Annotated in this window: 37 protein-coding genes (1 of these 37 cut by a window edge); 24 read left to right on the top strand and 13 right to left on the bottom strand. The window is 37.7% G+C overall.

Translation table 11 applies throughout. The features are described 5' to 3' along the window. Window positions 1–302: 302 nt before the first annotated feature. The 4 genes from AB674_RS14000 to ppdK form a co-directional block, all read right to left on the bottom strand. The gene (locus AB674_RS14000) at window positions 303–494 is read right to left on the bottom strand and encodes a cold-shock protein (RefSeq protein ID WP_047777553.1); all 192 of its coding nucleotides are present in this window, start codon (window positions 492–494) and stop codon (window positions 303–305) included. Window positions 495–645: 151 nt separating this feature from the next. Further along, a complete protein-coding gene (locus AB674_RS13995; protein ID WP_047777551.1) occupies window positions 646–2,070 on the bottom strand; it encodes a SusD/RagB family nutrient-binding outer membrane lipoprotein in 1,425 nt (474 codons plus the stop codon). A gap of 12 nt (window positions 2,071–2,082) precedes the next feature. Next, window positions 2,083–5,259 carry a SusC/RagA family TonB-linked outer membrane protein gene (locus tag AB674_RS13990; RefSeq protein WP_047777549.1) on the bottom strand — a complete coding sequence of 1,059 codons (3,177 nt, stop codon included), beginning with the start codon at window positions 5,257–5,259 and terminating at the stop codon, window positions 2,083–2,085. A gap of 876 nt (window positions 5,260–6,135) precedes the next feature. Beyond that, complete coding sequence (gene ppdK / locus AB674_RS13985) at window positions 6,136–8,925, bottom strand: pyruvate, phosphate dikinase (RefSeq protein ID WP_047777547.1); 2,790 nt, start codon at window positions 8,923–8,925, stop codon at window positions 6,136–6,138. Between the two features lie 501 nt (window positions 8,926–9,426). On the opposite strand from ppdK, the gene AB674_RS13980 reads away from it, so the two are divergent. Beyond that, window positions 9,427–10,446: a hypothetical protein gene (locus AB674_RS13980; protein WP_047777545.1), complete on the top strand. Its 1,020-nt coding sequence runs from the start codon at window positions 9,427–9,429 to the stop codon at window positions 10,444–10,446. Here the strand turns inward: AB674_RS13980 and AB674_RS13975 are convergent. The 5 genes from AB674_RS13975 to AB674_RS13955 all read right to left on the bottom strand — a co-directional run bounded on the left by AB674_RS13975 (window position 10,430) and on the right by AB674_RS13955 (window position 19,248). Further along, window positions 10,430–11,932 (bottom strand): NAD(P)/FAD-dependent oxidoreductase, encoded by a 1,503-nt coding sequence (locus tag AB674_RS13975; protein WP_165579379.1) that lies wholly within the window; start codon window positions 11,930–11,932, stop codon window positions 10,430–10,432. The genes AB674_RS13980 and AB674_RS13975 overlap by 17 nt on opposite strands. Window positions 11,933–12,280: 348 nt before the next feature. Then, window positions 12,281–13,666 carry a radical SAM/SPASM domain-containing protein gene (locus AB674_RS13970; protein WP_053004277.1) on the bottom strand — a complete coding sequence of 462 codons (1,386 nt, stop codon included), beginning with the start codon at window positions 13,664–13,666 and terminating at the stop codon, window positions 12,281–12,283. Continuing rightward, the gene (locus AB674_RS13965; RefSeq protein WP_047777536.1) at window positions 13,666–15,966 is read right to left on the bottom strand and encodes a hypothetical protein; all 2,301 of its coding nucleotides are present in this window, start codon (window positions 15,964–15,966) and stop codon (window positions 13,666–13,668) included. The genes AB674_RS13970 and AB674_RS13965 overlap by 1 nt, the downstream gene beginning before the upstream one ends. Before the next feature lie 33 nt (window positions 15,967–15,999). Beyond that, window positions 16,000–17,484 carry a ferritin-like domain-containing protein gene (locus AB674_RS13960; protein ID WP_047777534.1) on the bottom strand — a complete coding sequence of 495 codons (1,485 nt, stop codon included), beginning with the start codon at window positions 17,482–17,484 and terminating at the stop codon, window positions 16,000–16,002. A gap of 216 nt (window positions 17,485–17,700) precedes the next feature. Further along, window positions 17,701–19,248, bottom strand: a complete 1,548-nt coding sequence (locus AB674_RS13955; protein WP_047777532.1) for a peroxidase, FMP-type — start codon at window positions 19,246–19,248, stop codon at window positions 17,701–17,703. A 1,290-nt stretch (window positions 19,249–20,538) separates the two neighbouring features. Between AB674_RS13955 and AB674_RS13950 the strand changes: the two genes are divergently transcribed. Next, window positions 20,539–21,213 carry a VIT family protein gene (locus AB674_RS13950; protein ID WP_395425603.1) on the top strand — a complete coding sequence of 225 codons (675 nt, stop codon included), beginning with the start codon at window positions 20,539–20,541 and terminating at the stop codon, window positions 21,211–21,213. An 82-nt stretch (window positions 21,214–21,295) separates the two neighbouring features. On the opposite strand, the gene AB674_RS13945 is transcribed toward AB674_RS13950, so the two are convergent. Further along, a complete protein-coding gene (locus tag AB674_RS13945; protein ID WP_047777528.1) occupies window positions 21,296–22,072 on the bottom strand; it encodes a hypothetical protein in 777 nt (258 codons plus the stop codon). 391 nt (window positions 22,073–22,463) lie between these two features. On the opposite strand from AB674_RS13945, the gene AB674_RS13940 reads away from it, so the two are divergent. The 16 genes from AB674_RS13940 (at window position 22,464) to AB674_RS13865 (ending at window position 39,831) form a co-directional block, all read left to right on the top strand. Continuing rightward, window positions 22,464–22,814, top strand: a complete 351-nt coding sequence (locus AB674_RS13940; protein ID WP_047777526.1) for a hypothetical protein — start codon at window positions 22,464–22,466, stop codon at window positions 22,812–22,814. Window positions 22,815–23,362: 548 nt separating this feature from the next. Further along, entirely contained in the window at window positions 23,363–23,866 is a 504-nt protein-coding gene (locus AB674_RS13935) for a DUF4625 domain-containing protein (RefSeq protein WP_240478094.1), read from the top strand. Between the two features lie 10 nt (window positions 23,867–23,876). After that, the gene (locus tag AB674_RS13930; protein ID WP_082210640.1) at window positions 23,877–26,318 is read left to right on the top strand and encodes a TonB-dependent receptor; all 2,442 of its coding nucleotides are present in this window, start codon (window positions 23,877–23,879) and stop codon (window positions 26,316–26,318) included. A 13-nt stretch (window positions 26,319–26,331) separates the two neighbouring features. Continuing rightward, window positions 26,332–27,243 (top strand): DUF4625 domain-containing protein, encoded by a 912-nt coding sequence (locus AB674_RS13925; protein WP_047777524.1) that lies wholly within the window; start codon window positions 26,332–26,334, stop codon window positions 27,241–27,243. A 37-nt stretch (window positions 27,244–27,280) separates the two neighbouring features. Beyond that, on the top strand, window positions 27,281–28,495 hold the full coding sequence (locus tag AB674_RS13920; protein ID WP_047777522.1) for a hypothetical protein: 1,215 nt from the start codon (window positions 27,281–27,283) through the stop codon (window positions 28,493–28,495). 112 nt (window positions 28,496–28,607) lie between these two features. Beyond that, on the top strand, window positions 28,608–29,735 hold the full coding sequence (locus AB674_RS13915) for an NAD(P)/FAD-dependent oxidoreductase (protein ID WP_047777520.1): 1,128 nt from the start codon (window positions 28,608–28,610) through the stop codon (window positions 29,733–29,735). Further along, window positions 29,736–30,449, top strand: coding sequence for a methyltransferase domain-containing protein (locus AB674_RS13910; protein ID WP_047777518.1), 714 nt, complete (start codon window positions 29,736–29,738; stop codon window positions 30,447–30,449). Continuing rightward, a complete protein-coding gene (locus AB674_RS13905) occupies window positions 30,446–31,498 on the top strand; it encodes a type III polyketide synthase (protein WP_047777516.1) in 1,053 nt (350 codons plus the stop codon). The genes AB674_RS13910 and AB674_RS13905 overlap by 4 nt, the downstream gene beginning before the upstream one ends. A 16-nt stretch (window positions 31,499–31,514) precedes the next feature. Then, a complete protein-coding gene (locus AB674_RS13900; RefSeq protein ID WP_047777514.1) occupies window positions 31,515–31,964 on the top strand; it encodes a 3-hydroxyacyl-ACP dehydratase FabZ family protein in 450 nt (149 codons plus the stop codon). Then, a complete protein-coding gene (locus AB674_RS13895) occupies window positions 31,961–33,235 on the top strand; it encodes a beta-ketoacyl-[acyl-carrier-protein] synthase family protein (RefSeq protein WP_047777511.1) in 1,275 nt (424 codons plus the stop codon). The genes AB674_RS13900 and AB674_RS13895 overlap by 4 nt, the downstream gene beginning before the upstream one ends. A gap of 1 nt (window position 33,236) precedes the next feature. Further along, window positions 33,237–33,491: an acyl carrier protein gene (locus tag AB674_RS13890; protein WP_047777601.1), complete on the top strand. Its 255-nt coding sequence runs from the start codon at window positions 33,237–33,239 to the stop codon at window positions 33,489–33,491. Further along, window positions 33,488–34,009, top strand: coding sequence for a 4'-phosphopantetheinyl transferase superfamily protein (locus AB674_RS13885; protein WP_047777509.1), 522 nt, complete (start codon window positions 33,488–33,490; stop codon window positions 34,007–34,009). The genes AB674_RS13890 and AB674_RS13885 overlap by 4 nt, the downstream gene beginning before the upstream one ends. Before the next feature lie 981 nt (window positions 34,010–34,990). Next, window positions 34,991–35,647 carry a DUF4331 family protein gene (locus tag AB674_RS23165; RefSeq protein ID WP_047777508.1) on the top strand — a complete coding sequence of 219 codons (657 nt, stop codon included), beginning with the start codon at window positions 34,991–34,993 and terminating at the stop codon, window positions 35,645–35,647. Window positions 35,648–35,684: 37 nt separating this feature from the next. Then, complete coding sequence (locus tag AB674_RS23160; protein WP_047777506.1) at window positions 35,685–36,239, top strand: DUF4331 family protein; 555 nt, start codon at window positions 35,685–35,687, stop codon at window positions 36,237–36,239. 72 nt (window positions 36,240–36,311) lie between these two features. Continuing rightward, on the top strand, window positions 36,312–37,607 hold the full coding sequence (locus AB674_RS13870; RefSeq protein WP_047777505.1) for a tetratricopeptide repeat protein: 1,296 nt from the start codon (window positions 36,312–36,314) through the stop codon (window positions 37,605–37,607). 10 nt (window positions 37,608–37,617) lie between these two features. Beyond that, a complete protein-coding gene (locus AB674_RS13865; RefSeq protein WP_047777503.1) occupies window positions 37,618–39,831 on the top strand; it encodes a TonB-dependent receptor in 2,214 nt (737 codons plus the stop codon). Between the two features lie 499 nt (window positions 39,832–40,330). Here AB674_RS13865 and AB674_RS13860 read toward each other — a convergent pair whose 3' ends face one another. The 3 genes from AB674_RS13860 to AB674_RS13850 all read right to left on the bottom strand — a co-directional run bounded on the left by AB674_RS13860 (window position 40,331) and on the right by AB674_RS13850 (window position 44,846). Then, the gene (locus AB674_RS13860; RefSeq protein WP_047777501.1) at window positions 40,331–41,791 is read right to left on the bottom strand and encodes an FAD-dependent oxidoreductase; all 1,461 of its coding nucleotides are present in this window, start codon (window positions 41,789–41,791) and stop codon (window positions 40,331–40,333) included. A 714-nt stretch (window positions 41,792–42,505) separates the two neighbouring features. Then, the gene (locus tag AB674_RS13855; RefSeq protein WP_047777500.1) at window positions 42,506–43,315 is read right to left on the bottom strand and encodes a PhzF family phenazine biosynthesis protein; all 810 of its coding nucleotides are present in this window, start codon (window positions 43,313–43,315) and stop codon (window positions 42,506–42,508) included. Window positions 43,316–43,469: 154 nt separating this feature from the next. Continuing rightward, window positions 43,470–44,846 carry a phosphatidylinositol-specific phospholipase C domain-containing protein gene (locus AB674_RS13850; protein ID WP_047777498.1) on the bottom strand — a complete coding sequence of 459 codons (1,377 nt, stop codon included), beginning with the start codon at window positions 44,844–44,846 and terminating at the stop codon, window positions 43,470–43,472. 336 nt (window positions 44,847–45,182) lie between these two features. Between AB674_RS13850 and AB674_RS13845 the strand changes: the two genes are divergently transcribed. From AB674_RS13845 to AB674_RS13820, 6 genes are all read left to right on the top strand, one after another. Next, window positions 45,183–45,512: a hypothetical protein gene (locus tag AB674_RS13845; RefSeq protein ID WP_047777496.1), complete on the top strand. Its 330-nt coding sequence runs from the start codon at window positions 45,183–45,185 to the stop codon at window positions 45,510–45,512. A 175-nt stretch (window positions 45,513–45,687) separates the two neighbouring features. Then, window positions 45,688–46,071: a hypothetical protein gene (locus AB674_RS22690; RefSeq protein WP_131701548.1), complete on the top strand. Its 384-nt coding sequence runs from the start codon at window positions 45,688–45,690 to the stop codon at window positions 46,069–46,071. Between the two features lie 118 nt (window positions 46,072–46,189). Then, entirely contained in the window at window positions 46,190–46,582 is a 393-nt protein-coding gene (locus AB674_RS13835) for a hypothetical protein (protein WP_047777493.1), read from the top strand. Between the two features lie 172 nt (window positions 46,583–46,754). After that, on the top strand, window positions 46,755–50,228 hold the full coding sequence (locus AB674_RS13830) for a hypothetical protein (protein WP_047777492.1): 3,474 nt from the start codon (window positions 46,755–46,757) through the stop codon (window positions 50,226–50,228). A 5-nt stretch (window positions 50,229–50,233) separates the two neighbouring features. Next, window positions 50,234–51,724, top strand: coding sequence for a hypothetical protein (locus tag AB674_RS13825; RefSeq protein ID WP_047777491.1), 1,491 nt, complete (start codon window positions 50,234–50,236; stop codon window positions 51,722–51,724). A gap of 52 nt (window positions 51,725–51,776) precedes the next feature. Next, on the top strand, window positions 51,777–57,671 hold the 5' portion of the coding sequence (locus AB674_RS13820) for a hypothetical protein (RefSeq protein WP_047777489.1). The gene runs 2,676 nt beyond the window's last position; the window shows 5,895 of its 8,571 coding nt (coding positions 1–5,895); it begins with the start codon at window positions 51,777–51,779; the stop codon falls past the right edge of the window.

The following is a 57,671-nucleotide window of genomic DNA, read 5'->3' as shown; positions in this document are numbered from 1 at the left end:
AATTTTGCCGTTTTTAAGAAATGCAAAAAAGACACGGCAGTACAACTTTAAAATTCAATATACAAAAAAATGAGGGACACTGTTGTAAAGTTCAGTTTAAATCCTGTGATATGCCCATTTTAGTGGTAATCTGAAGAGTTATATCGTTTGATTTCTATTTGGTTTTACGATAAATAAATCTATAAAGGCGATAAATAAATACTGCCAAAGAATAAAAAAGGAGAAAGAAACCACGGCAAATTATAAGCATAAAAAAAGCATCTGCCGGTAACAGATGCTTTTTTTATACGCTCAGTAAGACTTTAAAGTACAACTACATTTACCGCGTTTGGGCCTTTTTTACCTTCAGCAATCTCGAAACGAACTTCATCGTTTTCACGAATGTTTTCTGTTAGACCTGAAACATGAACAAAGACCTCATTTCCACCATTCTTTGGTGTAATAAATCCAAAACCTTTTTCTTCATTGAAGAATTTTACTGTACCTTCTTGCATCTTAAAATAATTATTTGTTAAATACAAATATAATATTTTTAACAGTACTATTCTGAAAATAATAACTTATGTTGAAATATTTTATTCATTTTCAAATCTAAACAATTATAATTAAGATTCAGTTACACTCTGAGCTTTTTTTTGTTCTAATTTATTTGGTGTCAAACCACAGTTTTGTTGTAAGCAAATCCTTTCCTTGAGCAGCAACTGCCGCCTGATAACTGGTTCCGTTTAGCGATTGTTCTGTACCCGGATAAAAGAAACGAGAAGGCAGTTGTCCGTCTAAAACAGTAGCCGGACCCGCTGTCAGTACCGGATAGTCGAGTCTCCTCCATTCTGCAAAGGCATCCAGACCTTGTCCAAAAAAGGCTATCCATTTTTGTGTACCTATCGATTTGGCGTAATTGGCGGCATCGTATTTTACAGTGGGCTGATCCAGATAATCTGAAATAATGGTTGCATTGGTAATCCCAAATTGGCTGAATGATGCCGTAATAGCACTTTTATAAAGCTGTTCTGCGTCTCCGGCAATGTAACCACGTGCAGCCGCTTCAGAAAGATTAAACAGGACTTCAGAATAAGAAACCAGTACAGCCGGTGATGCCGAGGTTAGGAAATACGAGCCCGGTTTTGATGTTTTAGCAAAACCCTGACTGTTGGCATCGCTGTTTGATAATCCGTTAGCGCCTCCAACGTACTTACCTACACTCGCATCTGATGGTAACTGAGCATACACAGGCAAACGTGGATCGGACAATTCCTTTAACTTATCTACTACGGTCTTTGAGATACGAAAATCATCACGTGTTTCAAACCAGGCCGATGCCGGATTTTGTTGTGGTGAACTGGTGTAAACAAACTGAAAAATTTCGCTATTGCTGCTAATTAGCCCCGCAGCATCAGTTGTTGCTTCAATTGCGGCTTGTTTTGCCAAAGCAGGTTCTCTGTCTGATATTCTCAAGGCGATACGCAAACGAAGCGAATTGACCAGTTTTTTCCATTTTGCGATATTGCCTTTATAAGCCAAATCACCCGTTACTGCTCCGTTTGTTGTAGCCAATAAGGACTGAGCACGTTTTAAATCTTCAAGTAATCCGGTATAGACTTCTTTTTGAGTATTGTATGCCGGTGTTACTTTTAGGCCCGCTTCTTTATAAGGAATGCTTCCATAAGCGTCGGTCAATAATAAAAAAGTCCAGGAACGTAAGGTCAGTGCGATTCCTTTATAATTTGAATTGGCCTGCTGATCCGGAAAATTCAGAATCGTATTCAAATCTGTAATTAAAGTAGAGTAACCGGCATTCCACAAATAAGTAAAAGAATTGTTCGACACATCATATCGGTCGGGTTCGGTATATTGAACTTTAGCCCAATGTTGTACAAATAACAAAGACGAATTAAAGTTGTTGTCTGAGCCCCAGTATAAGTCGGCACCTTGTTTTAATGTTCCTGTTAAAAGGAAGGGCGCCAATGGTGTCTCTGTAGCATTTGGATTTTTATTAATATCATCCAAAGTATCACTGCAGGAGGTTAATGCCAATGCAGATAGAAGTATATAGGATAGTTTTTTTAACATGATTCGGTATTTTTAAAATTTAAGATTAACATTAAGGCTAAAACTTCTGGTGGTTGGCAACGATAAACTTTCAAGTCCTTGCGCATTCCCAGTGTTAAAAGCCGATTCAGGGTCGATATTTGGCGCATCTTTGTAAATAAAAAACAGATTGCGACCTGTAGCAGTAACACTTGCTCCTGCTAATCCGAGTTTTTTAGCCAGCTTCTTATCAAAATTATAACCGAGTTTCACTTCTCTTAATTTTACAAAAGTCGAACTATAAACATAGGCTTCACTGATATTGTAAGAGGCTTTGTAATATTCCTGCGCACTAATCACCTGAGTATTGCGAGTTCCATTGGCATAAACACCATTAAAAATAACTCCATCATTATATACCGGTACCCCGTTTGGAGCAGTTCCACCTATTAGTAAGGTTTTTGTATTCCCTGAATAATAGTAATTTAATCCACCGTTGGCAGCATCACGACCTGGAAGGGTTTGCGCCAGTACACCCGTATAATTTCCTGTTCTGTTCGTTCCTGAAAAAATCTCTCCGCCTACACTGGCATCAACAAGAAAGGACAATTCGAGGTTTTTGTAGGTCAATGTGTTTGTAATTCCGGCCAGATAGTCCGGGGTATAATTCCCTAATACTCTCTTTTGTGGATCAGCTTTTGGCAATCCGTTTGCACCTACTACTATATTTCCGTTAGCGTCACGTTGGTAAGCTGTACCATAAAGTGCTCCATAGGCTTGTCCAACCGATGCCAATACGTCAACACCTCCTGAAGAACCGATAGTGTAGTTTTTAATCTTTCCTTCATAATCCAAAACTTCTACTTTACTTTTATTGGTTGAATAATTTAACCCAATATTCCATTTGAAATTTTCACTTTGAATGGGAGTTCCATCTAATTGAATTTCTAAACCACGGTTGTTTATTTTACCGGCATTGATTAATTGTGAATTATAACCACTGGCAGCTGTTGTTTTGATCTCCAGAATCTGATCAAAACTATTGGTGTTGTAATAAGCCACATCCAGGTGCAGTCTGTTTTTCCAGAAAGAAGATTCTATCCCCAATTCGGTTGAGCGGGTTGTTTCGGGTTTCAGGTCTGCATTAAGTTTCTTTTGTGAGGAAGTTTGAATTGGATTTCCATCGAATGCACTTTGAAAATTGTAAACAGTAGCCAATTGATAAGGATCAGCATCATTCCCTACTTCCGACCAACCTGCACGCAACTTTAAGAAGTCAAGCGTATTGCTTTTCAAATTCAGGGCTTCTGATACCACTAAACTACCACTTACCGAAGGATAGAAATAAGAACGGTTACTGCTTGGCAATGTCGACGATATGTCATTTCGCCCAGTCAGGTTTAAATAAGCGTAATTTTTATAGCCCAGTTGTGCCGAAGCATACCCGCTATACACTCTCAATTTCGAAAACGTGTTTGATGATGTCAACGGATCGCGCGAATTTGTCAAGGTATACAAATCAGGTACAGCCAAACGTGGCGCCTTTTGATAGTTATTAGCATCACTATGGTTACGTACATTAAATCCTGCAAGAGCATCCAAAGTAAAATCCTCACTCAATTTGTTGTTATATTGCAAGATCGCTTCTGTATTTCTTTCTTCTACTGTATAAGCATCTTCAGCATACGATCCGAATGGCGTTCCATTTGTGCCATATTTAATGGTATATTTTCTGCGATCATTATAATAATCTACTCCTGTACGGAATTTAAAATCAAGTCCACTCGCAATCTTTGCTTCCAAATGAATGTCCCCTATTAAACGATTACGTTGTTGGCTGGTTGTATTATAATTGGCATTCCAATACGGATTGCTGTAATAACTGTTGTTCCAGTTGGTGTTCCAATCTTTATTAAGCTCATTGATATCAACCTGGCGACCGAACCAAAGAAACTGCAGCATCACACCGGCAGCACGGCTACCCGATGGTCCACCCGGCAATGTTGGAGCTGTTGTTACAATATAATTGGCCGTTACCCCTATTTTTATACTTTTAGATATTTGGTAATTGGTGTTTATGGTAAAGTTTGTTTTGTTGACTTCACTGTTAGGCACGGTCCCGATTTGTTTTTGATTATTGATTCCTAAACGAAAATCTGATTTTTCATCTGATCGGGCTATCGAAATACTATTATCGTAAGTAACTCCAGTATTAAAGAAATCTTTCACATTATCAGGATGTGCTACAAAAGGCACTGCTGCACCATTGGAATAGAATTGTGGAATAAGACGTCCGTCTAATTTAGGTCCCCAACTTTCATCAACTCCATCGTTAATTCCACCACCTTTACCGTCTACATAACTGAATTTTCCATTTGATCCTTGTCCAAATGAATTCTGAAAATCGGGTAAAGTTGCTACTTTTGAAATTGTTATACCGGTACTAAAATTGATCCCCAATCCTTTTTGACCTTTTCCGGATTTCGTAGTAATAAGCACTACACCATGTGCAGCACGTGATCCATAAAGGGCAGCGGCGTTAGGTCCTTTCAACACTGTTAAGGTTTCAATATCCTGTGGATTCAAATCGGCAATAGCATTTTTAAAATCACGAGTTGCTCCACCGGAATTCAACTGTGAGTTGTCTACCGGGATTCCGTCTACCACAAATAAGGGCTGGTTGTTTCCGGCTATAGAGGTTTCGCCACGAATAACAATACGGGATGATCCCATATCTCCTTGCGAATTGGTGATTCGTACTCCGGCCAATTTACCGGTAAGGCTATTCAGGAAATTCGACTCTTTTGTATTGGCTAAGTCCTTATTTTTAAGTGACTGGGTAGTATATCCTAACGATCTTTTTTCTTTTGAAATTCCCAATGCCGTAACTACAACTTCCGACAACACATTCTGTTCTTCTGTAAGTGAAATGGTAATAGGGTTTTCGGTAACCACAATTTCTGCTTTTTTATAACCCAAATAACTTACAATTAGTGTATAAGGGAATTTCTGACCTGTTTGGAAATAAAAATTTCCGTCTAAATCTGTTGCAACCCCGTGTGTAGTGCCTTTAATATTTACGGAAGCACCGATAACAGGCTCTTTTGTAACAGCATCAATGACTTTTCCATCAAGTTTGGACTGGATTAATGGTTTTGTCTCCTGCGCTATACTTCCAATGGAAATTAGCAAAATGCATAACCATATAGAGCTATTAATTATTTTTTTCATTACTTTGTTTTGGTTTAATAAATAAGGCAGGCCGGAATGGATTTAATCCACTCGCGCTATCCTTATAGAGATGTACAATTTCTTTAAGCTTCGCCATTTCTGTTCCCGCAGAAATGGTTTTTTTTTTACATGCAACGCATTCGTTTCTTCATTTTAAACTATTTTGGATTACTATTATATTTGAATTGATCTGTATAGCATTTCGTTCTAAAATTAAAAGCCAATCTTATTTGAAATTTTGCAAAAAGTATAGACTATCACTTTTAAAATTATCACAACATTTAAAAGATGAAAGAGCCAAATGACCTTCGCCTATTTAAAAATAAAGTCTCTTTGATGACCATCTTTTCTATTGTCTTTTGATTCATTTTAAATTCTACTAATTTGATAGAACAAAAGTATATTAAAAATGTAAAACCAAAAATTTTAGTTGTTTTTTTTTGTAAAAAAATGTTAATTCGTTCATTCTGAATATTTCAAATCACTAACAATAAGACAGTTAATACTTGTACTTACTTTGTGTAATGTGTAGGAATTTTTCTAATCAGATCGTATTGAATTAGAAATTAGTACTCTTTGTAAACTTGTTTAGAACTAAAAAAGAGCTCGTAATGGTCTTAATATGGATTTGATAATGCCGCAAAGACGCGAAGTCGCTAAGTTTTTCTTTTTATTTTTTGGCTTTTTGCTTGTGTTTTCCTCTTTCTTACTGTGGGTTTCTTGAAATGACACAGGATTTGAAAGTTTCTTTCTATTTTTCATTAAAACTTTGCGACTTCGCGACTCTGCGAGATTTCCACTCACTTTACATCAAAAAAAAAACAGCTGCAAGTTTATACCTGCAACTGTTTTAAAAAAAAACAAACTAAAAACTAACTAAAGAAGAACCAAATCTTCTTCTGTCTTTTTTATACTATTAACTTCCTTATTAGAATTTTTTTTTTCTTTGATGGCAGCCTGAGCAGCCGCTAGACGAGCAATTGGCACTCGGAATGGAGAACAACTTACATAATTCATTCCTACTAAATGACAAAACTCAATTGAAGACGGTTCACCTCCATGTTCGCCACAAATTCCAATTTTTAGGTCAGGACGTGTTGCCAGACCTTTTTCTGCTGCGATTTTGATAAGCTGCCCCACTCCATTTTGATCTAAAACCTGAAAAGGATCGTTTTTGAGAATTCCGTTTTCCAAATAAAACGGAAGGAATTTCCCCGCATCATCGCGTGAATATCCAAAAGTCATCTGTGTGAGGTCATTAGTCCCAAAAGAGAAAAACTCTGCTGATTCTGCAATTCTGTCCGCAACAAGTGCGGCGCGTGGTACTTCGATCATGGTTCCCACGGAATAGGCAATAGAATCTCCTTTTTCAAGGAAAACTTTCTCTGCAGTTTCCGTAACGATTTGCTTTTGCATTTGCATTTCTGCAAGTGTTCCGGTTAGGGGAATCATAATTTCAGGAAGCGCTTCAATTCCTGCTTTTTTCAGATTTATTGCAGCTTCTAAAATGGCTCTTGTCTGCATTTCAGAGATTTCCGGATAGGTGTTTCCTAAACGGCATCCACGGTGTCCTAACATTGGATTGAACTCGTGCATCGAGGCAATTTTATCCTGAACCGATTTAACAGAAATACGCATTTCTTCTGCCATTTCTTTTTGGTTCTCCAATTCGTGAGGAACAAACTCATGCAAAGGCGGATCCAATAATCGAATCGTTACCGGAAGTCCATTCATGGCTTCAAAAATACCTTCTAAATCCTTGCGTTGCATCGGCAATAGTTTTGCCAGTGCTTTGCGACGACCGGCTTCATCTTCTGCAAGAATCATTTCTCGCATGGCCATGATTTTGTCCTCTTCAAAGAACATATGCTCGGTTCGGCACAATCCGATCCCTTGCGCTCCAAAACGACGGGCAACTTCTGCGTCTTTTGGGGTATCGGCATTGGTTCTGACCTTCATGGTAGCGTATTTGTCCGCCATTTCCATCAAGGTATCAAAATCATCGCTTAGTACTGCAGCAGTAGTTTCGATTTTGCCTTTGTATATTTTACCGGTTGAACCATTTAATGAAATCCAGTCTCCTTCTTTCAGTACCAGATCCCCAATTGATACCGTTCTGTTTTTATAGTCGATCTGAAGACGCTCTGCTCCTGACACGCAACATTTCCCCATACCGCGCGCCACAACGGCTGCGTGTGAAGTCATACCACCACGTGCCGTCAGTATACCCTGAGCGGCCACCATACCTTTCAGGTCTTCAGGTGAGGTTTCAATACGGACCAAAATAACAGCACGGTTTTCCTCTGCTCCTAGTTCTGCATCATCTGCAAAAAACACAATTTGTCCGGTTGCTGCACCTGGTGATGCCGGCAATCCTTGTGCTACCAATGCGGCTTGATTTAAACTTTTTGGATCAAAAACCGGATGCAAAAGCTCATCAAGTTTGTTTGGGTCCACTCTTAATACTGCTGCTTCTTCGTCTAAGAGACCTTCCTTGTGCATGTCAATGGCAATGCGTACCATTGCTGCACCGGTGCGTTTTGCATTTCTCGTTTGCAGCATCCAAAGTTTACCTTCCTGAATCGTAAACTCGATATCCTGCATGTCTTTATAATGAAGCTCTAATTTTTTTTGTATATCGATTAATTCCTGAAAAATACTCGGCATTGTTTCTTCAAGCGATGGAAATTTTTCAGCACGAACTTCTTCCGTAATAGCTGCAACACTTGCCCATCTTCTGGAACCTTCAAGCGTAATTTGCTGAGGCGTACGAATACCGGCCACAACATCTTCTCCTTGTGCATTTATAAGATATTCTCCATTAAAAAGATTCTCACCTGTACTCGAGTCACGTGTAAAAGCAACTCCTGTAGCTGAACTTTCACCCATATTACCAAATACCATGGCTTGTATGTTCACGGCTGTACCCCAATCGTCCGGAATATGATTCAATCGGCGGTAATATACCGCACGTTCATTGGTCCAGCTGTCAAAAACCGCTATAACCGCTCCCCAAAGTTGTTCCCAAGGATCTGTCGGGAAATCGGTAGAAGTAAATTGTTTTACGGCGTTTTTAAATAAAGAAACCATCTCTTTGAAATGTTCTGCTGTAAATTCGCTATCTAATTTTACCCCTTTTTCGTGTTTTAATTGGTCAATAATTTCTTCGAAAGGATCTTCGTCTTCCTTGCTCTTTGGTTTCATCCCCATGACTACCTCGCTGTACATTTGAATGAATCTTCGATAAGAATCCCATACAAAACGTGGATTTCCGGTTTTTTCGATCAATCCTTCAACCACCTTGTCATTTAGACCTAAATTCAGAATCGTATCCATCATACCGGGCATAGAAGCACGGGAACCGGAACGTACCGAAACCAAACAAGGATTTAGATTGTCTCCAAATTTACTGCCCATTTGATCCTCAATCTGTAGCATTGCGGTATGGACTTCTTCTTTGATCTTCTCCAAAACGGCTACTTTACCTTCACTGTTGTATAATTTGCACATTTCTGTGGTAATGGTAAAACCTGGAGGTACTGGCATTCCGATAAGATTCATTTCGCATAGGTTGGCCCCCTTTCCACCCAGCAAGTCTTTCATTGACGCATCACCTTGGGCTTTTTTACTGCCAAAAGTGAATACCGTCTTTTGTAAATTAGTCATAATTTTTGTTGTTTGTTTAAGTAGTTATTTGCGATTATCGCATTACGAAATCGATGTAGTAAAATAAATAAAAAATTATTTTATAAAAAAATTTAATTTACTATAAAGATTAATTTTACTAAAATCTCGTGATTTAAGCCTAAATTTTGGGATAACCGTTTTTTTCTTTGGACTTAACTTGACACTAACTTATTCTCAGTAAATTCAGGATAAAATGATGTAAAATTGGTTTTAGACAGGGGCAATAAACGAGGAAAACCGTTTAGACAGAAACAGGTTATTTCGCAATAATTTAACAAATAAACTCTATTTGTATTATTTTTAAGAACCTAAAAGGTGTTCGAAGTAACCATCAAGATACTTTGTGGAATTAGAAAAGATTTTTATTACAGCTGTTTTTCTATATTTGGTATATCTAAACCGATAGAAGTACAAAATTCATCGGTTACGATTAAAAAAACCTGCCGATTCAAAACTTGGAATAGCCCCTAATTTAAAGCAATGAAAAAAAATGCGATCCTAATACTTCTACTCTCTTTTTTTACTTTTTCTTCCTGCAAGAAAGACCAAAAGACAGAAAAAGTAAAAACAGCTGATACTATTCGAAAAGAAGATATCGAAAAGGAAACCTCCAATAAGACCGCTACTTTATTTACCTTAAGCAATCAAGACAGCACGGAAGTTGTTAAAATCTCTGCCAGCGAAATCAGTTCTGATAATCCTTTTTTCCTGGTTGGGGAGAAAAATGCACTTACCGTTTCGAGATATACAAAAAATGGTAAAAGTTTACAATTCATTCAAAAAGAGACTTTGCTTTCAGATGAATTTTATTATGTCAATATTGACGAGCACCACTTCTTGCGAAAAAAGATTCAAAACGAAGACTATTTTCTGTTTGCTGTAATGGAGTCTTCACAAGGCAATGGAGATCGTGAGATAATTTTAAATTTTATTATGCTAAATGTAAATAATCTGAAATCCTATACCTTAAAATATGTCGGAGAAGCTACTTTAAGATCTGATGAGGGTATTGATGGTGCGTTTTTAAAAAATGAAAATTTAGAAGCCAATGCTACAATAAAAAAAGAATTGTATCAGTTTGCGAATAAAAGTAAGTGGGTTTACAATCCGACCGAAGAAGAAAAAGACATCAATTACTATAAAAACTTTGAACAAAAATGGCAATTAGACAACAATGCCAATACTGAATCTTCATTTCCGAATTCTGTAAAAAGTACGTACTACTCCGAAAATCTATTTCAGTTTAATGGCAATTACGACAAAGATCAGGTCATTGAAAACGATCGTTTTAAAATCGTTACTTACTTCCGTCATAACATTATAGGATACGACAAAACTAAAAAATTATACTTCCCGATTATTGCAGAATCGTGTGCTACAGGGTGTGACAAGAAAATCGAATTTGTATCGGAAAATGAAATAGAAATAACCTACGAAATTGCATCACAGAAGGCCGACACTCTGGACCTGAATACGATTCGGTTTACAAATAATGATTAAACTCTTGCTCTTTTTTATCGACAACAAGCAAGTGATTGGACAAAAGAAAAACGAGTATTTTTTTTGACTTTTCTATTCCAATAGTAGTATTCAAATGCGCTACTATACTGGAAACGACTTTGCCGTTTATGTTTTTTAAAAAAGGAAATAATTCGATTTGATCTAGGTAAACAGAAGGTCGTTCCAAGTTAGGATGCAGTAACGCTTCTTTTAGGACTATGCTGTCTTTGCTAATGGCATAAACTGTTTTAAACGTTGCATGAGGAGAAACTACAATTTCCTCATTCCAAAAACGATACAGAATAAAATCTACCGGAATGGGTTCTTGTTTTTTTTCAAAAAGTATACCATTTGTATTAAATTCTTTTTCCAATTTGAGTGTAAAATCCGTTTCATTTTTCGAAACATCGAGTTGAAAATTAGTTCTTTTTGTCCAGAACTCTGTTTTTTCGTTGCTAGTCCATGCATTGCGGTAGTAATCAGCTGTCCAATGCGCATGACTTACTACTGATTCTATCAATTTTTCTTCATAAAAATCCTTTGGGTGTGGCGAATCCGGATCTTTTAGATAAGTATTTATTGCAATAGCTACTTGCAAAGAAAAACGCATGGCCTTTTCTACCCCGGTTGAAGACAAAGGGTCTAAGGTAAAAGCAGCTTCCCCGATTTTTATAAATCCGTTCTTCCAAGGATTTTGATTCACAAACGAAGTAACGGAACAGGTTTCTATGGCCTCACCTCTGATTTCGTTTACAAATGGAGAGAATAATTTTGTTTTACGCATGACCTCCAAAAGATGGGATTCACTATTCTTTTTTAGGGCAATCGGATCCGTAAAAGTCATAATCCGATAGCGATTTCCACAAACGGGCGATCCCCATAACCAACCCTCTTCAACAGCTTCAATAAGCGCCTCGTTGCAGACTGAGTTCGTTTCTATGTGGGTCCAAACGGCGACCGCTGAAGGAGCAATTGGCATTCTTTCTTTTAAAAGCGTTCCTTTGCGCCCCCTTGCATCCAGTACTATTTTGGAACTAATTTTAATTTCATCCAAACCTGCTGTTATTTCTAATAGCCAACCGTTTTCAGAATTTAGAGCTTGTTTTAATTTTCCAGGTTGTATTATCTGTAATCCTTTCGAAACCGTGAATTCAAGTAAATCCTGATCCAGTTTACTTCGATCTACAATTATTCCACCCTTACTTTGAGCGGGACGATTGTAAACCTGTTCTTTGTTTTCCCAAATGACCTTGGCAGCACAATTTTCTAAATACGCTGGGTTTTCCAGTAGGTGTTTTGCATTCAGATATTCGAAAATATTCCGAATCCCCGGAGAAAGCGACTCGCCTATTTGTGGTCTTGGAAATTCTTCTTGTTCGAGCATACCAACCGTATATCCCATCTCTAATAAACGGATCGCTGCACACAATCCGGCAGGACCTGCGCCAAGAATAAACACGTCGAAAATTTCAGGTAACCGTTTCATTTTTCTGCTAATTAATTTACTAGTTGTTTTATGTTTGAAATTATACGGGCTATACTTCATTTCTGAATTTTAACACTATAAATTTCTGGTTAAAATTAGAATATTGGCAAAATATCATTTTGAATAGCCTCCTCCTGAAGCACAATGTCATTAAATTAAGGATTATCAAAAAAGTCTCACGCAGATTTTAGCAGATTGAAAAAAAATCTGCAAAATCTGCCGAATCTGCGTGAAAAAAACTCCTAACTTAATGACACTGAACTAAAGCAAGAGGCAAATTAATCCTTTTATACTTTCGTCAAATCGGTTTAATTAATTCAACAAAAGTTACTTAAATGGCAACTTGAATTAAGTATTCCAATTAGGTTTTAATCTCGATAGTCTTTCATTGGCTTGTATGGTGTAAAATAACCACGATCTAATATAATCACAAGCCGGTCTTCCTTTTTCAATTACTTCGTGATGACATCCGCCGCCACAGAGATAACGGGCCCAACATTGTGAACAGGGATCCTGTGTATTTACATGTCGTGAGGCTAACCAATTGTTTTGTAACTCCGGTTGTATACCTTGATTTAGATCGCCCATTTTACCGACCTCTTCATTCACAAAACGATGGCAGGCAAATAAATCTTCGTCAGCAGACACGCCCATATAACCCGCCCCCGCACCGCAAGGATAAGGTCTGTGTGTTCCTTTTGAAATTTCTTTCAAGGCGTTTACCATATTCAAAAAGGGATAGCGTTTTCCTGCTAATACATTTTTCTCGAAATTAAGTCCACAGGCAATCATCCCTTCTAACATGACCGCCAGCTGTTCTTTGTTCATTTCGTTTTGACCATTACTGGATCTTAACAAAGGAGAAAAACCTACGCCATGAAAACCCATCTGAACAAACTCATCCAAAACAGCCGGAAGGTTTGTATTTTCGGGTGTTACGGTCACCCTTGCTGATACCTGCATTTTTTTCTGCAGCCTCAATAAGGGTTGAATGTTTTTCAAGATGGTGTTATAACTTCCCTTACCGCCCTTCATTGGGCGATTGCGATCATGATCCTCTCCTATTCCGTCCAAACTAATAGTCACCGAAAAACCGTATTCTTCAAAAAAAACAGCGTCACTTTCTGTGACCAAAGTTCCATTTGTGGTGATCGAATAGCTGAGTTGTATCTCTTTTTTCTTTGCCATTGTTTCGGCATAAACAGTCGCTTCTCTAATCGCTTGTCTGTTAATCAGAGGTTCTCCTCCCAGAAAGGTTAGCTGTGCTTTTCCTCGTTCGGGACATTCTTTTAGTAACAGATCGATGGCTTTAAAAGCTGTTTCTAAAGACATATTTTTTGTAGGGCCTCCAAAATCCCCCTGATCGGCATAACAATACGTACATCCCATATTGCATTTCTGCGCTATTGCCAATGACAAAGCATGTAATCTCGGACTTTGCAAAGGCTCGTCCGTGATATATTCTGGAGCGTCGAGCCCTAAGCGAATCAGTTCGTTTTGCAAGCCTTTTTCGTTCTTTTCGTCCATCAAAAAAGCTATTTTTTGCTCTACTTCCTCAGAAATAGTATAAAGCCGGCTTCCGTTTGGAATAAAAATCTGAGTCGATTGTCCTCCTTTTACCAAATGCGCCGTAGCAGAACGTGGTCTCGATTGCGGAACGATCAGCTGTGCCAATTTGGTTGCAATGGCCCCATTCATTCCCACATTAACGGATCTTTCTGTTGCCCCTGTCATTACTTTTTGGTTGATTTAGGTTTTACGGGCTCACTTTGTATCGCGTCTTTTCCGGCTATGATAAAATTGAGTTCTCCTTGCCAGTTTTCAAAAAGATCCTGATACGAAATCAATCTTGAATTTACCCAATCATCCGGAATATAAGATCCGGTTCGTTTTTTAGACATCCATAAATCTCCGGTACTTAAACCATTTTCATCCGGAACAATATTTACAAAATCAGGTCTACTGGCAGCCCAATAATAGCAGGAACATTCACGATAATCATTTTGCCACGGCGCACAAAGTCCTTGTGTCAATTCTCCGGGTTTGATAATGGTATCTGAAAATGCGGCACTATTGCCATCAAATATCGTATTAACAACTAGGGTAACTGCAATATATTTTTCGGGATTATTTAATTCCTTTAGATCTACTACTACTTCCTGTGTTGACTCTTCTGCTGTGAAATGACATACCACTTCTTGTCCTTGCTTTTGTAAAACATGCACCATCGAGTTCGACCATTCCATAAACGAAACTCCATTTGGATTGGCATCTGTTTTTAAAGGTACATTGTCTCCATCGGGGAATAAAGGACCAAAAGTCTGCACCATGGTAGGTTGGCCTTCTATAGCAACCAATCGATGTTTTACTAAATTTTTGAATTTTTCCTCCGTGGCCTCTAGTACGTAGTTATTGTTTTCGATAAGGACAATTCCATTAAAGGCTCTTCTCCAAAGATTTCTGAAATCAAATTCCAATCCCGGAAAACAATTCGAAATGGCCGTTCTTGGCAAAACAGCAATAGGGTTTCCTGTTCCTCTGTAGTGCAATTGCGCTGTTAAATTGTTGGCTTTAAATGCTGAACCATAACTTACAGGCAATGTATCCGGATTGATATCCTTGAACATCGAAGTACTTGCGGCCTTAATAATCATATTGATTTGTCGGTAGGTAAAAGTAAGTGACCTACCATCGGCACCACGCATTAAAGCGGGCATTTTTCGGAGTGCTTTACTGGACAAATCGCCAATTTCTGTCGGTTTTCGCAATAAATCACCAAACCAGGGTGATGCACCGGAACTTAATCCGTTGAACACTCTTTCGTGTAAAAGTTGTAAAGCAAGATTGTCCACCAGAGAGGTTGCCATAATAGGTTCGAAGAAACGACCAAAATCATTGGTGTTCTGGCGTACCATGGTACTGGCAACATTTTGTTTTCCTTCGTAACTATTGCCATTCATGATGGCGGTATTCATCAAACGAATGGTTTCAAAAGCCCGGCGAATAATCTCTTCGGCTTCTTCTATCGTTACTTCTCCTTCTATATCAGTACTCAATATAATTTGTTCGAGCTCATCTGACACTACACGAATCGGCAACGTATCAGGGGCAAAAGAAGGAGGTCCGGCACTAATATGTGCTTTGGCGGTTAGGGTCTTTTCGCTTGAAACTTTTAGTTTAACCGTTACAAAACCATCACATTCATCATCAATATAACCCCAGCTTACCTGCCAGCTTTCCCCCTGCTCATCGGTATACGAATAACCTGCAAAAATTTGCGCCGGATTAGTGTAGAGTACATTTGTTATACTGCCTTCTTGGTAACCACGCCATTTGCCTTTTCCTTCACTGATGTCATACAGTATTTGGTCGTCACTTGTGAAAGTCGGGTCTTTTTCTATGTCTTTAGGTCCGTTACCAGTTTTTCTATATCTGTCGGAACCGTACACTTTTCCTGCTGCCGGTGTATAGCGCAACCTTATTTCGGGAAACTCTGGAGTTGGTTTTATATATTGAATAGAGCCTAACGGCAGTCTTTTGCTGGCCAGGAAATTGGCGCAGTCTGCTAACAATGGTTTGGCTTCGTGTGTGGTAATGTTGTTGATTTTTGCGAACATTTTATCATTTACATCCCCCGTTCTTCTGAAAATTTTAATGTTGGCCACATCTACATCCCAACTAATGTCTGTCAAACTCAATCCGGCTTCAGCAAGCAAGGCTTCTGTGAGCGGTACTAATTCATCCGGCTTTTGATCTGTTATGGCAAACACTTCCAAAAAGGGAGAAACGGGATGTATTTTTCCATTTCTGTCCGCCAGAGTTTTAACGTCTTTAAATTTTATATGCGTTGGATTATATGATTTTAGCTCTCCTGAAACGGGATCTACGGTCAAAGTCGTTTCGGGAATAATTTCTCTGTAATCTAGTGGCTTTTCTTTTGATAATTGAAGATCATATGCCGCCATTGGTTCCTCTGATTCTCCTAATCTGCCAATTGCGATCGGCGGAAGAATTCTTAATTCTATAATTTTCATATCGTAGTATTTTAAATTATTAAATGGATTGAATTAATTTGAAACTTCTTCTGTTAAGTCTACAATGACTTGTAGTAGCTTTTGATCGGCTTCCTGTAATCCATTCAAATATTGAATATGAGGTTGATTTTGAAAGTGTTTTAGCTTTACGATAATATTTTGAGAAGCCTCGAGAAGATCTCTGTGCATTCTCCAGCGGTTGTGCTCTCCAAAAGGCAAATCAAAGGTATAAGGAAGTGTAAAAGGTGGTCCTCCCATGACATCACCATCTTTAGCGATAGGGGTCTGAACCAAAATAGTTGCCAAACTTCTTAAATTATACATTTCTCCAAATGCCGAATTGATGATCATACCACGAGGCGAAAAGCTTCCAGAATTGTTATAACCATTATCCAATAAAAAACTATGATTTAAGTAGTTAAGCAATAAACGATACCGAAGATCACTCAAATCGGACCAAAGAATGGCTTCAGGATCTGTAATAGCATTGCTATCCACTTTTTTAGGTGAAGTACCGGACTCCGTTGTATGTACTTTTGAACCTACATAAGGATTGGTAGCCACATTTCGGGAAGGCTCGAAAGTGTTATTGGTTTCTTCTAAAATTGTTTTGTATTCTTTGTAAATGTGCAAGAATCGTTCGAAATGGGATGGTGTTGTTTCCTCTTTTGTATCCATACCTTCTCCTTGTTCTGCTATTTCTGCCAACGCATTATAAGCATCATCACGAGATAATAAGGGCGCTACCAACACATCAGGGCTTTTGGTGTAGATTCCTTTTCCATCAGTTCCTCGGTCTCCTCCGGTATAGCCACGGCCCCACTCATCAAACTTCGCCTGACAGTTGTAAGTTCCAGGTTGAAAAGTTTCGTCGGATATTACTTTAGGATCTTTAATTAATTGCAGTAACACTATAAATAAAGCACCTACAGTATGTGGATCTTTGACAGTTGCATCTACAGAAGCTACAATTTCGGCTGCCAACGGATCGTCACTTTCCAGCCACTCGCAAGGAGCTTCGGCGTAGACATATTTGGCCAGTGAACTAAGTGAAAATTTTTCTAAAGTAAAGGGAAAAGGATAAAATGGACTGTCCCAAGGATAACTTTCTCTTCCAAAATTTAAGGGAGCTCCTATCACTTTTAATACGTTTTGTACCGAGATAAAATGCCCCATTTCTTCTTTAGCAATACCTAAAATTATGTTTTGCCACGTATGTACTTTTTCCTGATACTTTTCGGGAATTTGTTTTCCACCCATGCTATAAGCCGCATACAGGTATTGCAACATAAGCCCTTGTTCAATTTCAGCATCGATCTGAAGCAACATGGTGATATAATCTTTTCCGGTAAATTGAGAAGGTACCTCAAAAGGTTTTGCATTTTTCAGATGATCACAACCACTCATAGCAGCAGCAGCTGAATACATACCTTTTGCAGTAGTCGATTTTGGTTTATTCTTTTGGGCCCATTCTAATATTGGGGCAATAAAATGGTCTCTTTTCTGATTGTAATTCATAATACGTTGTTTAGTTAAATTTCTATTTAATCTCTTGTACTATAAGATGGTATCAAATCAATTCATTTGATAGGTTACTTTTTTTGAACAGCATTACTTTTTAGAATTTCTAAAAAAAGATGCTTGAAAAGCGGAAGAAAGTGTGATTTTTAAAGGCAATAAAGCCCCACAGCGTCTTGATGACAAGACACTGTAGCGTTTTATTTTTAAAGTTTTTTATTCTTTATGATACGGGCATCCGGCAGCGGCCGCAGCAGCATCTTTTTTACCGGTATTGTAGAATTGATCTATAATTATCTGTCTTTGATCTTCAGGAATATCTTCGATCTTACGCAATGTATTAACTTGTATGTGTGGCCAGCTTGTTGTGCCTCCGCTGTCTCCAAAAGCAAATTCGAAGAATATAATTTGTTCGTATTGCAATTGTAGAAACTCTTTTCCGTCTTCTTTAACGGTTTCAATCCACAGATTCATCTTCATTTCGACTGTCGATACAAAACGATCTACAAAAGGAACATTTATAATTCCTCCTTGTGCGCCTGTTTTATTTTTCGAAGACATTTGAATCAGGACATGGTTTGTAATCTCTTGTCCTTTATTCGTATCACGAAGTCGCAAATCCGGTCTTACTGAATAAGGATATAACGGATTAGCAAGTATACGTTGCGTATATATTTTGTTTTCTTCGGGATCAGTCACGTGATTCAATGTTTCAAAAACCCATGGTGGTGGTGGTGCATCAAGATTTATTGGGTCTGATTCGCTTGCGCCGGCTCCTCCCATTGTTCTTGAAATAGCCAGATGATCGTACTTCCAGGCAGCATTCCCTTCCGGAAATTGTGGTGCACCTTTAATTAAAAAGCCATTATCCCCTTGAGCAAGATCTCCTAATAAAGTTATCGTACTACCGTGTGGAATTACCCCACTTCTAGAAATAGAATAATCAGGTATAAAATACGGACCAGTTTGACCGGCTCCGGGTTTAAGTTCTTTAGCTGCCAAGATTGCATAATAATGTCTTCCGTTTAAGTTTGCTAATGTTACGTATTCTTTTACTCCCTTATCGTTTAAAACTAAAAATAAGGTTTCGTCCGGATAACCATCAGGATATAGATCTTTATTTGGATTCGTTTCTGCTACAGGAAGCAAACCACGGTCTTCTTTAATGGTTTTCTCGGTGGCAGCATAATTAAACACGTCACTAAGCCATAAATACATACCGTTTTCTTCGTGAATTGGCGTGTATTTTAAAGCAGCGCTTTCTTTTTCAGTACTGACACTTTTGACACTTTGCTCGTATTTTACAGCTCCGCAAAATTGTTCATTGGCACCACCACGGTTACGAACTCCTCCCGGAACCAAATCGAATGTTAGTTTTTCGATATACTGTTGGCAATCAAAACTATATTTCCCTGGAATAGTTCCGGAATTTGTACCCGGCGAAGGCATAATCGTGGTATGTACTCCACTTCCTATTAATCTGTCTACTGTTGGATTAGTAGCTTTATTATTGTAGCTCACCCAAGTGCCCTGTAAAGCTGCTAAAACTCCGTAGTCTACATCGTCTACAATTTTTTGAAGGTTGTGTTCGTAAAAAGGTCTAAGCGCGTCGTCGATTTCGAGTTTTGTATATCCCTTCATCAACTTCTCTAATATGTTATTATTGGCTCCTGGATCTGCTCCCAGTTCATTTTCCTGCGCACTGAAACTTGCGATTTTTTGAGATTCTTGCATCTCGTCTCCGAGATCGTTACGTTTTAACATAATATTGGTTTTAAAGTTAATAATTTGCGTAGTTAAGGGGCTTAGTTGTTTTGTCTTAAAATCAAACTGTTGTCATAGTAATCCAGCAAATTGTTGTTTCAAGACCTGATGCTTATAATAGATTGATTCTGATTCTTTTTTTATTTCTTTCCATGTTAGATTTAATTGAATAACCTACTGATTTACTTGTTTAAATGAAACGAATAATAAATATTTTAAATAGTTATTAAACAAATAACTACCGTAGATTACCTCAATAAAAACTAAACCATTTAACTTCAAAAAAAAGGAGCACTGTATGTAGTTGACTTTAAAATTTTATATCACAATGTAATGCCGCTTTTTTAGAAATTTATTCCTACAATAGTAAAGCATAATTTTAAAAAACGACCAAGTAGTTTTACTGGTTTTTCGTACAATGCGGTTAATTAGATTCATTCTAAATCTGCGAAATACAGTACGTTAAATCAGTCGATATCCCCTGTCATTACTGCTATCAACGTCACTAATGACAAAACAAATTGATTGCGCTATGGGGTCTCAATTGTGATTCATTAAGTGAAAGTCTACTTAATGAACTACAGCTGCAATTATTTCTAGTTATTATCTAAATCATTTTTGAAAAAAAACAAACTATTTTACCTATATATTATGTGGGTAAAAAAGAGCTTCTTTTTCCTATTTTTTTCGAAGAAAACACTCCTTTCAACGACTATTTTTGTCATTCAAAGACAAAAGATTTACAATTAAAATAAACGTGTTAATTTCAATGTGAAAATCCATATTTTAGACCTGTAAAATAGCAAGCTTACCCATAACCAAGTCACTTTCACCTAATAACCTTAATCAAAACCAGAAGAACTGCAAATTTTAAGAGTTTCACAATAATAGCTTTAGAAATTAGGACCAGCGAAAAATAATATACAGCCTTTTAACTAGTACGATTAAAGTCTTTTAAGCTTTAATTCCGAGGTCTTCCGTACCTAATTCTTACTTATCCGCAGATTTTTTAAGCTATAATTCCAGTAGCACTTTCAAAGGCTACTTAATGATCCTTTTCAAAAGCATTTATAAAGAAATCAACACGTTCAAAAATAAAAACGACAGCCAGTCGTGAACCTTTAAGATTCGCTGAAAGAGTGTGCTACATAAAAGAATCAAATCAACTCAAGCACTTAACTAATTTATTTACCAACAAGTAAACAGCAGAAGAATAAATTATGAAACCATAACCCACCCAATTTACAATCCCGTACAAATTAAACCCCGTATATAATCAAAATTATGGAAATGGAAAAACTCGACATTAACCGGAGCTGCTGGTTCAGAGCAGCCGTACTTAGTGCTAAAGACGGAATATTGTCTATAACCAGTTTAGCAATTGGTGTTGCTGCTGCCAGTATAACCCGCGAACCCGTCTTGCTGGCGTCTGTAGCAGGTTTAACAGCCGGAGCGCTTTCGATGGCGGCAGGAGAATACGTATTTGTAAGTTCTCAATCTGATATCGAAACTGCTGATCTCAAAAAAGAGAATGAAGAAATCAACAAGATGCCGGAAGAAAAACTTAATAAATTGACGCGTATTTTTATCCAGAAAGGAATAAATACAGAACTGGCAAAAGAGGTTGTCGCAGAGCTGTCGTCTCCAACTACCTATGATACTGAAACCAGAGATGAGTTAGAAACAGATGAAATTAAACAAGTCAACCCACTCATGTCGGCTTTTGCAGCGGCGATGTCTTTTATGGTTGGTGGACTCCTACCCCTACTCGTGGTTATTCTGGCACCTATAAAAGAAATGGTACTCTGTCAATACACCTGCTCTATCCTTTTTTTGATATTATCCGGCGTACTGGCTGCAAAAGCAAGTGGATCTAACATATTTATAGCAGCGCTCCGGCTCAGTATCTGGAGTACTTTTGTCATGGGGATATCAGCTCTTGTCGGATATGTTTTGGGCAATTAACCTTCATCAAAACTAATCAAACTAAATACAGTCAAACTTAAAGAAAGCCTATGATTCCTTTTCTACTTAAAAACTACCCAAATTAATGGTCCTCATTCAAAAATAACAACCAATTCTTTTCCCGAAGATTTTTCCTTGATTTTGGCGCAATAAATTTAAAAGATTCTTTGAATGAGTTTTTGGTGTTTAAAAAAACATGCAGCAAAATTGTCATCAGACAGCCTGAAACAATTATTACGAGTCTTTCATTAAAAGGGAAATCGGTATCATCTGCATTAAACACTACATAAAGACAGCTAGTTAAAAATGGAACAAATGCCAGAAAATGCAACGAATATCTAAACAATTTGGTCTGCCACAAAATGCCAAACTCTAATTTTAGATTCTCATATTCCAGTGTCCTAAGATCAATATCGTGGAGAAAGCTTGACATTTCTTCGGACGAGAGAATTACCTGTAAATCATCATCGATTTCCTTAAATGTAGTATAAGTAATTTTAAGAGGGTATTCGGAGTAATCACGATCCCTGTTTTTTAGTTCTATTGCATTCAATTCAATTAGAACTTTTTCAATACATTTCTTCACTGCCATTAGTTCAATGACGGCTTTTTTTTCAGTATTAAAATCAATACCATCTAATTGAATTCTGTGATTGTTACCGTTAAAAATAAGATCCAGGTCCTTTATTTTAGTGCAAATAAAGTCTCTGTCGGCATCATCATATCCACGGTAACTGTGACCTGAGTACAAATCTTTATCAAAATAATTGGGTTTAATATTTAGCGCGGCATTGTTTACTAAATTTTTGTGTCGTTTTAAAAAACTGTAAAGACTCAATTTAGTTTTATCCAATGACATAGCGCGACAGTTATTAATTGTAAGAATTTTATAAAGCATATTATATCAATAGAATTCAACTCTCTATTTAACAGTATAATACACTACGCTAAGATACAAAAAAATCAAAAAAAAATAAAATTTGACACGCTTTCTGTCCTAACAAATCCCTGACCAGCTGCAATTAAAAGGCTTTCAAAAAAGCAACAGACTTAAAGATAATCAGTAAGTATTACTAGTCCTACAAATAACAATTTTAAAGTCCTATATTACATTAATAACTAGTATTTTAAAGGAGTTTACGGCGCCAAACTATAACATCTCGCAAAAACTTTAATGAAACAATGTTGCATTTATAAATAAGTATTTTATATTTGCAGTAATCTTGTAGTAGTAAAACCGGATTCACAGAATGAAAAAGAAATTAAAATTTATTAATCTTCTAATGCCATTGATAGTATTGTTTGCAATACTATTTCCGGTTGTCCATTCTTACGAACATATTCACAGTCACAATCTCAGTGCAGAAAAAAAGGTTCAACAATACACTACCAACAAAAGTGATTTTAAGGCACACAACTACACCAGCGAAGAATGTCAAATATGCCATTTCAAGTTTAGTCCGGTTGCTAATTTTTCTTATGTCCATTTTGAATTCTATAAAAGTAGAAGCAATACGCCTTATGTTTACTTTTATTTCAAAACGTACTCCAATTTCTTTAAAGGGGCTTTATTTGCGCTTCGTGCACCTCCGACAATCTAAAAAAGTAATCATTTCTATTTCGAAAGGATCACTGCAATTTTCTGTTTTAAATACAATCAGTAGCAATACCATTATTATTTATTGAAGTTTAAGTCATTTTAAGAGAACTTTTTCTTTTACCATTTCTTAGATACTGGCCAGAATTCATTGTCTTATGGACTTGTGTCAAGCCAACGTATTTCTAATTTATTGAATACTAAATAAGTACTGCTGCTAAGAAATTCCATCCCCCCTCCTTTCTGGGTTATTGAGTGTTTCATTTGTATTTAAAAACAATTAGCGTCAAAACCTAATTCAGAAATTCTGTTTATCTCCTTTCGAAGCCCGGTCAGAACAACTTAAATCAATCACAACGGATTGATATTCGGGATTATTCCCTGCCAATGATTTACTTATTCTCTTAAAAAAACAGGCTTTTTATAGTATAATCTTTCTTGGTTATGCTGTGCCAATTTGCAAAAGACTGTCATAGTTCTTTAGGAAATGGCTGTGCTATTTTAATGATTTTCGGGAACCCCTTTTCCAATTCGTATACCAAATAAAAACCTATGAATAAACTTAAAATCAAATCAGACAAAATGAAAAAAAACAGAATCTTAGTCGCCCTTTTAATCGGTGCTTCCGCTTTAACGTCTTGTAGCAGTGACAAAAACGAAATTGACACTGAATATCCGATAGTTGATATTTCGGCTTCCACTGCATTTCCGAAACAATGCAGTGAAGTAAAACGTGGACAGCTATTTACTTTCAAAGCAAAATTTTCGGACAATGCTAATCTCGGCTCTTATAGTTTGGACATTCACCACAATTTTGATCATCATTCACATAGTACAGAAGTCAATACCTGTGTGGTTGATCCGATCAAAAAACCGGTGAATCCAATGTTGTACATCAACATCACGCCTATTCCTGAAGGACAAAAAAGCCACGAGGCAACAAAACAAATCTTTATCCCGGCCGATATCGATCCGGGTGATTATCACTTTATGATTCGTTTGACTGATAAAGAGGGATGGCAAACCATTAAAGGACTAAGTATTAAGATATTATAAGTTGATTTTGATGAACCAAAATAAATCAAATCGATTGCGAACTTTTTGCCTGTGGCTGTTTTGTTTTGCTATAGTTTCAACAGTTACAGGGCAATCTGTTCGTATATCGGGTAGCGTATTCTCCAATGGTCATAAACCGTTGGAGGGTGCTATCGTAACCGTACTTCCTTCAGGTATTACTGCCATGACAGACAAACAGGGGTATTATTTCTTTACACAAATTCATGAAAAATCTAAAAAAATAACCATCACTTATGCTGATTATGTGCGCTACGAAATGGAACTTTCTTTAAATAAAAATTCAAACACTATTCCTGATATTACCTTAATTCGGGAAGTAAAAGAATTAAAAGAAGTCAGAGTTACCAATACTTATGAGGGGCAACGAAAAAAAGAAGAATCTTTAAACGTTGAGATCATAAGCAGCGGTTTTATTCAACGTAATCTTGGTGGAAGTCTGATGCAGTCCCTTCAAAGACTCCCGGGGGTAAAAGCCATTTCTATTGGCTCGGGAAGTTCGAAACCTTTAATTCGCGGCTTAAGTTTTAATCAGGTTATAGTCGTTGAGAACGGTATTAAACACGAGGGACAACAATGGGGAGCTGATCATGGTTTAGAAATTGACCAATATGCCGTAAATCGTGTTGAAATTATAAAAGGCCCTTCTTCTATCATGTATGGATCAGATGCCATTGGTGGTGCTATTAACATCAAACCGGTTCCTTTTCCTTCCCAACATGTTTTGGGCGGAAGTCTGGATATTACAGGCAAGAGCAATAACGGTCAGTATGGAGGTTCCTTTAATTTATTTGGAAGAAAAGAAAAATGGTTTTTCGATTCCAGACTTACTTTTATGGATTATGGAGATTACCGCGTTCCTGCAGATACGGTGCATGTTTACAATTATGCTGTTCCGTTAAATAAAAATCAGCTGCGTAATACAGCGGGACGAGAATTAGATTTACATGGAAGTGTTGGATACTTGACCGATACATTTAAATCGGTTTTCTACCTAAGTTCTATTCACACCAAAAGCGGTTTTTTTGCCAATGCCCACGGGCTTGAACCACGAAATGTAGATACCGAACTTCATGACAAATCAAGCAGAGACATACTGATGCCGTATCAGGAAGTTACGCATACTAAAATTAGCAATACCACTTCCTTTTCGATCGGAACGCATCAATTGGAAACACAATTGGGGTTTCAGAAGAATTTCCGTCGGGAATGGAGTCATTATGTCAATCATGGTTATATGCCACCGATATATCCTGAGAACAGACCCGGATCTCAAGATTTGGAGAGAGAATACGATAAAGAAGTTTTCTCTGTTGCAGTTAAAGACGAATTTACGTTAGGTCAACATCAATTTACTGTCGGAATAAATGGCGAGCAACAGCAAAATGCTATCACGGGTTGGAGCTTTTTAATACCGGCATTTCAACAATGGAATGCGGGAGTATTTGTTTACGACAAATTTAAAATCAACGATTTATGGCTGCTGCATGGAGCTGTTCGAATGGATTACGGCAAAATCGATATGAAGCCCTATTTCGATTGGTTTAAAAGCGAAATTACCGAAAATGGACAAACCACTTCGGCCTATTTAAAGCGCTCCGAAGAACTGACCCGAACATTCAACAGTCTCAATTGGTCGGCAGGAATAAATTACACCCCTGGCCCATTTTCGTTTAAAGCAAATCTTGGAACGAGTTTTAGAATGCCAATTGCAAAAGAACTGGCTTCAAATGGTGTGAATTACCATTATTTCAGGTTTGAAAAAGGTGATCCGAATTTATCGGCAGAACGTTCTTATCAAGTAGATCTTGGAATGGAATGGCAGGAAAATAAATGGTCGGTACAGCTGAGTCCGTTTTTTAATTATTTCACCAATTATATTTACCTCAATCCTACTTCACAGCACGATATTTATTACGGAGCCGGCAATCAGGTTTTCGAATACGAGCAGAGTAAAGTCATGCGCTACGGGGTCGAATTGCAAACACGTTATCAATTCTCCAAAAATATAAGCGGTGAGATTTTGGCAGAGTATCTCTATTCCGAACAATTATCAGGGAGCAAAAAAGGGTATACACTGCCTTTCTCTCCTCCTCCATCGGTTTTGTTTAATATCACCTATAGTCCGGAAATTAAAGCGTTGAAAAACACTTATTTCTCCCTTGATTACCGATACACTGCCGATCAAAATCAAATTGTTCCGCCTGAGAGAAAAACGCCAAGCAGCAACGTCTTTAACCTCAGTGTGGGGACAAAAGTAAAAACAGGTCAACAGGATCTGCTGATTAGTCTGCAAGTTCAAAATTTATTTAATACAAAATACCTCAATCACACCAGTTTTTACAGGTTAATTGAACTTCCTGAAGCCAGTCGAAATATTATCCTTTCGGTCAAAATTCCATTTTTAATACATAATCCATATAAACCAAATTAATACGCTATTTACTATGAAAAAGCAGAAAATCCTCTCACTCTTATTCCTTGTCACCGCAGTCTTTACCGCTTGTGACAACGATGACAACAAGGACACCGTTAAAATCTTAGAACCAACAGTCAAAAATGTTGAAATTGGAACGGCCAATAATAAACGAGCCTTAATCGGTCGTGATTTCCATTTCAATGCAGATGTGATTGCGGGAGATAAAATTAGCGATGTACAATTAAAAATACTTCCCAAAAAAGGAGAAACCTATACCAAGGACTGGAAGTTAGAATTGTCCTGGAGCGTCTACAAAGGAGCAAAAAACACCAATGTGCACAAACATTTTACCATTCCTGCCGAGGCTCCGGAAGGTAAATATGATTTCTTCTTTATTGTACTGGATGAGAATGGAACTAAGTTAGAAATCAAAGAAGAGGTTACCCTAACAGATCCCGCAAATATGCCTGCCGATCCCTTAATTGGTCGCGATATGTTATCCCGAAATGAAGATTTAATCTATTATATGGGAACCTGGGTCGAAGCTGAATTAATCTTCAAAAAGAACGATAAATTGACCGCACATGCTCAGATAAGCCAGATTATGGGGGACGGAATTTTATATTCTGTTTTAATCAAAAAGAGTCTCAATTACTATCCAGAAAGCATCGATAATCTGAATCTGAAAAAAGTTATTGTGGTTTCAAAAGTCACACACACAGGTCTTCCGGCAGCTTCAAAAATTTCAACCCTGCAAAAGATAAATGAGGTTTGGGGTGGCGAAAGCATTGTAGTTGGTGCCGATAAAGATGCCAACGGTGATCCTACAACGGCAGACAAAGCCTGGCAGTCCGGGCAGTACAACTGGGTGGTGCTTTACAAAAACACGACTTACAATATGAGTGTTTACAAATCAATGCCTATTACAATTGCATACTAATCCATAAATTCTAAATATTAATCTAAATACCATTACAATGAAAAACAATTATTACAAACTGATTTTTTTATTTGCGTTATCAATCCTTACATTCTCTTGTAGTAACGATGATGACAATACTACTGAAACTCCAATAGAAAAGCTGACAGAGCATAAGTATCTAAGAATATTCCTTTCTGATGAAAAAACTACAGCCCTGACACTGGTTAATCCGTTAGAGGCTACGACAAGTTCTTTTGATGCAAAATTTGCAAAATCTGCCCTCTATACAACAGAATCCGGCCGCTATGCAGGAATAATTCACAGAGCAAACAATACGGTTGAAACTTTTGACAGCGGATTCGAAAGTCATGGTGATCACGTAGATGTGGATGGAATTCCGAAATTTGGTGCATTAGTCGGGCAATCAGTTACGCCTACTCATTTTAAAAGTAAAATTGGGGAGCTATTAACATTCAATGATGGTGATGGTACCTTATCTGTTGGTAAAGAATCGGATATCAATACAGCAGGAGCTAAATTTAAGTTAATAAATGCAGGTTTATTGGCCCATCACGGTGCTATGGCTAGTTTTACTAACGGAACTTATGCTATTACGCAAAAAGACAATTCGGTTACCGGAACATTACCTGAAAAAGTAAAAATTATAGATGCTACCGGTAAAACTCTTTTTGAAGCTACTGTTGCAACAAAAGGAATTCACGGAAATGCTACTGACGGAACTTACGCTGTTTTTGGTTCTGCAAGCGGTGTACTTGTGGTGGAAAGTTCAGGAAAACAAAAATTAATTGCGCTTCCTGAAGATTTTGGAACAGCCTGGTTTGGAACCATTTTAGAAACAAAAGCCAAAGGTAAATTTATTGGATTTACGGCCGCAAAAGGTGCTTACGCTATCGATGTGGTAAACGGGACCATCAAACCTGTTTTACAAAGTACAAATATTATACAATGTAAAGTGAGCTACAATGCTACCAAATTAGGAATACTATTGAATACCGGTGAGTTTAAACTATTCAACCTAACCAGCCTGCAAGTTGAAAAAGAAGGAAAAGCAATCGGTCAAACGGCTAGTGATGCTCCTTCAAAACCTCAAATGCAGTTAACAGAGCGTTTTGCTTACATCACCTCTCCTACTACAGGAGAATTATGGCAATTTGATCTGGCTACAATGGCCATAGTAAAGAAAATAAAAGTTTCGGCAACACCTTATGCCATTACAATTCTTGGCTTTGAAAATAGTAAAAGTCACTAATAATATAGAAAATGTTTCTAGAAGAAGCCCTCTCGAATTGGTATCGGGAGGGCTTTTTTTTATTTTGTGAGAAACGATTGTCATTTCATATTTTATAACTAAATTGCTGTATATGAATACTAATCAAGATGTTATAATAATAGGTGGCGGTCTTGCTGGTTTGACAAGTGCACTGCATCTGTCTAAAAAAGGATTGAAGGTAACTCTAATGGAGAAATCCGATTATCCACATCATAAAGTATGTGGGGAGTATATTTCGAACGAAATCCTTCCTTATCTAAAATGGCTCGATGCTGATGTTTTAGAACTCGACCACGCTACTATTACTCAATTTGAATTCACTACCGGTGGCGGAAAAGCAGTAACTGCCAAACTACCGCTAGGCGGATTTGGTATCAGCAGATACACATTTGATTATTTTTTGTATCAAAAAGCAGTTAGCAATGGCTGTACTATTTTGAAAGACACGGTTAACGAAGTTTCCTATAACAATGATCTTTTTACGGTTAAAGGAACAAATCAAAGCATAACATCAAAAATAGTACTGGGCGCTTTTGGTAAACGTTCCAATATCGATCAGGTTTTAGCAAGGAGTTTCATCAATAAAAAGTCGCCTTGGTTGGCTGTTAAAGCGCATTATTCGGGTAGTTTTCCGGATAATTTCGTGGCTTTACATAATTTTGAAGGAGGCTATTGCGGCGTTTCCAAAGTCGAAAATAATATCATAAACATTTGTTATCTGGCAGATTACGCAACATTCAAGAAATATAAAAACATAAGCGATTACCAGCATAATGTGCTCTATAAGAATAAGAATCTAAAATCAATTTTTGAAAATACCCGCTTACTTTTTGAAAAACCAATCACGATAAGTCAGGTATCATTTGATAAAAAACAGCTTGTAGAAAACCACATACTCATGATCGGTGATACGGCGGGTTTAATTCATCCGCTTTGTGGTAATGGCATGGCAATAGCCGTACACAGTGCGAAAATTGCATCAGAATTGGTGCTGGACTATTATTCGGGAAAAATGGCATCACGCGAAATGCTGGAAAAAGCATATGCCAAAGAGTGGAAAAAACATTTTGAAAAGAGAATGTCCGCAGGCAGAATCTTAGCACAACTATTGCAAAATAAAAGAATCACCACACTGTTGTTTGCTGTAACGACTGCTTTTCCGGCTTTACTTCAGTACGTAATCAAACAAACACATGGTAAAACTATAGCAATTGATTAAATGGGTTTAGATATAAAATACAGAACACAGGAAACGGAGATTATGGATGATTTTTCGCTTGAAGGCGAAGAAATTGACAAGGCACTCGATACAATTGCCCGCATCAATCACTTTTTAGGAGGTAATAAACTGACTCTCAACAGTGTGAAGTTATTACTAAAAAAAACAGATCCCGCTACAACCATAACAATAGCAGATATTGGCTGTGGCAATGGTGATATGTTGCGTGTACTGGCTGATTACGGTTTAAAAAATAAGCTCAATTTTAAGCTAACGGGGATCGATGCAAACACAGGTACAATAAACTATGCAAAAAAGTTATCCCAATCTTATCCAAATATCGAATACGCTTGCATCAATATTTTCAGTGAAGAATTTAAGCAGTTAAAGTATGATATTGTTTTATGTACCCTTACACTGCATCATTTTACGAATGAAGAGATTCTGCATATCATTAAAACCTTTACTGAAAATGCCACAGTAGGTGTCGTTGTCAATGATTTGCACCGAAGTAAACTCGCCTATCGTTTGTTTGAAATCATCTCAGGTGTTTTTCGCCTGAGTACCATATCACGCGAAGATGGATTGACCTCAATTTTAAAAGGATTTAAGAAAAAAGAACTGGAAAGCTTTTCAAAAAAATTAAATTTAAGAAACTCTGACATCAATTGGAAATGGGCCTTTCGCTACCAATGGATAATTGCTAAACTATGAGTGTAAAAATAAGTACTGTTGCAAAGCAACTGCCGAAATATTCACGTACCACTGCCGATATCCTTCCGTTTCTGGACAATTGGCTCGAGGGGCAGGAAGAGCGTTTTATAAAAAAAGTAAAAAAAATATTTGAAGGTGCTGCGGTAGATAAACGCTATTCTATAATGGATCCGTTTGAAGTTTTTACCGCGACCTCTTTTGAAGAGAAAAATGATATTTACAGTCGTGAAGTTATTATTCTGGGCGAACAAGTACTGGAAAAAGCGCTTGCTAAAGCCGGATGGGAACCACAGTCACTGGACTATATTATTACCGTAAGTTGTACAGGAATCATGATTCCTTCCTTGGATGCTTATCTTATTAATAAAATGAACCTAAGGCAGGATATTGTCCGACTACCCGTAACCGAAATGGGTTGTGCTGCGGGAGTATCGGGCATTATATATGCCAAGAACTTTCTTAAGTCAAACCCCGGGAAACGCGCTGCAGTAATCGCTGTAGAATCGCCAACGGCGACCTTTCAGCATACTGATTTTTCAATGCCAAATATAGTGAGTGCTGCTATTTTTGGCGATGGTGCAGCCTGTTGCTTATTATCGTCTTATGAAACAGATCCAGGTCCCGAAATAATCGACGAACAAATGTATCATTTTTACGATGCCGAACATATGATGGGGTTTAAACTCACCAACAGCGGACTGCAAATGATATTGGATATTGAAGTGCCAGACACCATTTCCGAACATTTTGAAGACATTATTCATCCTTTTCTTCAAAAAAATAATTTAGGGATTGCAGCTATCGATCATATGATATTTCACCCCGGAGGCAAAAAAATTATACAAACAGTCGAAACGCTTTTTGCAGGACTAGGAAAAAATGTAGAAGCAACTAAAGAGGTTCTTAGAGAATACGGAAATATGTCCAGTGCTACTGTTTTATATGTTCTGGAACATATTATGGATAACAATCCAAAGCCCGGTGAAAAAGGGTTGATGTTGAGTTTTGGCCCGGGATTTTCGGCACAAAGAGTTTTATTGCAATGGTAATTAATTTAAAAAAATTATGGACTTAGACTATATAAAAGCACAACTGCCTTACTCCTCGCCTTTCTTATTTGTCGATGAATTGATTTTTGCCGATGAAAACGGGATTAGCGGTACCTATACCTTTAAGGAAGATCTCGATTTTTATAAAGGTCATTTTAAGAATAATCCGGTGACTCCCGGTGTGATTTTAACCGAAACAATGGCACAGATTGGTATGGTCTGTCTGGGTATTTATCTACTAGACAAAGACTTAAATAAAGAATTTACTAAAGATACGTTAATTGCTTTTACATCAGCAGACATACAATTTATAAAACCGGTATATCCTAACGAAAAAGTGACCGTAATTTCGAAAAAAATATTTTTCAGATTTGGAAAACTAAAATGTGATGTATCGATGAAAAATGAAGCCGGACAAGAAGTTTGCAAAGGTACAATAGCAGGTATGATAACTACTAAATTATGAGTAAACGAATCGTAATAACCGGTCTGGGAGTAGCTGCTCCAAACGGGGTGGGAATACCTGCCTTTACCCATGCCTTAAAAAATGGGATTTCTGGCATACAACATGATCCACAATTGCAGGAATTGCAGTTTTCTTGTCAAATTGCCGGCACACCACCGCTAACTGAAGAGCTAAAAGCCATGTACTTTACAGAGCTTGAACTACGAGGTTTTGGCAGTACAGGTATCTTATACGGTGTTATTGCAGGCATCGAAGCATGGAAAAATAGCGGATTACCAATAGAAACTAATGAAAAACCCGATTGGGACAGTGGAACCATTTTTGGAGCGGGCACTTCGGGCATTGATAAATTTCGGGAAAGCATTTATAAAATAGACGAGCTACAAGTTAGAAAATTGGGAAGTACCGTAGTGGCTCAAACGATGAATAGCGGAATTAGTGCTTATCTAGGAGGCAAACTTGGATTAGGAAATCAGGTTACCACCAATTCGTCCGCATGTGCAACAGGCACCGAAGCCCTGCTTATGGCCTATGACCGAATAAAAGCTGGACATGCAAAAAGAATGTTAGTAGGCAGTACCAGCGACAGTGGCCCCTACATCTGGGGTGGTTTTGATGCGTTGCGCGTCTGCAGCTCTAAATACAATGATAATCCCGAGCAAGGATCACGCCCTATGAGTAATACAGCAGCAGGATTTGTTCCCGGTAGCGGAGCGGGCGCGTTGCTCGTAGAAGATTTAGATAGTGCTCTGGAACGTGGAGCTCCTATTTACGCAGAGTTATTGGGTGGCAATGTAAACTCGGGCGGACAGCGCGGCACCGGTAGCATGACAGCCCCAAACAGCACGGCAGTACAACATTGTATCAGTACTGCACTTAAAAACGCGGGAATTAAGTCCAATGAAATAGACGCAATAAACGGACATCTAACCGCTACAACAAAAGATAGTCTGGAAATAGAGAATTGGACCAAAGCATTAGGTTTAAAGGGGAGTGACTTCCCCTACATAAACTCTTTAAAAAGTCTGACCGGTCATTGTCTTGCTGCGGCCGGCAGCGTTGAAAGCGTGGCTGCTGTGCTACAACTCCATGAGGGGTTTATATTTGGAAATACTAATTGTGATGACCTGCATACCGAAATTACAGCTTTAATTGATCCCGCAAAAGTACCTTTAAAAACTATTTATAAAGATATCGACATAATTGCAAAAGCAAGCTTTGGCTTTGGCGATGTCAACACCTGTGTATTATTTAAAAAATTTAAAAACTAACATGACAAAAGAAGAAATTATTGCCCAGCTGAAAGTAATTGTAAAGCCGTACACCACCAATGCGGACGCTTATGAGACCCTTAATGAGAACACTGATTTTATCACGGATCTCAATATTAATTCGGCCAATCTTGTAGATATCATACTGGATATCGAAGAAAACTTTGGTTTAATTATTGACAATACCGACATGGAACGCATGCTTAATGTAAAAGCGACCGTCGAGATTATAGCTACTAAACTTGCCGCAAAATGATCGGTAATGATGTGGTAAACCTTCCACAATCACGCATTGAAAGCAACTGGCAACGGAAGGGCTATTTAGATAAAATTTTCACTTCTGAAGAACAACAGCTTATCTCCACTGCTGCAACACCGGAAATCATGGTGTGGCTGCTTTGGAGCATGAAAGAGGCTGCTTATAAAATCTACAACCGACAAACCAAAATACGGGAATATATGCCCCGGAAGTTAGTTTGTAAAATAACAACTCGAAATGATCATTTCATTTTGGGCCAGGTATCTTGTATGGATTCTATTTATTACACTAAAACTACTATAACAGAGGATAATATCCATAGCATTGCTGTTACCCGTCAAAGTGATTTCGCCAATATTGTTGAAATTAAAAACAAAGGAATTAAGAAAGATGCCTTTGGTATACCCTGCCTAATCACTGATAAAGGAAATCCAATTCAACCTGTTTCTATTAGTCATCATGGCGGTTTCGAAAAAGTCGTGATTCTAACGCCACTACAAAATTATAGACTTTGAGTACTACCATAGTTTTTGATGCTCATAAATAGTGTATCGGCAAAATAGCTTATCGTTTTCTATTCTATTTCAAAAAAAACGACTCCCCCCTTTTTAAATCTCTTATTTAAAACTTCTGAAGCTGAAGTACATAAAACTGTTTCTGCCGTCGATGGAGCTGACTAAACGCGTTAGTATACCAATAGTGACAAAGCTACTTCTACTAGATAATAAAAGATAGAATTTAGTAACTGCAACAATTAGCTTATTCATTTAAAAAAAAGGATCCGAAATAATAAACTAAAAACAGGCAAAACTACGTGATTTTTAAGACTAAACTTTATCTAACTTAGAACTGTACTATTTCAGCCAATTGCAAACTTTAATGAGTATAATTTTTTTGGATCCATCGCTTAAAACAAAAAATTATGAAAAACGCAATTTTACCCTTAATGCTGGCGTTACTAATCCTCTTGACTTTTTCAAACAATGTATATTCTTAAAATCTTAATTTGGAATTAAGCCCCATTAATACATCGTTAAAACTGATTATATTTTTGAAATAGTTCATACCTAAACAGGAATTTTTATTTTTTGAAGCAACTAAAGAAGCTGAAATTGTAAAAAACAGAACCTCTATTAAAATCAATCTATGGAAATTGTGCAGAATAACAAAGCGATAGTGCTATTGTCAAAAACAAAATTCAAGCACGAAATTTAGCTTTTGCCCTCTATTTCCAAAATCATTGCCTCTGCCACTGCCACCGTGCTTGAAGTTTTTTGCTAAAATACCATCCTTATCAATTTCAATTTATAACACGACTATAGTAAAAACTATGGTCTAAGTATACCTTGGAAATAAATGGCAATCCTTTTTTTAAAACAAAATTAAAACACTGATTTAAAGGTATTTACTTTTTTATTTGTGTTTTTATTAACTCTTTTGAAACCAGAAAAAAAAGAATTGCGTAGATACTTATATAACTTTTAAATTATACCAAAATGAAAAAATCAAAATTAATACTAGGATTTGGGCTTGGGCTCTTAACAATTTCAGGATTGGTCCTAATTGCTGCGGATCATATAGATGCGCCTTCGGTAACTGGTGCTGCATCAGATATTACCGATGTGTTCACTTTTCAAGGACAAGATACCAAAAATTTGGTTTTTGTTGTCAATACACAAGGGTTGTTATCTCCTAATAAAACAGCAGATGCGGCTTTTAATGAAAATGTGATGATCGAAATCAATATTGACAACAACGGAGACTATGTTGAAGATTTGGTTATTCAAGCCATAAAACGTGGAAACACGATGTATTTCTTCGGACCTTATAAACCATCTGCAACTGGTACAAAAAGCACTATTGATGTCAGTCAAAGCTCCGGACAAGTTGCTATTTCTGCTTATAAAGCTACACCAATAACATATTCTATAAATGGAATGAAATTTTTTGCAGGACCAAGAGATGATCCGTTTTTCTTTGACTTAGGTCAATTTCAGGCTATTTTAGGCGGGACTGCTACAGGATTTAACAATCCGGGAAGAGATACTTTTGCAGGAACCAATGTTTTGGCACTTGTAGTCGAAGTACCAAAAGCAAAATTGGGTGGAACAGGAACTTTGAATATTTGGTCTGAAACTAAGAAAAAACAATAAGAAATAAGCACTACTAAAAATATTAAAAAATAATATTATGAAAACAAATACACTAAAAATGATAACGTTAGCGATTTCAGTAGCCTTACTTTCTGCAAATTGTGACAATAATAATGATGACAATAGTGAACAACCGGCCAGTATTGACTTTTCCGGGACTTTTGTTCAACAAGATCAAATGGCGAGACCTGCTATAAACACTGTTTTTATTGCATCGGGACAGCCTAAAGATGATTTTAATGCTGCTATTCCATCAGCTATGGGAAGTAAGTATCAGTCTATTTTTCAATCGAGATTACTGGCGCTTAATCCCGCTTACAGCACAAATGCTTTGGGGCAAACTGCTGCAGCGTTTACCGGACTTTTGGCTACAGATGTTTTAAATGTTTCGACTACTAAAAAAACAACCTTTTTTGACGGAACAAACGTTTTAACGGGAAGAGCTTTGGCTGATGATGTTATTGATGTAGAACTGTTACTGATATTTGGTGGGTCTACCGGAGCTTCAAATCCACAATTAACATCAGATCACGTAGATGCAAATGATGTGGCATTTAGCACTTCATTTCCTTATTTGGCTGCTGCCTGGTAAAAAATTCAAAAATAGAGCAGCTTACAACGGCCTGCTCTATTTTTATCTTCATCAACAAACAATCAAACAATTATGAAAACTCTTAGTAAAATTCTGTCATTGTTATGCGTAGTACTACTAACAAGTTGTACCGGCAAATCCGATAATCAAATCACAAACGCAACTGATTATGAAAAATATTTACATTTAAAAGATAATAAATCTCTTGATTTAGCGCATAAAGAAATTACTTTTTGGCAAAATAAGTTTGATAAAGCACCAAATCAAAGCCCATATTTAAGTCTAATTGCCTCTAATTATGCGGTACTTTTTGAATACACCGGAAAAATTGAAAATCTGTATAAAACGGAATCACTTCTGGAAGCGTCCAATCGGGCAACTCATTATGGGAGAGTTGGAACATTGCGCTCTTTGGCCAGAAATTATATTGCACAGCATCGTTTTAAAGAAGCATTAGCCCTGGCTAATACTGCTTTTACAATTGGCGAAGGCAAAAAAGAAACTCAAAAATTACTTTTTGATGTTCAAATGGAATTGGGTAACTATAAAGAAGCCTTAAGTAATCTGGATGCCATTAAAGACCTTAACGACTATGATTATCTAATACGCATTGCCAAATGGAATGACCATAATGGTGATTTACCTACTGCTATTCAATTTATGGAAAAAGCCAGAACAATTGCAGAAAAAGAAGATAATAAGACTCTACGAATCTGGTCCTACTCCAACTTAGGTGATTTCTACGGTCATGCGGGACGTATTCAGGACTCCTACAACAGCTACTTGAAGACCTTAGAGTTAGATCCAAATTATTCCTATGCCCTAAAAGGAATTGCATGGATTGCTTTTTCACACGAAAAAAACACAGCTGAAGCTAAAAGAATAATAGCTTCCATTACCCAAAAACATAACACTCCCGATTTCTATTTATTAAAAGCTCAAATCGCACAATTCGAAGGAAATACAGCCGAAGAAAATAAAAACACAAAAGCTTATCTAACGATGTTGCAAACGCACGATTATGGTGCTATGTATAATAAATACAATGTTTTATTATTTGCAGATAAAAAAGAGACCGCTTTAAAAGCACTTGAAATTGCAAAAATAGAAGTCAATCATCGTCCAACCCCTGATTCTTATGATTTATTGGCTTGGTCTTATTACAATACAGGTGATGCAAAAAAGGCTCTCGAAATTGCACAAAATCATGTGGTTGGAAAATCTTTTGAACCCAGAGTTCAATATCATTTGGCTACGATCTATAAAGCTAATAATTTTGCTCAAAAAATTAAGCCTATAAAAGAAGAGCTTCTTAAAAGCACTTACGAATTAGGGCCTAATATGGAAAGTAAAATTGCACAATTGTAAAAAAATCCCAATGAAAAAATTTCTGCTTGCTTTAATCGCCATAACTGGCTTGTATTCTCATGCCCAAACCATAAATGGTAAAATAACGGACCTGTTTGGAAACCCGATAGAAAACGCCTATGTCTTTAACACTACCACCGAAAGTCATTCGCATACCAACGAATTGGGAGTTTTTAGCATAGAAAAAACCGCTATTGGGAATGTTTTAAAAATCAGTGCATTGGGGTACAAAAAAAACAGCTATACAGTGACTAATGAGACTATTTTGGTTGCGCTGGAAGAAGATAGCTTTCAACTATCAGAGGTGGTAATTCAGCCAAAACTATCGGCTATGAATGTTATATCAAAGATTGATTTAGAGACTACTCCTGTAAATTCTTCACAGGAAATATTGCGTAAAGTTCCCGGTTTATTTATTGGGCAACATGCCGGAGGAGGAAAAGCAGAGCAGCTTTTTTTAAGAGGTTTTGATATCGATCACGGTACGGATATCGCCATTTCTGTAGACGGGATGCCTGTAAATATGGTCTCACATGCTCACGGGCAAGGTTATGCTGACTTGCACTTTGTAATTCCGGAAACAGTTGACAAAATTGATTTTGGAAAAGGAACGTATTATGCCAACAAAGGAGATTTTGATACTGCAGGGTATGTCGATTTTAAAACAAAAGACAAACTTGATAATAGTGCTATTGGTCTCGAAATAGGGCAATTTAATACTTTTAGAACTGTAGGTTTGTTCGATCTTCTTGGTAAACAGAAAAGACAAAGTGCCTATATTGCCACAGAATATATATTGACAGATGGCCCTTTTGATTCTCCTCAAAATTTTAATCGTATAAACTTATTGGGGAAATATTCGGCAATTTTAGAAAACAACAGCTCGTTTTCGATTCTGGCTTCTCATTTTGCGAGCAAGTGGGATGCCTCGGGGCAGATTCCGCAACGTTTAGTCGATGCCGGTTTAATCTCCAGATTTGGATCTGTTGACGATACGGAAGGTGGTAAAACTTCAAGAACAAATTTTAATGCCTCTTTTAGTAAACCAATTGACCAAAATACATTCATTAAAACCAATGCTTTCTATAGCGTTTATAACTTTGAATTGTATTCTAATTTTACTTTTTTTCTCGAAGATCCTGTAAATGGGGATCAAATAAAACAAAAAGAAAATCGCTCTATATATGGCATTAATGCCGAGTTGAACAAAAAAGAAGATTTCGATACTTTCGATGTTTTATATCAAATTGGTGTTGGGGTTCGTGCTGATGCCACTACAGATACAGAACTTTCACATACGTTAAACAGAAGTACTGTTTTAAATCAAATTAAATTGGGAGATATTGATCAATCCAACTTATTTGCCTACTTGAATACGGAATTACATTTCGGGAAATTGATTGTAAATCCGGCACTTCGTATTGATTATTTCAAATTCAATTATCAGGATAAATTAGCTCCTGCCTATAAGACACAAACCGAAAATAAGGCTAAAATTTCTCCTAAACTAAATTTCATTTATTCTCAAAACAACAATTTGCAATTCTACTTAAAAACCGGAATGGGTTTTCACTCTAATGATGCTCGTGTAGTGGTACAAAATAGCGGAAAAGAGATCTTACCAACTGCAATTGGGGGCGATTTGGGTACTATTTGGAAGCCTTTCCCCCGATTAATTATCAACTCCGCGCTTTGGTATTTATACTTACAGCAAGAGTTTGTGTATGTGGGCGATGCAGGCGTTATTGAGCCTAGTGGAAAAACACAACGTTTTGGTGGTGATTTGGGCATACGATACCAATTAACAGATTACCTGTTTTTTGATTTCGATGCCAACTACACACATGCAAGAAGTATTGATGATCCGAAAGGAGAAAATTACATTCCGTTAGCGCCTGATTTTACCACAACGGGTGGAATCAGCTTTCAGAAATGGAATGGTTTTTCGGGAGGCATCCGATACCGTTACTTAGACAGCCGTCCTGCAAACGAAGACAATTCGATCATAGCCAAAGGATATTTCATTGCCGATGCCAATGTGAGTTACACGCATAAAAAAATAACGTTTGGTATTTCAATAGAGAATTTGTTTAATTCAGCATGGAATGAAACTCAGTTTGCCACTGAATCCAGATTGCAAAATGAGCCGGAAAGTGTTGAAGAAATCCACTTTACCCCTGGAACTCCCTTCTTTTTGAAAACAAAAATAACTTATGCCTTCTAGCTTTATTTTAATTAATTCAAGTTACTGGTTACTAATTAGTTGATTCTATTTGATGAAAGCACAAAAGGATTGGTTTACCTCCTGCTGAAGCACAATGTCACTAAAGTTACGGAAATTTTTCACGCAGATTCTACGGATTAAGCGGATTACGCGGGTTTTTCTATTTGATTCCGCTAAAATCTGCGTGAGACTTTTTTTAACAATCCTTAACTTAATGAGATTGTGCTTCAGCTGCAGATAAATGATTGAGAAGTTGTATCATTGGCTATAGTCGAAAGAACTGGGATATAATTCGGCTAAAGCCCTTAAATCTTGAACTACTTGTAATCCTCCAGCTGAAGCAGGAGACTATTCAAAAGGATATCTTTCCAAATATTTTAATTTTTATTAGAAATTTAGATTATTACAATTCAGAAACGAGGTATAGGCGGTCTAATTTCAAACCTAAAACAACTAGCCACTTCAATTAATTTAAAAAAATAGTTTTTAAACTCGGTCTTTAAGAATCACTTTTTTTCAGACACCTTCCTCTTGGCTCATCACCTTCATGAAGTACAATTTCTGAATGTAAAAAAAGGGCTGCATCAGCTGAATCTTTTACTTTGGTAGCGCTACGTTCTAACATTTCGGCTTCGAACTCTGTAAGGACACTTTCTCTCACTCCAGTTTTTCGCCATTGTGACAAAGGTCTGCAACCTCTTGTAATCCCCCTAGCCAGACTAAGTGCGTCTAATAAAGCTTGGTTGGCGCCTTGCCCTTTAAATGGACTCATTGGATGAGCTGCGTCACCAATTAATGTTACTTGTCCGGCTTTTGCCAACGTTTCGGAGTCGAGCAATTCCCGATCATATACAGGATAACCCGAAATTTGTGCTGCTTTAGTTGCTAATAAAATTTGAGGTATTGGACTGTGCCATTGTGTTCTGCGACATGCTTCCTCTTTAAGAGCTTGAGGTCCTTCAGCACTTAGCTCCTTCGCCTCTTCTTCGGACATTGGAAAACTAAGTTGCCACATCACCGAGTCTGAAGCATATGGCATCATATAAATTCGTTCATTACCATTGGCGGTTTGAAATACAGTAGCAGAATCTAATAAAGAACTATCGAGATTCTCGAGAGCTTCCAAAGGACAAATACCCAATATCACAATGCAGCCCAGGTAACGCAAAGGGCTGCTTTCCTCATCAATAAGTAACTTTCGTACTGAGCTACGAATGCCATCTGCTCCAACAACAAGATCTGCTTTAACATTTTTGATTTGGCCGTCAACTTGAAAGTTTAGAGTTACTTCGCCATCAGCTTGCTTAAAATCCAAAAGCTGATGTCCCCATTGCACCTTATCCGGTCCGCCGAGTTGCTCTAACAAGGCTAAACGTAAAGATTGCCTGGAAATATGCACATTGGTTCGTTTTGTAAACGTATTTTCTTCGGTCTGCAACCACTTTCGTATGCCCCACTCTCCGATTACTTTTCCTGTTGTAGTATGCACCACATGTCTGGTAGAAATGACTCCTTGCACTAAAGAAAAAATACCTAATCCTTCGATTGCTTTACTAGCTTGTTGCAAAGTGAGTCCGTATCCTTGAGAACGCTCATCGAAACTGTTATCGCGTTCAAAAAGAGTGAATGGAATTCCGCGGTGCAAACAAGCCACAGCCAAAGCTACTCCACCGATGCCGCCACCAATAATTGCAACATGCGGGTAGTTTTCGGTATCGATTATCGGAGGCTCAGGAGAGCGAACTAATCCCGATCCGTTACACTTTAAACAAAGGACCAAATGGGCTTTAGGACGTACTGGAGCTGTCCCCTCACCTTTTGATTTTTCAAAAAGATCTAATTCTGACTGGTAGCGAAGTCGTACTTTTTTACTGAGTCTTTGGCTTTTTTTACCACGCCCCTGACATTCCTGACAACTAGTCCAGTTTCCTTTTACATCTTCCACTTTTTTCACTTCCATTTTGGTTCACTTGATCATGACTTTCTTCGATAATAAAAAACTTAGTCGATATATTAACTAATTCTTTTTAAAAAGAGCGCAAATATAATCTTTTGGCTTCATAATCTTGTGCTGCCCTATTTTAATCCTTTAGGTTATCGGCAACAAACACCTGAAACCTTTTTGATAATTCCTCACTTAATGAGAATACACCAAAACTGAATGTTATTAAGTTAGGATGTTTTTGCACGCGGATTCTGCGGATTAAGCGGGTTCTACGGATTTTTTTTATTTCATTACGCTAAAATCTGTGTGGTACTTCTTTTGATAATCTTTTACTTAGTGACTTTGGACTAAAGCAAAATGTTATTATGTTAGGATGTTTTTGCACGCGGATTTTATGGATTAAGCGGGTTCTACGGATTTTTTTTATTTCATTACGCTAAAATCTGTGTGGTACTTCTTTTGATAATCCTTTACTTAGTGACTTTGGGCTAAAACGCAATGTTATTAAGTTGACATGTTTTTTCACGCAGATTCTGCAGATTGTGCGGATTTTTTTTCAATCTGCTAAATCTGCGTGAGACTTTTTTTGATAATCGTTTACCTAAATGACATTGGACTAAAGCGCAATTTTACTAAGCTGACGTGTTTTTTCACGCAGATTCTGCAGATTGTGCGGATTTTTTGGTTTAATCTGTTAAATCTGCGTGAGACTTTACAACTTTCCTTTTTCTAGTCTATATTTATCTTTCCTTCCACTATTATTTTGGCATTGCTGATCACTTCAAGTTCAGTGTTACTACAGATTTTTAGTTGCATAAAGCCTCCTCTTTTTGAAGTCTGATAGGCTCGCATTTCTGTTTTTCCTAAAATTTGACTCCAATATTTAGCCAAAACAGAATGAGAAGCACCCGTAACCGGATCTTCGTTGATACCGATCCAGGGACAAAAACATCTGGAATAGAAGTCATAGTCCGCATCTTCTGATTTTGCCGTTACCACAACTTCTTTTATAACATCTGAAGATTGGATTGCCTTTGCAAAATCGGGAGTAATGCTCTCTAAGGTTGTTTTGTCTGAAACTTCAATGATTAACATGTCTAACTCTTTTGCAAACTTTGTTGCAATCGGATTGTCAATACCAAACGCCTCATATAGTTCTTTATTTGGAGTATAGTCGATTGCATCGTACAAGGGAAATTTCATTTTTATATTTTCACCTTCGCTACCGGCATGTACTTTTAGATTGTGAAATGTGGTGAAATTCACAAAGGGTTTGTTTAAATGGTGTAAAACTAATTTTGCAGCTGCCAGTGTAGCGTGTCCGCAAAAATCGATCGCAACGGTTGGAGTAAAATATTGTATTGAATAGTCTGTATCGCTAGTTTCGGATCTTCTCAGAAATGCGGTTTCCGATAAATTGAGTTCGCTGGCAATAGCTTGCATTGTTGCCGTACTAATCTCTTTTTCTACCAGACAAACTCCTGCAGGATTGCCTTTAAACGCTTGGTCTGTGAAGGCGTCAATTATAAATACTTTCATTATAAATCTTTTTATTTTTATATTACGGATCCCCGTAAAACTGTTGCGAAATTGATATACCACTGCAAAAAACAGTAAGTACCAAAAAACTATGAGGCATTTACAGCAGTAGCTATAGTTCGCTAAAATAGAAAAGAAATTTAATTTTACGGTATTAACTAATCCGAATTACAGACCACTGTTCCAACCATAGTGAGTTAGTCATGGTTAGAATAACAACAGCGGAACCATTGTTAACACTATCCGAATTAATGGCCAGCGCTTTGTTGTATTGTGCATGTTTTGGAATTATGATATAGTATGGACTATCATCAAATTTAAGGAATTTCCATCTTTGGTTGTCTCCTCCGTTTTTTTCATGAAGTATAACGGCAGCACCCGCTTCGTGACTGATACCGCTGACATCTAAAACTGAATTTGACGTATTCTCTGCTTTCAGATAAAAGAATCCGTCACCTTCACCGGTATCTATCAATCTCCAATGTTGGTTGGGCTGATCATTAGAATCGTGAACAATAATTGGTGTACCATTTGTACTAACATTCCCTCTCACATCTACACATTTATTAAGACTCAACCTTGTCCGAAGTTCAATAACGTCATTATGTCTTGGATAATTTCCGGGAATGAAATCAAACGGGTTGCAGGAAATAAGCCTATTAACCAAATCGTTACCAAGAATCAAATTAGGAAAGTCCATTGCCATAATACCAAATCTTGTTTTTTGCTTGTCGTGTAAATAATTTGTAATAAACGGATTAACAATACTCGCTATTCCGCTTGGTGAGTACTTAGAATAAAAAATATTGCCACTGGTACCGCTTGAAAAATTGATATAAATAGTATCTGAGCCGGGTGCTGCCAACTCCATTGTTGGTTGAACAAAATTATCGAACTTGCGTTGAACATTTTCTTTCCAATTATCAAATCGGTCTTGTACGTAGTACGAAATGCCATTGTTTTCGAACTTTTTGCTACCATCCTCCGGCCAATTATCATAAAGATTTAAACCAATATCCGGATTACCTGCAAGTCCAAATCGACGGATTAAAACAATCTTACCTCGCGTTTCATATAGCTTTGGGATTTTGGTACCGGTATAAAATAAAAAGGGATATTTAGGAATATTATGCTGTGTGAGATCCTTATAAAAATTTTTGATTGTATCACTGGAGGGCTTTTTTTCTTCTATCTTCACAGACATAAAAATGGTTTCGCTGGGATTCTTAGCTAAAAACTCCTTACAATCTCTCAGTACTGTATCTGTAAAACTGAGATCCATATCTGCGATACCATGCCATACCCACAAACTTCCATCATATCTCCCCACTTTTTTAGATTTTAAGCGCATATCCAGAAACCGAATTCCGGTATTTAATTGCTCTGTGATCGACATGGACTGGCATTTGGTTAAAAAACTAGAAGCATAAGCAGGATATGTTCCGCTGTCGTGAGTTCCGGGAATGGTAAGATCATTCAATTTTTTATGATCCGGAATGTATCTCATCCATTTTTTATTAAAATCCGTCATAGCTGGTTGGTTTTATATGAAACTTAATTCGCTTTTCAGAGAAGCAAAATTAAAGGAATTTCTCTGCGCGGATATCCGTATTTCTACTTGTATTTGTGCTTTTGACATTCAAAAAAAACAAATTTTTCAGAAAATCAAACATTTATAACAAATAGGACATTACGGCATAAATTTACGCAATATCTTCAAAAACAAGTATTTCTACTCGATACCAAAAGTCGGATTTTTCATAATATTGTACAACAATTTAAAGCAGTGGAGTCAGAACCCACTTAAAAAAACGAGGCGGATTCCGAAAAGCCTTATGAGTAGGAAAAACAAACAAACGAATTCATTATGGCAACTTATCCTTATTCGCAGGATGCACTGTTAGTTAACAGCATCAAAGCAACAACTGTAGTATCTATTGTATCAGGAATGCAAGTATCTGTTACTACTTTTACTTCACCAGCAGGAGATTTAGGTAAAATCACTCTTTCGCCTGTACAGCCAACAGCTACAAATGTTGAGTTTAAAGCAGGAGCACAAAAACTACAAATAGACCTTATTAGCTTTAGAGCACAATTCGGACTTGACAGTGGTCAGGTTACTTGTAGCGGACGTGCAACTGATCAAGACGGTAATAACGAGACTGCTTTTGCTAAACAAATTGCTACTTGGTCTTAATTAAAATATCAGGGTAATTTCCTGGGATAAAAGATTTAGAAAGTCCAAGAACAGCATATAAAAATCTAATTTTAACATATAAATAACCTATTAAAAGTACTATTTATAAGTATGCCCCAATACTTCCTATATTGACATTACCCCAGGAAACTTCCTCAAATCACTCCTCAAAATTATGGCAACCTATCCTTATACTCAAGAGATAATGTTAACGAATAACATTAAATCAACCACTGTCGTTTCTATTGAAAATGGAATGGAAGTATCTGTTACCACTTTTTCTTCCTCATTAGGCGCAATGAACTCCGTACCTGGCTCCTCCTTAAAAGCATCTGATCCTCCAGTCGGAGCATTAGGATCTGTCACGCTTTCACCTGTCCAGTCAAAAGCCGTAGATATAAAATTTGTAGTGGGATCACTAAAAATTAACATAGAGTTAATCACTTTCAGAGCACAATTCGCTCTTGATACAGGTCAGGTTACCTGTCACGGATTTGTCTCAGATCTGCAGGATAATAATCGAATTTCTTTTGATAAAGTAATTGCTGCTTGGTCTTAATTAAAAACACCACGGTAATTCCCTGGGACAAAATAGAGTTATGAAATCAAAAACAGTATTCAGAAATCGAGCTTGTAATATAAATACGTTAATAAAAGTGCTGCTTATAAGTGCGTTTATGGCATTTCCTATAGCGACATTTGCTCAGGATCTCACTACGGTACCCTTGCAGGAAATAACGCCGCCTATTGTCGAATGTGGAACTTCCGGAGAGCGCTATTTTGGTGACTTGGCCATAGAGTACTCCATCGATTCAAAAGGTACTGTTGTAGTCTGCACTTTATATTTAGCTACCGTTTTGGTAGGCATACATTCTTTAACTGCGACTGATCCTATTTACCAATTCGATTTAAAATCCGGAGAAAGCACCACTAGCGGAAGTCTCAGCATTTTTCTGAATTTTTCACCATCAATTTCGACCCTCAAAGCAGATCTGACCTACACCGCTAAAGCCAACAACACCAGCTTTCCTTTTAAAGGTGATTTAGTAGGTTGGTATGTTTATGAGTAGAGATTTCTGATTTTAGATTGTAGACTTTAGATTGTAGACTTTAGATTGTAGACTTTAGATTGAAGATTCTGCAATTTGGAATTTGGAGTTTTCGTTTTTTAGAATTTAGATTTTTTGGAATTTGGAATTTCCATTTTTTGGAATTTAACATTAACCTTACTAAGTAGAATTTATGGCAACCTTACAATTCACAAATACTTCGTCAGGCAACACTTCGTTGTATCTGGCTGCAAAGGACACTAATTGGTTCGCTTATCTTTTGGCAAAAGGAGTGACGGGACCCGAAAGTGGCACAATAGGTCTGGACGAACTGTCCGCTTACAATGGTTATTTTTTATTTTCATTAAATGCGCCAACTATTGACATTACAACGTTTGTAGGTAATGTATATACCTTTCTTGGTCCGTTGCAAACGTATCAGTCGGCATCGGTTGTTTGGTTTGAAAATCCTAATACAGCACTAACTGCCATCAATACAACTCAACTTATTTTGACAGGAGGCACCAATGGAAACTATACTGTTCTAACGGGACTTAATTATAATTTCGGAAATAATTATGCTACCCTATTCATAAGTAATAACAGTGTTGCGCTGACTTTGGATACGACCAATAACAGTATGACCATATCGGGCAATAATTATACTTTTCTGGCCAATAACTCCTCTTCTCAGAGCCAGATTATGGGCACTATCGAAATCCCTCTAACAGGAGTTGGACAGGGACGCATCAGGTTTATCTATGGTCTATACTCCTCCTCTGATTTTAGGAATTTTAATCTCAGCAACCAATACAGTTTTAATAATAATGCCAACAATGGCCTCTTGACGAGAGTCGGTTATTCCCTTCTAAAAGATGGAAATTTGAATGACTTAGTAACCATGCAAGGCAGTATCTATCCTTGCGACTTATTAAACAAAACTGGAGTAAACACCTATTTTGCTTTTTTAGGACAAACCTATAATACGCATACCCAACTAAAAACAATTACCATACTGCCCTCCTATTATCTGACTAATTTTGGTTATCCCTTAACTTTAATCCCTTATTTTAATTTTATAAATCACGATACTTCTCTAAACTATCCGACAGCAAACAGTTCACTGTTAGTATTTAGTGAACAAACTCCAGACGATCCAAATGCGGTTTGGTATATGGTTCCTCAGGGAGGCTTATCACTTACGCTCGACATATCATATCAGAAAAATATAGACACTAATAAACAGGTACAATTAATGTGTGGACTGGGTTCTACAGAAACCGTTAGTTTTACGCCACAGTTTATTGATATTAATAATGTAATTACAGGTACCGGGGACTGGCTTTTCTACCAGACCAACCAAAATGCATTTGCGCCCCAGTTCCCTATTCAGACTACTCAAAATGTGGTTGGTAGCAATACCACTCAGGAATGGTTGGCTAACAGTTATATTACAGCATGGAATGGTGTTGTATTGGCTAATACAGAAAATATACCGGTAGTATATCATGCACAACCTCAGGGATCACCTTTATTCGCACCGGATAAAGATTCTCATTCCCCTTTGTTTAGCCATCTTACCACGGGGTCTGGCGTATTGTCGGACGCAGCGGCTACAATATTTTTTCCTTTGGTACCTTATGGGGTCGCAACGGCAACGCCATCGGGGAAAGTTGATTTTTCATTGTTTGAAAAACAGATCCTTAACCCTACCAGAAAAGCTATTATTGCCAATGCAATGAGTACGCAAAATATCCCTCCTGCATCATCCAGATTATTAAGTTCCAGAGCAACTAACGACGGTATATCCTCTACCAGTCCGCAAGGATTTTATGTTAATGTAGACCCTGCAACCGGAAAATGGAACACTTTGCAACTGGCCAGTAATCAATTTTTGACCTCAAAAGGGGTGCTTTCAAAAATATTTGATTTACAGTTTACTCCGCCAAGTTCCGTACTCCAAACCGCTTTACAATCGAATCAGTTGTTTCTTGTCATTTCTTATAATGAAAAACTGAGTGACGGTACTTATGTGCTGGATAATTTTAGTAATGAAATGGAAATTACTGAATGGCCTTTTATCTTAAATGTACCTAAAGAACCAACCAATGGGAAGTATAAAAACGTCATCATTTTTAAATTCTGCAATGGAAAACTAACCGACAAAGTTCAGAATATTCAGGGATGGAACTCACCGGACACCTTTAACGATACAAGCAGTAACGGACTGCCCAACCTTAGTATGTGGTTACAACAATACATACAAAACGGGATGGATAAATACACCGTACAACACGATAATGACTACTATAACTTTTACAAAATAGCCACAGATCCCAATTGGCAAGGTGTAATTTCACTTGGCGTTGACATCAGTGTACAGGATTTCCCTAAAGAATTACAGGGGTTGCTGGCAGGTATTGATTTAGATAAATTTTATGCCCATCATTTTGGAATTGATATCAGTATCGTAAACAACGAGGCTGGCGTGGTAGCCATGAAACATTCCAGTTCGATGTTTGCGCTCATCGATTATGAAGACCCGACATTTGAAGGTTTTGGATCAGATCCGATAGTTTACAAAGAAAAAGCGCCCATAAATGGTGCTGTTGATTATGACTTTGTGGTTTTACAATTAAAAATAGTCTTTACGAATAGTAAAATATACAATTACAACAGTTATTTGGCTTTAACGGTTAATAAATTATTCGGAGAAAAAATTGACGCCGCCAACAGAGCCAATCTCATTATACTTACCGGAACCTACGAAAACAGCAATGGTGTACCTTCTTACACCTTTACCAATACAGCTGATAATCTTCTGAATCCGGTAAATAACAACATCATTACAGAGGTAGAAATTATAAAATCTGCCTTTGTCACGGTAGTTCCTCAAAACGACGAAACCAGTACTACGGTTAATGCTAAATTTTCTTTTTGGGGATTTATCAATTTTAACGATCTGTCGGGTTTTGATTTGTTTTCATTTGGATCCGAACCGGACAGTACAGTAAATAATTTCAGAGGATTATCCTACTCCAATATGTATGTAGATCTGACCTTTCAGTTGGAAACACCTACTACCAAAACATTTGTATTTGACATTAGTCAGATGGCATTTGATGTGGGGCAAAGTACACCACGAAAAGACAGTTTGTATTCTCATTTTCCTTTGCAATTGTCCGGTATTACCAATGGAGATGCGACCAACAGTCCAACTTCTCAAGGATATCTTAATGTAGCTATACCTTCTTTGCAACAACAGCAAAGTGTAAGTGGTCAATGGTTTGCCTTGGTGTTTAACCTTAATATGGGAACACTTGGGTCATTGGCAAGTTCGGCCGGGTTTACCTCTACTTTTATGATGGCTTGGTGTGTTGGTGCAGATGGTGCATGGGCAGGAGTAAAATTACCGGGTGTAAATCCACAAGCTCCTTCCTTTAGTTTGCAAGGCGTATTAAAATTAAATATTGGTTCTATACTGTTACAAAAAGCAACGGGTACTACAGAGACTGCCTATCTGATGAAAATAAATAATATTGCTTTGGAATTGTTCAGTTTATCCTTTCCTCCGGGAGGGAACATTTGTTTTATGCTATTTGGCAATCCAGCTGCCAATGCAAAACCTGAGAGTTTGGGCTGGTACGGATCATATGTAAAAAATTAAAGTATATGTTTGAAACATTAGCTGCCAAAGTTCTTAGTGTCGCAAATTCACACCAGGAACTAATCTCCGGAATAAACAAAGAAAATCTTGCGGCTTTTTTTGAAGCTCAAAATGAAATTCGTACTTATGTAACCAATACGAATGGATTTGGTCATCAGGTTTCGACTGTAAATATCATGTTGCGTTTAATTGGCTACGGCTTTAGTAAAGAAATGGTCTGTATTTACGATGATGGTGCTGCAGATTTACCTACGATACAAAAACTCGCCCTACTTTTGCCTGAAATTGTTTTAATAGGCACAGAGGTACCCAAGCCCATAAAAATTGGTGGGGCTACTATATCATTTCAACCTACATCCACTTACAAACCCGCCAACCAAATAGATTTTGGTATCACCGGAGGGTATGATGATGGGGCCAATTTGTCTACAAAGTATCTTACCAATTGTTTTATTGTACTACAACCTTTCCAATGGGGGAAAGCGGTTTATAACAACAGCATCCTGCGAGGTAGCACTACATTGCCCTTAGAAGATGTACAGGCTATTGGTCCTCGTTTTGGAGATAGGGGCTTTTACATGAGTGATCCGACATTAACGGATCAGCAATGGGACTTATACATGGATAATCCAAAGCTAGCCATTAGGTCGGAACAGGCTAATTATATTTATTCACTTGCAACCAATCAAAGTCCTAAATACAAAAATATAAACCTGTGTAGTGCTTACGGGATGAGTGATGCTTATAATGGTCTCACTACATTACCCACGACAGCCGCCAGTCTTCTTTTTAATTTGGCACTTTCAATGTTATACGTACAAAAAAACGGTACAGGTACTCTCAAAACCCGAGCTGTATTACTTGTACTTGCCAATGTTACTGATGACAGTTATAATGATTTAAAGAATTACTTTTTAGGTATAGATACTGATGGTGGTCCCTTTACCAATCCAAAACTACTGGCATTTCTTAAAGACTATAACGTTCCTCGCAACGCAAAAACAATTACTTCACTAGCAAATAATGCTCTGGTAAAAGCCATTGATGAGCTTCAAGATGGACAAGTTCTGGTTGTCAGCTTACCTGGTTTGCCTCCTCCTGTATTTAATCAAATGATGTATGCTTCTAATATACCTTTTGTATTTGAGGGAAAAAACACAGCCAACCTCGCTATTAACTTTGCCAACCCATATTATTATTTAGCTAAAGCCGGCGCTGGAGTTGTATACCCAACCTTACCATTAAGCGCTGTAGAAACCGACCCTGACGCTAAAGCAATTCAGGCTATTGCCAATTCAATGCAGGAAAGACCTCAATCATGGCCACAAAATGATGATCCATCATCTCCGGTTAAAATGGGAGATTTTACCATACAAACAAAAGATGCTCAAAACGAATATTCGCAGTATTTTTTTAGAACGCAGCAATTTTACCATGATGAACTGAATGATAAATTATTGTTGAGTTTGTTTGTTTTTATAAATACCAATAACTAACAAGTGTAAAGATTAATCTGTACGTAATTAATACAAGTAATTCCGCAAAAAGATGACTGAAGATAAAACACCAACCCTGAAAACTTTATATCAGGAGATACAAGCAAACATAGAAAAGGGAAATGGAACATGTACTCTTGTCCCTGACGTATTAGATACTTCAGATACTATCGGTAAATTCTATTCAGATATAACCATCTCCGGAACACTTAACATAGATAAAGCTACTTTATCTCCTGCGGCTTGGGATGACAAGCTTACCTCTTTTACACTTTCCGGTGACACTACTTCTTTTGGAGTTGGTGATATGAGTGTTGCTATTATTTTTGCTACAGATGATGTTGGTTTGTATTCAAAATTAAATGCCATACTTTCAAATGGCACTTGGGCTATTAGCGGAATTGATTGGTTTTCAATTTCCAGTCCTTTTATAGGGGTGCAGGTCTATGATAATAATATGCCGGTGATTGGGGCAATGGGAGGAACAATTGCGGTAAGTTCTGCTGTTAATGTAGCCTTACAAATGGTCTATCCTATCGTCAATAATACCTGGTTGTTACAAGGAAACTTTAATACACCGTACCCAAGTATTTCTAATTTTTATCAATTAGTTGGAGGTGTTAATCTGACCGCTGCATTACCGCAACCTTTTAGTACCTTATCTACACTTGGTCTAAAATCTATTGACATTAGTTACAATTCATCCAAAACCATAGTAGAGTATATCGCCGTCAATATTAGTACACCACCTGAGTATAAGTGGCAAATTTTGCCCGGTCTTGCGGTTTCTGCTATTGATATTAATTGTCTTGTTTTAGGTTTTGGTAAAACGGGTGGTATCACTACTGAGTTTACCTTTACAGGCAACTTTACAATAGGATCACCAGGGGCAAACAATGTACTGCTAACTGCACAAGCTCCCAATTTTAAAGCAAGTGTAGAATTAATAGATGGAACCATACAACTGGGTGATTTACTTACCATGTTTTGGACTGGGACCAAGATCAACCTTCAATCGGAAATAACCGTTTTGCAGGTTCAAATTGATCCAAATGCCAAAAACTATACTCTTAATTGCACTGTAGTAACCGACTGGGTTTTCTTTACCATAAGTAATCCAAATTTAAGTTTTACCATGACTGGTTTGGCTTTAGACATCAGCAGCCAGCAAGGTGAGACTACGGGAGAAATAAGCGGGCAATTCCACATAGGTCCAAATACACCGGACAGCGGTGTTGATCTGACCACGTTTGCTAAATACGATGGCGATGCGTGGACCTTTGGCGCCAGTACAGGAACCGATCAGGTTATCTCACTGGGAGACATTGCCGTTACCTTTTTGCAAGCCTTTGGTATGGGTTATGACACCATTCCTAGTTGGGTAAAAGATAATCTGCCAAGTATCAGTAACGTAAACTTTACCGATATTTTGCCGAATGATAAAGCGAAATCATCCACTTACAACGTAAAAGGAGATGTCGCCTGGCATTTACAATACAGTTCTTTTGATTTGAAACTGAGTGCTAATGTTGATATTACTTACACGGATGGCAAAACGTCAGGAACTATTACAGGAATAGCAGATGCCAAACAAATGCTTGGACTGACTTTTATAGTTGGTTATAAATTTGGTACAGCAGATACAGAAGTCTATTTAAAAATACCCGAATTTGCCAGTACCATTACCTATACAAGCGGTACAGAAAATGATATCATCGATATTAAATTTGATAAAATTTCATTGGGCGAAATTGTCAGCACTTTGGTTGGCACCTTCAGCCCGGGCTTCAGTTTGTCTTCACCATGGAGTATATTAAACAGTATCGATCTCTCTGATTTTGAATTTAAATACACCCGATACAAAACTTCGGCAAAAAGCACTATTGAAGCAAGTATACCGATAAAAGTAGACTTAGGCTTCATTAATATAAAAGCCCTTAAAATCACCAAAGACGATTCTATTGGTGGCAGTGGTGTTTACATCTTTATTGATGGTACTTTCTTAGGTCTTCCAATCTTACCTGATTCCCCATTACAAAAAGACGGTAAAGGAAGTGATGCTACCAAAATGCCGGCAGTACCGGGAATGGGTAGTGAGTTTTTTGATTTGAAATTACTCGCTATGGGGCAGCATGTTACGATGTATGATGTACCAAGTCTCGACTCCGTAGACGCGGCTATTACAGCATTGGGAGCAGCATTCACCACCACATCAGACGAAAGTTCGACTGCTATACCGGTACCCGCTGCAAGTACCAAACCGGGTACGTTGATATTTGATCAGAACAGCAACTGGCTTATTGGAGCTGACTTTACGGTGGCTAAATTTTATCGTATCGCCGCGGTTTTTAATGACCCTAACATGTATGGATTGTTAGTTGGAGTGAGTAAAGACGCAGGAGCCTTTAAAAACCTTCAATTTGAAATTCTTTATAAAAAAATAAACGACTCGATCGGAATGTATCAGATTGATTTGCAATTGCCGGATCAATTCAGACATCTCGAATTTGGAGAAGTCTCGATTACACTTCCTATTATTGGAGTAAAAGTATACACCAATGGTAATTTTTATCTGGACTTTGGTTTCCCGGCCAGTATCACCGATTTCTCCCGCTCCTTCTCTGTGCAGGTATTCCCTTTTCTGGGATTCGGTGGATTCTATTTCGGTTATCTGAGCGGAGCTACATCGAACAATGTACCGACTACTACTTGCGGGGTTTTCAATCCTGTTATTGAATTCGGTTTAGGACTTTCTTTAGGAGTTGGTAAAACGGTTGATTCAGGTATAATGAAGGCTGGTCTTTCGCTTACTGCTGTTGGTATTTTTCAGGGTGTATTAGGCTTTTTCAGTGCTAATACTTCTCGGGATACCCATGACGAAACCTATTATAAAATTACGGGAACTTTTGGTCTGACAGGACATATCTATGGTGAGATTAATTTTGCCATTATATCGGCCAGATTAGATATCATGGCCTATGCCTATATCACGATGGTCATTGAAAGTTACAAACCAATACCAATTACTTTTGAAGCAGGTGTTTCTGTAAAACTTACCGTTAAAATTAATTTAGGTTTATTCTCTATTAAAGTATCCTTACACTTTAGCGCTACGATCAGTGCCTCGTTTATCATTGGTAGCGACACCTCGTATAATGCGCCATGGATTAATTGTCCGGTAAAAGGATCAAATGCTATAGCGGCACTAGACATGGGAACCAGAAATGCAAGATTGTTAAGCCTGACCACAACGCCAATAGTACTGAAATGGCAACCAATTCAACCCGCTGCAAAAGTACCTTTGGATTTACTGTTCTTCCCGCAACTTACGGTATCGGGAGAAACAGGAGCTTCAGGACCGCAATATGCTTCTATGCTTTACATCAATACAGATGTTAACAGCAACAGTCTTTCTTCATTAACAGAAGGTGTATTATACTGGGCAATTAATGCTCTAATTGGTAATACAAGTGAAAATACCGGTCTGGATTGGTTAAAAGCACAAGAAATCACAGCAGATCAAATCGCTATCTTGCTTTGCTACTTTAATACAAGACCTAATAATGTAGCGCCATTCAATTATATAAATGCGGCGCATGACGATATACAGACTTTCTTTAGTACGTACTTCCAGTTAAATATCCGTGCAGTTGATGCTACACAAAGCGGAAGTATGGATGCTGCAGTTTTCCCTGTAGTACCGGAGTTAACTCTGAACACAAATCTGAACGGCACTGGTGGTACTCCTGTAAATTTTGCTACCCAAAACATGACCGGTACTCAAAATTACATCAGTGATATAACGGTATTGCTAGCTTCAGCCGGAGTAGATTACCAGTCCGGTATTACGGCAGAATATTACGATTCGACCGATTGCAGTAATGTAACCGATCCGACTTATGAAGAACAGCATAACCTCTCCTTCCCTACCTTTATCTTTACCGATTTTGTAGCGTTATTGGCCAAACAAGCACTTCAGGCTGCCTCAGATTATCTGACCAAACAAGATACTCTTAAAGGCAAAGTAAGTGATGTAGTTACCGCCGCAGTAGCCGACAGTGTACAGGGAATTGGAGGTATGGCATCTCGTTTTATGCTTCATGGTTTGCGCTTACCGCAACCACCGGATGCAGCAAAAGGAATCACACAGCCTTTGTATGTATTAACAGGTCAGCAGATTGCGATTCCGTCTACGTTGAAAGCGGGTGATCAATATTCAGTTTTATTGCAAAATCCTAATGTGGCCTGGATTACTATGGTATCCGGTACTAACAATACGCTTACCATAACGATTAATGACAGCGAGATTCAGCACATACATGATGTAGCTGCGATTACATTGTCGCCTACTCTTTCGTACGGACCAGCTGCACTTATCAACTATAATGATACGCCGCAAACTTTCTCATTGGGAGCTCCGGCGTTATGGCAATATCCGGGAGATTATTACAGTGGCGTAGACAACAAACCTTACTTATGGAAATTACCGTCTAACTTAACCACTATCTTTTCGGATGGAAAAGACTGGCTTTTTGATGTCAAAACGTTGACCACAACCAGTACAGGAACTACCAAAGCAAAAGTCAATAATTACACTTGGGGTACCGTTGTTAATTTTTCATTACAAAAAATTACAGCAGTCGACGGACAAGTAACGCCATTATCAAATAACATGTACAATCTGGTAGGTGCCGATGATGCAGGAACAGTTTATCTACAAGAACTGTTGACTTACCTCAATACACATGGTGATAAAGACGGCAGCAAAACCATACAGCAGATTCAGGTATTGTATCAGCCTGATCCGACAACAGATTCAAACGGTGGTTATATATCGGATGCCAATGGTGGTTTTAAAACTGCTATCGTACAAGCCAACCTTTCAACAGAAACCAATCCGGCAGAAGCCTTTTTCAGTGCTGCTTTTGTTGAAACTCCTGTAAGAGATTACAATACGCTAAACGATGCCGGAGACTTTATTAAACTCTTATGGGAATGCAGTATTGTTCGCAGTGGCGGCTTCTACTTCTATTACAATAACAGTGAAAATAAAGGATTACCTGATACCTTATTTGCTGGTAACGGAGTAGCGAATCTGGCATTGGTAGTTACTTACGACGATCTCATACTAAGTCCGTTTGTGAACAGTGTTGTAATAGGAGATTCTATTGATACTTCTAATACTTCAGTTTATGTACAGTCACCGGATACCGCGCCAGCTACACAACAATATACTACCCGTGTCGCCACTTTATTGCCGGGAACAGTCGGTTATGAAGTGACCCGTAAAAACCCAGGGGATTATGTTCCAACACAACCGGTACCAACAATAGCAGAAGACAAAGTTTATCTGGAAACGCAATTCAATCTGATCGGATTAACAGTTCCGGCCATACCGGCCTACATCAATCCAACCCCTACAGGACCGGTAGATTCGATGGATGATGATGCCATTGCGAATACCAAAAACGGAACCCCTTCACCCAATGTTGATGTTGAAGATTGGAACTACAATGCGGTGGTGCCTTACTACAAATACATCCAACCTGCAGGTACAGATCCACTATATCCGAATCCGTATGCGGGCATAGGTACAACGGTACAAATGGTATTGAACTGGCAGGATATGTTTGGAAATGTGCCGCCTAACGGAACCACTCCGTTAAATGCATCAATGCAATTATTGTATGCCGATGCGATTATAGCGATAAGCCAGTGGCCATCTGTATCGGTATCGTACATTTTCAGTCCTGTAAACAGTAAACCTAACATCAACCTTAATTTTAATTTCAATACCGTTCGTTATGTAGGTGAAGGAGCGCAGAATAACGCTCAGATCGATATGATCACTTATATGAATATCTACTATCAGCTTAGTAGTAATGATATGGCTATTCATTACACTACAACCGTAGAAGATCAGGCCAATGCACAAGGAGTAATTACT

It is taken from the genome of Flavobacterium sp. ABG, assembly GCF_001027725.1.
Lineage (GTDB): Bacteria > Bacteroidota > Bacteroidia > Flavobacteriales > Flavobacteriaceae > Flavobacterium > Flavobacterium cupriresistens.
Note: the sequence above shows the minus strand (reverse complement) of the source record. Positions and strands in the feature narration are given on the sequence as shown.

What these genes read in the sequence shown, in the direction of transcription:
- AB674_RS14000 (WP_047777553.1), bottom strand. Translation starts at nt 494, where the DNA reads ATGCAAGAAGGTACAGTAAAATTCTTCAATGAAGAAAAAGGTTTTGGA.
- AB674_RS13995 (WP_047777551.1), bottom strand. Translation starts at nt 2,070, where the DNA reads ATGTTAAAAAAACTATCCTATATACTTCTATCTGCATTGGCATTAACC.
- AB674_RS13990 (WP_047777549.1), bottom strand. Translation starts at nt 5,259, where the DNA reads ATGAAAAAAATAATTAATAGCTCTATATGGTTATGCATTTTGCTAATT.
- ppdK (WP_047777547.1), bottom strand. Translation starts at nt 8,925, where the DNA reads ATGACTAATTTACAAAAGACGGTATTCACTTTTGGCAGTAAAAAAGCC.
- AB674_RS13980 (WP_047777545.1), top strand. Translation starts at nt 9,427, where the DNA reads ATGAAAAAAAATGCGATCCTAATACTTCTACTCTCTTTTTTTACTTTT.
- AB674_RS13975 (WP_165579379.1), bottom strand. Translation starts at nt 11,932, where the DNA reads ATGAAACGGTTACCTGAAATTTTCGACGTGTTTATTCTTGGCGCAGGT.
- AB674_RS13970 (WP_053004277.1), bottom strand. Translation starts at nt 13,666, where the DNA reads ATGACAGGGGCAACAGAAAGATCCGTTAATGTGGGAATGAATGGGGCC.
- AB674_RS13965 (WP_047777536.1), bottom strand. Translation starts at nt 15,966, where the DNA reads ATGAAAATTATAGAATTAAGAATTCTTCCGCCGATCGCAATTGGCAGA.
- AB674_RS13960 (WP_047777534.1), bottom strand. Translation starts at nt 17,484, where the DNA reads ATGAATTACAATCAGAAAAGAGACCATTTTATTGCCCCAATATTAGAA.
- AB674_RS13955 (WP_047777532.1), bottom strand. Translation starts at nt 19,248, where the DNA reads ATGTTAAAACGTAACGATCTCGGAGACGAGATGCAAGAATCTCAAAAA.
- AB674_RS13950 (WP_395425603.1), top strand. Translation starts at nt 20,539, where the DNA reads ATGGAAAAACTCGACATTAACCGGAGCTGCTGGTTCAGAGCAGCCGTA.
- AB674_RS13945 (WP_047777528.1), bottom strand. Translation starts at nt 22,072, where the DNA reads ATGTCATTGGATAAAACTAAATTGAGTCTTTACAGTTTTTTAAAACGA.
- AB674_RS13940 (WP_047777526.1), top strand. Translation starts at nt 22,464, where the DNA reads ATGAAAAAGAAATTAAAATTTATTAATCTTCTAATGCCATTGATAGTA.
- AB674_RS13935 (WP_240478094.1), top strand. Translation starts at nt 23,363, where the DNA reads ATGAATAAACTTAAAATCAAATCAGACAAAATGAAAAAAAACAGAATC.
- AB674_RS13930 (WP_082210640.1), top strand. Translation starts at nt 23,877, where the DNA reads ATGAACCAAAATAAATCAAATCGATTGCGAACTTTTTGCCTGTGGCTG.
- AB674_RS13925 (WP_047777524.1), top strand. Translation starts at nt 26,332, where the DNA reads ATGAAAAAGCAGAAAATCCTCTCACTCTTATTCCTTGTCACCGCAGTC.
- AB674_RS13920 (WP_047777522.1), top strand. Translation starts at nt 27,281, where the DNA reads ATGAAAAACAATTATTACAAACTGATTTTTTTATTTGCGTTATCAATC.
- AB674_RS13915 (WP_047777520.1), top strand. Translation starts at nt 28,608, where the DNA reads ATGAATACTAATCAAGATGTTATAATAATAGGTGGCGGTCTTGCTGGT.
- AB674_RS13910 (WP_047777518.1), top strand. Translation starts at nt 29,736, where the DNA reads ATGGGTTTAGATATAAAATACAGAACACAGGAAACGGAGATTATGGAT.
- AB674_RS13905 (WP_047777516.1), top strand. Translation starts at nt 30,446, where the DNA reads ATGAGTGTAAAAATAAGTACTGTTGCAAAGCAACTGCCGAAATATTCA.
- AB674_RS13900 (WP_047777514.1), top strand. Translation starts at nt 31,515, where the DNA reads ATGGACTTAGACTATATAAAAGCACAACTGCCTTACTCCTCGCCTTTC.
- AB674_RS13895 (WP_047777511.1), top strand. Translation starts at nt 31,961, where the DNA reads ATGAGTAAACGAATCGTAATAACCGGTCTGGGAGTAGCTGCTCCAAAC.
- AB674_RS13890 (WP_047777601.1), top strand. Translation starts at nt 33,237, where the DNA reads ATGACAAAAGAAGAAATTATTGCCCAGCTGAAAGTAATTGTAAAGCCG.
- AB674_RS13885 (WP_047777509.1), top strand. Translation starts at nt 33,488, where the DNA reads ATGATCGGTAATGATGTGGTAAACCTTCCACAATCACGCATTGAAAGC.
- AB674_RS23165 (WP_047777508.1), top strand. Translation starts at nt 34,991, where the DNA reads ATGAAAAAATCAAAATTAATACTAGGATTTGGGCTTGGGCTCTTAACA.
- AB674_RS23160 (WP_047777506.1), top strand. Translation starts at nt 35,685, where the DNA reads ATGAAAACAAATACACTAAAAATGATAACGTTAGCGATTTCAGTAGCC.
- AB674_RS13870 (WP_047777505.1), top strand. Translation starts at nt 36,312, where the DNA reads ATGAAAACTCTTAGTAAAATTCTGTCATTGTTATGCGTAGTACTACTA.
- AB674_RS13865 (WP_047777503.1), top strand. Translation starts at nt 37,618, where the DNA reads ATGAAAAAATTTCTGCTTGCTTTAATCGCCATAACTGGCTTGTATTCT.
- AB674_RS13860 (WP_047777501.1), bottom strand. Translation starts at nt 41,791, where the DNA reads ATGGAAGTGAAAAAAGTGGAAGATGTAAAAGGAAACTGGACTAGTTGT.
- AB674_RS13855 (WP_047777500.1), bottom strand. Translation starts at nt 43,315, where the DNA reads ATGAAAGTATTTATAATTGACGCCTTCACAGACCAAGCGTTTAAAGGC.
- AB674_RS13850 (WP_047777498.1), bottom strand. Translation starts at nt 44,846, where the DNA reads ATGACGGATTTTAATAAAAAATGGATGAGATACATTCCGGATCATAAA.
- AB674_RS13845 (WP_047777496.1), top strand. Translation starts at nt 45,183, where the DNA reads ATGGCAACTTATCCTTATTCGCAGGATGCACTGTTAGTTAACAGCATC.
- AB674_RS22690 (WP_131701548.1), top strand. Translation starts at nt 45,688, where the DNA reads ATGGCAACCTATCCTTATACTCAAGAGATAATGTTAACGAATAACATT.
- AB674_RS13835 (WP_047777493.1), top strand. Translation starts at nt 46,190, where the DNA reads ATGGCATTTCCTATAGCGACATTTGCTCAGGATCTCACTACGGTACCC.
- AB674_RS13830 (WP_047777492.1), top strand. Translation starts at nt 46,755, where the DNA reads ATGGCAACCTTACAATTCACAAATACTTCGTCAGGCAACACTTCGTTG.
- AB674_RS13825 (WP_047777491.1), top strand. Translation starts at nt 50,234, where the DNA reads ATGTTTGAAACATTAGCTGCCAAAGTTCTTAGTGTCGCAAATTCACAC.